The 57671-nt window shown below is 37.2% G+C and carries 47 protein-coding genes and 2 tRNA genes (2 of these 49 running past the window's edge); 32 read left to right on the forward strand and 17 right to left on the reverse strand.

Translation table 11 applies throughout. The features are described from left to right. Positions 1-461: the 5' end (the start) of an SBBP repeat-containing protein gene (locus tag J0M08_00535; protein ID MBN8701528.1), read on the reverse strand. 1234 nt of this gene lie to the left of the window's left edge; the window shows 461 of its 1695 coding nt (coding positions 1-461); its start codon is at positions 459-461; its stop codon lies off the left edge, out of view. A gap of 144 nt (positions 462-605) precedes the next feature. On the opposite strand from J0M08_00535, the gene J0M08_00540 reads away from it, so the two are divergent. From J0M08_00540 to J0M08_00605, 14 genes are all read left to right on the forward strand, one after another. Next, positions 606-932: an iron-sulfur cluster assembly accessory protein gene (locus tag J0M08_00540; protein MBN8701529.1), complete on the forward strand. Its 327-nt coding sequence runs from the start codon at positions 606-608 to the stop codon at positions 930-932. A 42-nt stretch (positions 933-974) separates the two neighbouring features. Then, positions 975-1370, forward strand: coding sequence for a four helix bundle protein (locus J0M08_00545; GenBank protein MBN8701530.1), 396 nt, complete (start codon positions 975-977; stop codon positions 1368-1370). A 61-nt stretch (positions 1371-1431) separates the two neighbouring features. Further along, positions 1432-2883 (forward strand): Fe-S cluster assembly protein SufB, encoded by a 1452-nt coding sequence (gene sufB, locus J0M08_00550; GenBank protein MBN8701531.1) that lies wholly within the window; start codon positions 1432-1434, stop codon positions 2881-2883. Between the two features lie 47 nt (positions 2884-2930). Next, positions 2931-3353 carry a four helix bundle protein gene (locus tag J0M08_00555; protein ID MBN8701532.1) on the forward strand — a complete coding sequence of 141 codons (423 nt, stop codon included), beginning with the start codon at positions 2931-2933 and terminating at the stop codon, positions 3351-3353. 25 nt (positions 3354-3378) lie between these two features. Beyond that, positions 3379-4125, forward strand: coding sequence for a Fe-S cluster assembly ATPase SufC (sufC, locus tag J0M08_00560; GenBank protein MBN8701533.1), 747 nt, complete (start codon positions 3379-3381; stop codon positions 4123-4125). A 183-nt stretch (positions 4126-4308) separates the two neighbouring features. Beyond that, complete coding sequence (gene sufD / locus J0M08_00565) at positions 4309-5628, forward strand: Fe-S cluster assembly protein SufD (GenBank protein ID MBN8701534.1); 1320 nt, start codon at positions 4309-4311, stop codon at positions 5626-5628. Positions 5629-5738: 110 nt separating this feature from the next. Beyond that, on the forward strand, positions 5739-6152 hold the full coding sequence (locus J0M08_00570; GenBank protein ID MBN8701535.1) for a VOC family protein: 414 nt from the start codon (positions 5739-5741) through the stop codon (positions 6150-6152). 5 nt (positions 6153-6157) lie between these two features. Further along, positions 6158-6592: a DUF559 domain-containing protein gene (locus J0M08_00575; GenBank protein ID MBN8701536.1), complete on the forward strand. Its 435-nt coding sequence runs from the start codon at positions 6158-6160 to the stop codon at positions 6590-6592. A gap of 21 nt (positions 6593-6613) precedes the next feature. Beyond that, positions 6614-7831 carry a cysteine desulfurase gene (locus J0M08_00580; protein MBN8701537.1) on the forward strand — a complete coding sequence of 406 codons (1218 nt, stop codon included), beginning with the start codon at positions 6614-6616 and terminating at the stop codon, positions 7829-7831. A gap of 71 nt (positions 7832-7902) precedes the next feature. Beyond that, complete coding sequence (locus tag J0M08_00585) at positions 7903-8271, forward strand: four helix bundle protein (protein ID MBN8701538.1); 369 nt, start codon at positions 7903-7905, stop codon at positions 8269-8271. Between the two features lie 26 nt (positions 8272-8297). Then, positions 8298-8729: a SufE family protein gene (locus J0M08_00590; GenBank protein ID MBN8701539.1), complete on the forward strand. Its 432-nt coding sequence runs from the start codon at positions 8298-8300 to the stop codon at positions 8727-8729. Further along, positions 8719-10386: a WG repeat-containing protein gene (locus tag J0M08_00595; GenBank protein ID MBN8701540.1), complete on the forward strand. Its 1668-nt coding sequence runs from the start codon at positions 8719-8721 to the stop codon at positions 10384-10386. The genes J0M08_00590 and J0M08_00595 overlap by 11 nt, the downstream gene beginning before the upstream one ends. 32 nt (positions 10387-10418) lie before the next feature. Then, entirely contained in the window at positions 10419-10748 is a 330-nt protein-coding gene (locus J0M08_00600) for a DUF59 domain-containing protein (protein MBN8701541.1), read from the forward strand. A 50-nt stretch (positions 10749-10798) separates the two neighbouring features. Next, positions 10799-11305, forward strand: coding sequence for a DUF2480 family protein (locus tag J0M08_00605; GenBank protein ID MBN8701542.1), 507 nt, complete (start codon positions 10799-10801; stop codon positions 11303-11305). Between the two features lie 209 nt (positions 11306-11514). Here the strand turns inward: J0M08_00605 and purD are convergent, their stop codons facing one another. After that, complete coding sequence (purD, locus tag J0M08_00610; GenBank protein ID MBN8701543.1) at positions 11515-12789, reverse strand: phosphoribosylamine--glycine ligase; 1275 nt, start codon at positions 12787-12789, stop codon at positions 11515-11517. Between the two features lie 87 nt (positions 12790-12876). Here purD and J0M08_00615 point away from each other — a divergent pair, with 87 nt between their 5' ends. Further along, positions 12877-13098: a DUF2132 domain-containing protein gene (locus J0M08_00615; protein ID MBN8701544.1), complete on the forward strand. Its 222-nt coding sequence runs from the start codon at positions 12877-12879 to the stop codon at positions 13096-13098. A 15-nt stretch (positions 13099-13113) separates the two neighbouring features. Continuing rightward, positions 13114-13593, forward strand: coding sequence for a hypothetical protein (locus J0M08_00620; protein MBN8701545.1), 480 nt, complete (start codon positions 13114-13116; stop codon positions 13591-13593). A 2-nt stretch (positions 13594-13595) separates the two neighbouring features. Here J0M08_00620 and acs read toward each other — a convergent pair whose 3' ends face one another. Beyond that, positions 13596-15494, reverse strand: a complete 1899-nt coding sequence (acs, locus tag J0M08_00625; protein MBN8701546.1) for an acetate--CoA ligase — start codon at positions 15492-15494, stop codon at positions 13596-13598. A 97-nt stretch (positions 15495-15591) separates the two neighbouring features. Between acs and J0M08_00630 the strand changes: the two genes are divergently transcribed. The 3 genes from J0M08_00630 to J0M08_00640 all read left to right on the forward strand — a co-directional run bounded on the left by J0M08_00630 (position 15592) and on the right by J0M08_00640 (position 18930). Continuing rightward, the gene (locus tag J0M08_00630) at positions 15592-16527 is read left to right on the forward strand and encodes a CPBP family intramembrane metalloprotease (GenBank protein MBN8701547.1); all 936 of its coding nucleotides are present in this window, start codon (positions 15592-15594) and stop codon (positions 16525-16527) included. A gap of 37 nt (positions 16528-16564) precedes the next feature. Continuing rightward, positions 16565-16652 (forward strand) — tRNA-Ser (locus J0M08_00635). A gap of 49 nt (positions 16653-16701) precedes the next feature. Next, positions 16702-18930: a tetratricopeptide repeat protein gene (locus J0M08_00640; protein MBN8701548.1), complete on the forward strand. Its 2229-nt coding sequence runs from the start codon at positions 16702-16704 to the stop codon at positions 18928-18930. 2 nt (positions 18931-18932) lie between these two features. On the opposite strand, the gene J0M08_00645 is transcribed toward J0M08_00640, so the two are convergent. Then, positions 18933-19889 carry a threonylcarbamoyl-AMP synthase gene (locus tag J0M08_00645; GenBank protein MBN8701549.1) on the reverse strand — a complete coding sequence of 319 codons (957 nt, stop codon included), beginning with the start codon at positions 19887-19889 and terminating at the stop codon, positions 18933-18935. A gap of 152 nt (positions 19890-20041) precedes the next feature. Here J0M08_00645 and J0M08_00650 point away from each other — a divergent pair, with 152 nt between their 5' ends. After that, positions 20042-21298 (forward strand): DEAD/DEAH box helicase, encoded by a 1257-nt coding sequence (locus tag J0M08_00650; GenBank protein MBN8701550.1) that lies wholly within the window; start codon positions 20042-20044, stop codon positions 21296-21298. A gap of 13 nt (positions 21299-21311) precedes the next feature. On the opposite strand, the gene metG is transcribed toward J0M08_00650, so the two are convergent. Further along, positions 21312-23384, reverse strand: coding sequence for a methionine--tRNA ligase (metG, locus tag J0M08_00655; protein MBN8701551.1), 2073 nt, complete (start codon positions 23382-23384; stop codon positions 21312-21314). A 70-nt stretch (positions 23385-23454) separates the two neighbouring features. On the opposite strand from metG, the gene J0M08_00660 reads away from it, so the two are divergent. Next, positions 23455-26910, forward strand: coding sequence for a PKD domain-containing protein (locus J0M08_00660; GenBank protein ID MBN8701552.1), 3456 nt, complete (start codon positions 23455-23457; stop codon positions 26908-26910). Here J0M08_00660 and J0M08_00665 read toward each other — a convergent pair. Beyond that, entirely contained in the window at positions 26899-27519 is a 621-nt protein-coding gene (locus J0M08_00665) for a thioredoxin family protein (protein MBN8701553.1), read from the reverse strand. The two genes, J0M08_00660 and J0M08_00665, sit on opposite strands and share 12 nt — an antisense overlap. A gap of 57 nt (positions 27520-27576) precedes the next feature. Here J0M08_00665 and J0M08_00670 point away from each other — a divergent pair, with 57 nt between their 5' ends. Continuing rightward, on the forward strand, positions 27577-28482 hold the full coding sequence (locus tag J0M08_00670) for an LD-carboxypeptidase (protein MBN8701554.1): 906 nt from the start codon (positions 27577-27579) through the stop codon (positions 28480-28482). 14 nt (positions 28483-28496) lie between these two features. Here the strand turns inward: J0M08_00670 and J0M08_00675 are convergent, their stop codons facing one another. The 4 genes from J0M08_00675 to J0M08_00690 all read right to left on the reverse strand — a co-directional run bounded on the left by J0M08_00675 (position 28497) and on the right by J0M08_00690 (position 33309). Next, entirely contained in the window at positions 28497-29129 is a 633-nt protein-coding gene (locus J0M08_00675; GenBank protein MBN8701555.1) for a DUF4412 domain-containing protein, read from the reverse strand. A gap of 220 nt (positions 29130-29349) precedes the next feature. Next, positions 29350-32622: a gliding motility-associated C-terminal domain-containing protein gene (locus J0M08_00680; protein MBN8701556.1), complete on the reverse strand. Its 3273-nt coding sequence runs from the start codon at positions 32620-32622 to the stop codon at positions 29350-29352. 57 nt (positions 32623-32679) lie between these two features. Then, positions 32680-32829 carry a hypothetical protein gene (locus tag J0M08_00685; GenBank protein MBN8701557.1) on the reverse strand — a complete coding sequence of 50 codons (150 nt, stop codon included), beginning with the start codon at positions 32827-32829 and terminating at the stop codon, positions 32680-32682. Between the two features lie 306 nt (positions 32830-33135). Continuing rightward, complete coding sequence (locus tag J0M08_00690; GenBank protein ID MBN8701558.1) at positions 33136-33309, reverse strand: hypothetical protein; 174 nt, start codon at positions 33307-33309, stop codon at positions 33136-33138. Positions 33310-33391: 82 nt separating this feature from the next. Between J0M08_00690 and J0M08_00695 the strand changes: the two genes are divergently transcribed. From J0M08_00695 to J0M08_00720, 6 genes are all read left to right on the forward strand, one after another. Further along, on the forward strand, positions 33392-34000 hold the full coding sequence (locus J0M08_00695; GenBank protein MBN8701559.1) for a superoxide dismutase: 609 nt from the start codon (positions 33392-33394) through the stop codon (positions 33998-34000). Between the two features lie 119 nt (positions 34001-34119). Then, positions 34120-35409 carry a phosphopyruvate hydratase gene (gene eno, locus J0M08_00700; GenBank protein ID MBN8701560.1) on the forward strand — a complete coding sequence of 430 codons (1290 nt, stop codon included), beginning with the start codon at positions 34120-34122 and terminating at the stop codon, positions 35407-35409. A 246-nt stretch (positions 35410-35655) separates the two neighbouring features. Next, positions 35656-36984: a citrate (Si)-synthase, eukaryotic gene (locus J0M08_00705; GenBank protein MBN8701561.1), complete on the forward strand. Its 1329-nt coding sequence runs from the start codon at positions 35656-35658 to the stop codon at positions 36982-36984. Between the two features lie 86 nt (positions 36985-37070). After that, entirely contained in the window at positions 37071-38966 is a 1896-nt protein-coding gene (locus J0M08_00710; protein ID MBN8701562.1) for a menaquinone biosynthesis decarboxylase, read from the forward strand. A gap of 10 nt (positions 38967-38976) precedes the next feature. Beyond that, positions 38977-39198 (forward strand): hypothetical protein, encoded by a 222-nt coding sequence (locus J0M08_00715; protein MBN8701563.1) that lies wholly within the window; start codon positions 38977-38979, stop codon positions 39196-39198. After that, the gene (locus J0M08_00720; protein MBN8701564.1) at positions 39176-39466 is read left to right on the forward strand and encodes a hypothetical protein; all 291 of its coding nucleotides are present in this window, start codon (positions 39176-39178) and stop codon (positions 39464-39466) included. The genes J0M08_00715 and J0M08_00720 overlap by 23 nt, the downstream gene beginning before the upstream one ends. Positions 39467-39477: 11 nt before the next feature. Here the strand turns inward: J0M08_00720 and J0M08_00725 are convergent. The 3 genes from J0M08_00725 to J0M08_00735 form a co-directional block, all read right to left on the reverse strand. Continuing rightward, a tRNA-Ala gene (locus J0M08_00725) sits at positions 39478-39554 on the reverse strand. Positions 39555-39624: 70 nt separating this feature from the next. Next, positions 39625-40080, reverse strand: a complete 456-nt coding sequence (locus J0M08_00730; protein ID MBN8701565.1) for a hypothetical protein — start codon at positions 40078-40080, stop codon at positions 39625-39627. 13 nt (positions 40081-40093) lie between these two features. Further along, positions 40094-41644 (reverse strand): DUF853 family protein, encoded by a 1551-nt coding sequence (locus J0M08_00735; protein ID MBN8701566.1) that lies wholly within the window; start codon positions 41642-41644, stop codon positions 40094-40096. Between the two features lie 150 nt (positions 41645-41794). Here J0M08_00735 and J0M08_00740 point away from each other — a divergent pair, with 150 nt between their 5' ends. The 3 genes from J0M08_00740 (at position 41795) to J0M08_00750 (ending at position 53614) form a co-directional block, all read left to right on the forward strand. Beyond that, positions 41795-42457, forward strand: coding sequence for an START domain-containing protein (locus J0M08_00740; protein ID MBN8701567.1), 663 nt, complete (start codon positions 41795-41797; stop codon positions 42455-42457). A 183-nt stretch (positions 42458-42640) separates the two neighbouring features. After that, positions 42641-52675 carry a gliding motility-associated C-terminal domain-containing protein gene (locus J0M08_00745; GenBank protein MBN8701568.1) on the forward strand — a complete coding sequence of 3345 codons (10035 nt, stop codon included), beginning with the start codon at positions 42641-42643 and terminating at the stop codon, positions 52673-52675. Between the two features lie 45 nt (positions 52676-52720). Next, positions 52721-53614, forward strand: a complete 894-nt coding sequence (locus J0M08_00750) for a type IX secretion system membrane protein PorP/SprF (GenBank protein MBN8701569.1) — start codon at positions 52721-52723, stop codon at positions 53612-53614. 97 nt (positions 53615-53711) lie between these two features. Here the strand turns inward: J0M08_00750 and J0M08_00755 are convergent, their stop codons facing one another. The 4 genes from J0M08_00755 to J0M08_00770 all read right to left on the reverse strand — a co-directional run bounded on the left by J0M08_00755 (position 53712) and on the right by J0M08_00770 (position 57161). Further along, positions 53712-54419: a YebC/PmpR family DNA-binding transcriptional regulator gene (locus J0M08_00755; GenBank protein ID MBN8701570.1), complete on the reverse strand. Its 708-nt coding sequence runs from the start codon at positions 54417-54419 to the stop codon at positions 53712-53714. Between the two features lie 56 nt (positions 54420-54475). Then, positions 54476-56041 (reverse strand): SulP family inorganic anion transporter, encoded by a 1566-nt coding sequence (locus J0M08_00760; GenBank protein ID MBN8701571.1) that lies wholly within the window; start codon positions 56039-56041, stop codon positions 54476-54478. 74 nt (positions 56042-56115) lie between these two features. Then, positions 56116-56763 carry a carbonate dehydratase gene (can, locus tag J0M08_00765; GenBank protein MBN8701572.1) on the reverse strand — a complete coding sequence of 216 codons (648 nt, stop codon included), beginning with the start codon at positions 56761-56763 and terminating at the stop codon, positions 56116-56118. A 92-nt stretch (positions 56764-56855) separates the two neighbouring features. After that, positions 56856-57161, reverse strand: a complete 306-nt coding sequence (locus J0M08_00770; GenBank protein ID MBN8701573.1) for a hypothetical protein — start codon at positions 57159-57161, stop codon at positions 56856-56858. Positions 57162-57237: 76 nt separating this feature from the next. Here J0M08_00770 and J0M08_00775 point away from each other — a divergent pair, with 76 nt between their 5' ends. Further along, positions 57238-57671, forward strand: partial view of a hypothetical protein gene (locus J0M08_00775; protein MBN8701574.1) — the 5' portion only. The gene runs 616 nt beyond the window's last position; 434 of the gene's 1050 nt are visible here — the first part of the coding sequence; it begins with the start codon at positions 57238-57240; its stop codon lies beyond the right edge, outside the window.

Here is a 57671-nt window from a genome sequence, read left to right on the forward strand (position 1 = left end):
CCTGCAGAATCGAGTTTCAACACAAAAATATCATTCGACCCCGAAACGGACGAAAGGCTTGCTGTTCCGGCATTTGGATTAAAATCAACAGTGCCACTAAAGTAACCGGTAACATAGATATTTCCTAAGGTGTCAACCGCTAGTGCGCTCCCCATCTCATAATCAGAACCACCGATGCTTTTTATCCATTTAAAATTTCCTACAGAGTCTAATTTGCTGATAAAAATATCTGTACCGCCCTGCGATGCTTTATTTGCTAAGGAGGAAAGATTTGGGTCAAAATCAACGGTGCCATAGAAAAGCCCTGTGGTGTAAATATTCCCCCACTTATCTGTTGCAATGGCTCTGGGTTCTTCATCCATTGTTCCACTAAAAGCTTTTGCCCAGTTTAATTGTTGTGCAGATATAACAGCGGAAAGACTTATAAGTAGAAAGAATAAGGAACTTCTGGCTTTTATCATATTCTCCTTAAGTTACTCATTTTGCGGATTTTTTGTGCAATACAAAACAATACAATCTGCTAAGTTGTTAATAACCTAGATTTTTTGGTGGAATACCTATTTTTAGGTATTTTTGTATTTAGAATTAATCTAAATAGGGATTTTATGATAACAGTATCAGATAATGCCAAGCAACAGGCACTTCATTTAATGAAGCAAGACAATAAGCCCGAAGGTGCTTTTATTCGTGTTGGTGTAGAGGGTGGAGGCTGCTCCGGATTGAGTTATAAGCTTGAATTTGACACCGAACTAAAAGAGGGGGATCAACAGTTTGAAGATAAGGGAATAAAAATAGTGGTGGACAAAAAAAGCTTTTTATACTTGGTTGGAACAGAGCTTGATTTTTCGGGTGGACTAAACGGAAAAGGATTTGTATTTAATAATCCTAATGCATCGAGAACTTGTGGGTGTGGGGAATCGTTTGCAGTATAAAATAGTTTTTTAGTTCGTTAGTTCACCAGTTTTTAGTAAAAAATGGCAACAATAGATAGGTTTGAAGATTTAATAGCTTGGCAAAAAGCTAAAAAATTGGCACTGGGTGTATATACTCTTACAAATGTTGGGATTTTTTCTAAAGACTTTGGATTGCGAGATCAAGTGAGGCGATCTTCTATTTCTGTTGTATCTAATATTGCAGAGGGTTTTGAACGCAAAGGGAACAGAGAGTTTTTACAATTCTTATATATTTCGTTGGGGTCTTTAGGCGAGTTAAAAACTCAAATTGAAATTGCTTTTGAACTCAACTATTTTTCAGAAAACGAATACAAAAATATTTTACCCCAAATAACAGAAGTGAGAAAAATTATAAATGGTTTAATTTCTAGTTTAAAGGATAGTGATTTTAAGGGAATAAAATTTAAGTATTCATAGTACTCGTAAACTGAAATACTAACAAACTGGCAAACTTGAATACTAGTAAACAAAAAAACTGATGAACACAACTATAGAAGAACACATCTCCTCCGATTATAAATACGGCTGGAGCACAGATATAGAAATGGACAATGCCCCAAAAGGCTTGAGTGAGGATATTGTGCGATTTATTTCCAAGAAAAAAAACGAACCGGAGTGGTTATTGGAATATAGGTTAAAAGCCTACAAACATTGGCTTACATTAGAAGAGCCACGGTATTGGCCACATTTGAATTATCCTAAAATAGATTTTCAAAACATTATATATTACGCGGCACCTAAGCCACAAAAAAAATTAAACAGTCTAGACGAAGTTGATCCGGAACTTTTAAAAACCTTCGAAAAGCTTGGTATATCGCTCGAAGAACAAAAACGTATTTCTGGTGTAGAATCTAAAATTGCTGTAGATGCAGTAATTGATAGTGTTTCGGTAAAAACTACATTTAAAGAAACGTTAGCAGAGAAAGGAATTATTTTCTGCTCCTTCAGTGAGGCTGTGCACGAGCACCCGGAATTGATTAAACAATACATGGGCACTGTAGTGCCTTATACAGATAATTATTATGCAGCATTAAACTCTGCTGTTTTTAGCGATGGCTCGTTTTGTTATATACCAAAAGGAGTTCGTTGCCCAATGGAACTATCAACTTACTTTAGAATTAACTCAGCCGGTACCGGCCAATTTGAAAGGACGTTGTTAGTTGCCGATGAAGGTGCTTACGTTAGCTACTTGGAAGGCTGCACTGCTCCTATGCGCGATGAAAATCAGTTGCACGCTGCGGTGGTAGAAATTGTAGCTCATAAAAATGGAGAAGTAAAATACAGCACCGTTCAAAACTGGTACCCGGGCGACAAAGAGGGCAAGGGTGGTATTTACAATTTTGTAACCAAGCGTGGAATTTGTTTAGGAGATAATTCTAAAATTTCTTGGACACAAGTTGAAACCGGCTCTGCCATTACTTGGAAATACCCAAGTGTAATTTTAAAAGGAAATAATTCGGTTGGTGAGTTTTATTCGGTGGCTGTTACAAACAACTACCAGCAAGCAGATACAGGCACCAAGATGATTCACTTAGGAAAAAACACTCGCAGCACCATTATATCAAAAGGAATTTCCGCAGGCTTTAGTAATAATAGTTATAGAGGATTAGTGCGTGTAGCAAAAGGTGCCACCAATGCACGAAATTTTTCTCAATGTGATTCCTTGCTAATGGGCGACAAATGCGGAGCACACACATTTCCGTACATTGAAATAAAAGATAAATCAGGCATAGTAGAGCACGAAGCTACTACTTCAAAAATTGGAGAAGATCAATTGTTTTATTGCAAACAACGTGGAATTGACACAGAGAAAGCCATAGGACTTATTGTAAACGGCTATTGCAAAGAAGTTTTTAATCAGTTGCCTATGGAATTTGCGGTGGAAGCACAGAAATTATTAGCGGTTTCACTAGAAGGGTCTGTGGGATAAAAAGTTATAAAGTTTAAAGTTGGAAAGTTTGAAATCAAATAATATTAATGGCAACAATAGAACGATTTGAGGATTTAAAAGTTTGGCAAAAAGCACGACAGCTGAACAAAGAAATATATAAAGTATCTAATACGGGTGCTTTTTCAAAAGATTTTGGATTACGCGATCAAATAAGACGTTCAAGTATTTCTATCGTATCTAATATTGCTGAGGGTTATGAAAGAAATGGTACTAAAGAATTCAACCAGTTTTTATCAATAGCAAAGGCTTCTGCGGCAGAATTAAGAGCGCAGCTTTATGTTTCCTTTGATTTAGAATATATTTCTGAACAAGAATTTAATACCCTAATCTCTATTGTTCTTGAGGTTAGCAAAATGCTTTCCGGATTAATGAGTTATTTACAAACAACCGAAATAAAAGGGAATAAATTTAAAGAAAGTGCTGAATTGTATGGTACGAATCAACTTTAAACTTTCCAACTTTAAACTTTAAACTATGTTGACTATAAAAAACCTACACGCAGGAATCGAAGACAAAGAAATTCTAAAAGGATTTTCATTAAATGTTAAACCTGGAGAAGTTCATGCAATCATGGGTCCTAATGGATCGGGAAAAAGTACATTGGCTAGTGTGCTTGCAGGACGCGAAGATTATACCGTTACCGATGGAGAAGTAACTTTTAAAAACAAGAACTTATTGGAGTTATCTCCTGAAGATAGAGCAAGAGAAGGCGTGTTTCTTGCATTTCAATATCCAATAGAGATTCCTGGTGTAAGCAATATCAATTTTTTAAAGACGGCCATTAACGAAATTCGTGCGTACAAAGGCATGGAAGCAATGGAAGCAAAAGACTTTTTAAAATTGGTAAAGGAAAAGCAAGCCATGGTGGAGTTACAAGGCACGCTGGCAAACCGCAGTGTTAACGAAGGTTTTAGCGGGGGAGAGAAAAAACGAAACGAAATTTTTCAAATGGCCATGCTGGAGCCAAGCTTAGCTATACTTGATGAAACTGACTCCGGACTTGACATTGACGCTTTGCGTATTGTAGCCAGCGGTGTAAATAAATTACGCAACAAAGACAGATCGTTTATTGTTATTACGCACTACCAACGTTTACTAGATTATATAGTTCCTGACTTTGTGCATGTAATGTATCAAGGAAAAATTGTAAAATCAGGTGGAAAAGAATTAGCGCTAGAGCTGGAGAAAAACGGATACGATTGGGTGAAGGAGTTAGTTTAAAGTTAGAAAGTCAAATTCTCCCCTTGAGAGCTTGTCCGCCTCTGGCGGAGGAGATATAGAGGGGTGTGTAGGGGAAATTGTGCGGTTTTAAATGTTTAATAGATTAACAACTTAATATCACAAATTGTGACATGAAGTTGAATTACTAACAACAAAGAACTTTGAACAAAGAATTAATTTATAATGAACACAACCATAAAAACAAACATACCAACAGCACTTTTAAGCTATCTTGAAAGTACCGCTGCAACACACGCCAATCAATCATTTCGAACCCAAGCGCTTGATAGCTTGTTAAACCAAGGGTTGCCTAACAAAAAAAGTGAAGAATATAAATATTCTCCGGTAGAAAAATTCTTCAAAGAGTTAAACTTTAGTTCAAAAGGAAATTCGCCTAATGCAGACATATTCAAAACCCTTAATTATCCTAAGCTACGAGGAGTCGAAGTTTTTGCAATTAATGGAATTATTGTGGCGTCTAGTCACACTGAGCCTGTCGAAGTGTCTGGGAGTACTATTAAAATCCAATCCCTAAAACAAGCGATGTTAGAAAACAATAAAATCGCAGATACATATCTCGGTCAACTTTCTTCCAAAAACCAAGACCCTTTCATTGCCTTAAACAATGCAGCTTTTGAAGATGGTATATTTATTCATCTGGAAAAGAACGCAATAGTAGAAGAGCCAATTCACATTATCAATTACGTTACCTCCCAAGAAAACTGTTTAATTCAACCGCATCATTTATTTGTATTTGAAGAAAACTCTCAAACCACAATTATTGAAACTACTATAATTAAAGGTAGTAGCGTTGGCTTTGTTTATAATAGTTTGGTGGAAATGCAAGCAGCAGAAAATTCTAAAATAAATTATTATCGCTTGCAGCTGGGATCTAAGTCGGATGATACTAAAAAAGCTGCAGTATTTAACACACAAATAAATCAAGAGAAAAATTCTACCGTAGATACTAATACAATTACCATCAATACTTCTTGGTTACGCAATAATCATAACATTGTTTTAAATGGTACCAATTGTGAAGCACATTTAAACGGTTTGTTTTTAATAAACAACCATCAGCACGTTGATAATCACACCTTGGTTGACCACCAGCAACCGCATTGCCAAAGCAATCAGTTGTACAAAGGAATTTTAAGTGATAAGTCGACCGGAATATTCAATGGAAAAATATTTGTTCGCAAGGATGCACAAAAAACAAATGCATATCAATCAAGCAAAAATATTTTGTTGAGTGACGATGCTACAATCAATGCAAAACCACAATTAGAAATTTATGCCGATGATGTAAAGTGTTCGCACGGTTCATCAACAGGCAAGATTGACACGGATGCCCTGTTTTACTTACGTGCACGGGGAGTTGGCGAAGAATCCGCCAGAAGGCTCTTATTACATGCTTTTGCAAATGATGTGATTGAAACTATAAAAAACGAAGAGTTGCAAATGACTATTAAAGAAATTATAGAAAAGCAACTTTATGTATAAACACACCCCTAGCCCCTCTCAAGAGGGGAACCTACGCACACTTCCCTACTTGAGGAGGAATTATGGAGGTGTACCACAAGAGTGCAATTATATAAACAACAAATTGGATAATGTTTGACATCTGGCACATAGCTATTCCTGTAACTAATATAGAAGAATCCATTTCTTTCTATTGCGATTTTCTTGGCTTCATTTTTATTGGAACCGATGAGAATCACAACAAAAAGCAAGCTTTTATTAAAACTCCTGGTGGTAATATGTCTATCGAATTATTTATTGAAAGCAACAGCATTAACAAAAAAATGCCCGATCATATTGCTTTTGAGTGCGATGATATTGAAACCTACATTAATAAATTAAAAAGCAAAAACGCAACTATTCCTACGCACCTTAATTCTTATGATAATGGTGTTCGCTTTTTTTCCTTGATAGATCCACAGGGTATTCCTTTGCATTTTTTTAAAGGAAGAAAACTTTATGAAGATTCATTAATTCCCTCCTTGAGGAGGGCCAGGGAGGTGTAAATAATATGAAACATAAATTTATTACATATAACCCAAAACTAAAAGAACTCGCTCGTAGGTTGCGCAACAATAGCACAAAGTCTGAGATTAAGCTATGGAACTATTTAAAAGGCGATAAATTACTAGGGTATGACTTTCACCGACAAAAGCCTATTGGTAATTATATTTGTGATTTCTTTTGTAAAGAATTAATGTTGGCTATTGAGGTGGATGGCTATTCACATACACTAGAAGATGTACAAAAAAAAGATATTGAAAAGCAGAAGTATCTTGAAAGTCTAAACATTACTATTCTTAGATTTACGGATACAGAAATTTTTGAACAGATTGATAACGTTATTAGAAAAATAGAGCATTGGGTGAGAGAACACACCCCTAGCCCCTCTCAAGAGGTGAACCTACGCACTTCCCTCCTTGAGGAGGGACTAAGGGAGGTGTAAAATTAAATTAATACTAAAGAGTTGTACAACATAACTAACATAAGCGACCAATTCCCAATACTTTCAGAGAAGGTAAATGGCAAACCATTGGTTTATTTGGACAATGCCGCCACTGTTCAAAAACCAAAACAAGTTATTGATGCTATTGTAAATTACTATACACACACCAACGCAAATATTCACAGAGGTGTTCATACGTTGAGTCAAAAAGCTACAGATGCTTATGAGCAAGCACGAAAAAAAGTAGCTGACTTTATTGGTGCCTCAACTAACGAAATAGTATTTACGCGTGGTACCACAGAATCAATAAATTTAGTTGCGGAAACCTTCGGAAAAAAATTTATTTCAGCAGGAGATGAAATTGTAATTACAGAAATGGAGCATCACAGTAATATTTTGCCTTGGCAAAAATTATGTGAAGAAAAAGGGGCAAAATTAATTGTTGCACCAATCAACAACTCTGGAGAATTGATGCTCAATGAATTTGAAAAATTACTCTCCCTAAAAGCCAAGTTGATTGCAATTACCCATGTATCAAACACATTGGGGACAATTAATCCAATAAAAAAAATAATAGAATTAGCTCATTCCAAAAATATATTTGTTCTTATAGATGGTGCACAGGCTGTGCCACACCTAAAAGTAAATGTAAAAGAGCTTGATGCCGATTTCTATTGCTTTAGTGGACACAAGATGTACGCACCTACGGGAATTGGTGCATTGTATATAAAAGAAAAGTGGTTGGCTCAATTGCCCACTTATCAGATTGGTGGTGGTGTTATAAAAACGGTTTCGTTTACCAAAACAGAATATATAGATGGACCTTTAAAATACGAAGCTGGTACTCCCAATATTGCCGGTGCCATAGGACTTAGTGCAGCTATAGATTTTATGAATGAAATTGGTATTGAAACCATTCAGCATCATGAAGAAAAGTTGCTGCGTTATGCAACAGAACAAATAACGCAACTGGAAAAAATAAAAATTATTGGGACAGCGACTGAAAAAGCTGGTGTGCTATCCTTCATTGTGGAAGGAGCACATCCATTCGATGTTGGAACACTGTTAGATAAAATGGGTATTGCTGTTCGTACGGGACACCACTGCACACAACCCTTGATGGAAAAATATAAAATTCAAGGTACCGTGCGCGCTTCCTTTGCTTGTTATAATACCATTGAGGAAATAGATGTATTTTTGGAGGGATTAAAAAAGACGATTAGGATGTTAGTTGGGTAATAAAAGGTGGGTGATTGACTAGTCCGATAGTCTGTTAGTCAATTAGTCAGAAAGCTTACAGTAAATGAATTATGGCAACGATACAAAAATTTGAAGATATTGTAGCTTGGCAAAAGGCGAGGGAATTAAATAAGCGGATTTATTTGCTTACAACCAACTCTGCGATTGCAAAGGATTATGGATTACGCGACCAAATGAGAAGATGTTCAATTTCTGTGATGTCGAATATTGCAGAAGGATTTGAAAGAACCGGAGATAAAGAGTTTGCAAGATTTTTGAGCATTGCGATGGGATCGTGTGCCGAATTAAAGTCACAACTTTATGCAGCACTGGATGTTGGATTTATAACTGAAATGGAATTTAATTCAGTTGTTATTCTCGTTGATGAAACTGGAAAGTTAATACAATCATTCAGAAAATATTTACGACTAACAGACTAGCGGACTTTTTAACTAACAGACTATAAATGACAATAAGCGCCATAGAAAAAGAAATTATAGACGAGTTTTCCTTATTTGATAATGACTGGGAAAGTAAGTACGAGCACCTTATCGATTTAGGGAAGTCTCTTCCGTTAATTAACGAAAAGTACAAAACAGAAGATAGGCTTATAAAAGGCTGTCAAAGTCGTGTTTGGCTTCATTCAGAATTGAAAAATGATACTATTGTGTTCACCGCAGACAGTGACGCTATCATAACTAAGGGTATTGTAGCACTTTTGATTCGTGTGTTGTCAAACCAAACTTCTGAAAATATTATAAATGCAAAGTTAGACTTTATAGATAAAATTGGATTGAAAGAGCACCTCTCACCTACACGAGCCAATGGTTTGGTTAGTATGATAAAACAAATGAAACTGGATGCAATAATCCTAAAACAAAATGAAAATGAAGAATAATTATGATTTTGTAAGTGATTTCTATGAAGATATAGCGCTTGTTTTAAAAAACAATAAACTAGGAATTATAGATAAAGAAGGCGAACTAATTTTACCACCTACTAAATATACCTATGTAGGTAGTGTAAGCAAGCTGAATGAAGAGTTTATTAACGGCATGAAGAGAGATGGACTTATTGTTATTTCCATTGATGGTAAATTTGGATTTATTGATAAAACCGGAAAGGAAATAATTCCCATAATATATGATCAGATTAATTATTTCTATGGGGATTTATACATAGTTAAAAAGGATGAAAAGTTTGGATTAATTGACAAAGGAGTGAAGCAAATTGTTCCTATGATTTATGACTCCATTAACTCAATACCCAATAATGGTAAATACGATTACGCAACAAACACTATTTCATACCCTGTTGATGGGTATTACCAGGTTACAAAAGGTGACAAGTTTGGTTTTATCAATTATAAAGGAGTTGAAACGGTGCCTGTTGAATATGATTATGATGATTATACAATTCAAATTGATGAGGATGTGATAAGTGTTAGTAAAAACGGGAAGTGGGGAATAATAAATATGCACAACGAGGTGGTAGTTCCATTTGTTTATGACTCGATAAAGGAATCAAGAGGGCTTGGTGTATTTCCTGCAATGAAAAATGACGCATGGGGTATTATTGATAAAACCGGAAAGGAAATAGCTCCATTAATATATGATGACGCATATAATAATTTTAGTGATTTTTCTGTGGTTCAGAAGGATGAAAAATTTGGTGGTATAGATCCTTCGGGGAAACTTATTATAGAATTAATTTATGATGAATTTCAAGTAGATCCTTATGATGGGGAACCTGTGCTAATCTCAGAAGGAATATTTTCCGTTAAAAAAGATGGCAAATGGGGGCATTTAGCGGTTTCAGGAAAAGAAATAACACCAACTATTTATGATAGTGCTGGTTCCTTCAGAAATGGAACCGCATTAGTTAGGGTCAAAGATAAGATCGGCAGGGTTAATGCGAATGGAGACGAAGTAATTCCATGTAAATATGGGAAACTACAAGCTTTTGAAGATGATAAATTTTTTATTGCCTCTACGAAAAAAGGCTTCGTAAACAACAAGACCAATGGTGTTATAAATAACAAAGGAGAAATCGTTGTTCCATTGGAATACGAATTCATTAGCCCGTTATCTATTACTAATTTGGTGGGAGTAATGAAAGATGATAAAGTAGGATGCATAGATCTCTTTACTAAAAAAGATATTATCCCTATTATTTATGATCGCATAGGCACATTGGATAATGAGCACGAACGAAAAACTTTCGCAACTGAAACGGGTGAAACGCTGGAAGAGAAAACACATCCGTTTTTACTACGGGTTTTAAAAGACGAAAAGGTCGGGGTTTTTGATAAAACCGGAAAAACAATAATTCCGATAGAATACGATGCGGTAAACCCAATAACAGAAGGGGATTTGTGGTTATTTGAACTAGTTAAAGAAGGGAAACTAGGTATTATGAACGAGTCGGGAAAATTAATTTTGCCACTTGAGTTTGATGATAAAGCGGTACTTCTGAAGAGAGGAATCTTAACTCTTGAAAAAAATGGAACAACCTTTTCGTTTAATCAAGAGGGAACGAAAATAGAAAATGTATAGCCATAGGCTCTAAAAATAAATAGATAAGAATTATGCCTGCAATAATAGTAACAAACAATACAGAGCTTACTCAAAAGGTAATTGATGTAATTAAAAGCTGTTATGATCCTGAAATACCAGTAGATATATGGGAATTAGGACTCATCTATGAAATAAATTTGAACGATGATGCAGAACTTAGTGTACAAATGACACTAACATCTCCGTCTTGCCCAGTTGCAGAAACTTTGCCCCCTGAGGTAGAGCAAAAATTAAGAGATATTCCAGGAATAAAATCGGCTAAAATTAATTTGACTTTTGAGCCACCATGGGAAAAAAGTATGATGAGTGATGTAGCTCAGTTGGAGCTGGGGTTTATGTAGTTTGTGGGTACAGTAGCTAGAACAAAGTAATTAGTAGTAAGAAAAACAAGATGGATGAAATAATCAATAAAGTAGCACAAAGCGGATTGGTGGAGTTGAATTTGGAAGAATATTTTCCAAAAGGAGAGCGCATTTTACTCGATATTAAAGACAATTTATTTCAAGGTTTGATTTTGAAGGAAAAAGATTTTCGTGTGTTTATTGAACAAGAAAATTGGAGCAAATACCAAGATAAATATGTTGCTGTGTATTGTTCTGTTGATGCGGTTATCCCAACATGGGCGTATATGCTATTAACAGTAGCGCTTGAGCCGTATGCAAAAAAAATTGTCTTTGGTACAGAAGAAGTGTTAAATTCCATTTTACTAAATGAATCGCTTCAAAAAATCAATGTTGATGACTATGTTGATAAACGCATAATCATAAAAGGTTGCAGCAATTTACCCGTTCCAACAAATGCCTTTGTGGAAATTACGCGCATACTTAAACCTGTTGCCAAAAGTATCATGTATGGCGAAGCATGTTCTACGGTTCCTTTGTATAAAAAGAAAGCTTAGTTTACAAATAAGTATAAGAATCGTGTCTTACGCGTTCTTCTGAAGATCACATATCTCCTTTTAATATTCTCTTTCATGAGTGCTTGTATTAGTTATTATAATGTCTTTTTATACATTATAACGCAAAAAGCATGCCTAAGGTTTACCTAATTTGATAAAAGGTGTAAAATGGCCTATAAATGGCTGTTATATACCAGTGAGTAAAAATCTTACATTAAGTCCTTACCAATATCTTTTCTATAATAGATTCCATCGTAGCAAATAGATGATATGGTTTTATAGCTTCTATCAACAGCTTCTTTTATTGAATCTCCATATGATGTAACCGCTAGCACCCTTCCTCCTGCAGTTTTAGTCTTTCCTTTCTCTTGTTGAGTACCTGCATGAAATAATATACTTTCGGTCGGTTTTTCCAATCCCAATAATTCAATTCCTTTTTTATATTCACCCGGGTAACCTCCGGAAACAAGCATTACCGTGGTTGCAAATCGTGAATCAATATCAATTTTTGTTTTATCAAGAGTTTGATTTGCTACAGCCTCGAACAACTCAACTAAATCGTTTTTAATTCTTGGTAACACAACCTCTGTCTCTGGATCGCCCATGCGGCAATTGTATTCAATTACATAAGGATCTCCTCCGCAGTTCATTAATCCAATAAAAATAAAACCCTTATAATCTATAGTATCATTTCTTAGCCCTGCTATGGTTGGCTTAACAATTCTTTCTTCTACTTTTTTTATAAATGTCTCATCCGCAAAAGGTACGGGCGATACAGCGCCCATTCCACCTGTATTCAGTCCGGTATCTCCATCTCCAATACGTTTGTAATCTTTTGCTGCCGGCAATAGTAAATATGATTTCCCATCTGTAAGCACAAACACAGACAATTCAATGCCGTGTAAAAACTCTTCAATAACAACTGTTTGAGAAGCTGCTCCAAATTTTGAATTAGCTAACATTTCTGTTAACTCCATCTCCGCTTCTCTTAATGTAGTCGGAATAACAACACCTTTTCCTGCTGCCAATCCATCTGCCTTTAATACATACGGAGGTTTTAGTGTTTTCAAAAAATCTATTCCATCAGAAAGTGTATCCTTTGTAAAGCTTTTGTATTGAGCTGTTGGAATATTATTTTTTATTAGAAATTTTTTTGAAAACTCTTTGCTTCCCTCCAGTTGCGCACCCTGCTGGCTAGGACCTATAACAGGAATATTCTTTAATTCTAAATCATCTTTAAAAAAATCATAAATGCCTTTAACCAAAGGGTCTTCAGGACCCACAACAACCATATTTATTTTATTGGCAAGAACGAAAGATTTTACTTGTACGAAGTCTGTTGGGGAAATAGCAACATTCTCTCCACAACTGGAAGTTCCTGCATTTCCGGGTGCGATAAATAATTTAGCCAACTTTTTACTTTGCTTGAGCTTCCATGCGAACGCGTGTTCTCTACCACCCGATCCTAATAATAGAATATTCATTTATAGTGTATTATTTCTCTGAAATTACTACTTTTTATATAAGTTAAACAAATGATTATTGTGTTGTAATCATAAAGTCATAAACTCATGAATCTAAATAATAATAAAGACCCTCTACACGGAATTACTCTTGAAATGATACTAAACTATTTGCTAGAATACTATGGCTGGGTGCAACTTGGAGAATTAATTAAAATAAATTGTTTTATTGAGAATCCGAGTATTAAATCGAGCCTGACATTTTTAAGAAAAACACCCTGGGCTCGTAAGAAAGTGGAGCGGCTTTATATAGATACAATTGTAAAATAAAACCTTCTTAAAAAAGTGAAATCAGCAAGCCTAAACGACTTAAAAAAGGAATTGCAAGTATTGCAGCCTAAAGAATTAATTGATTTGTGTATAAGCCTTGCCAAATACAAACGGGAGAGCAAAGAGTATTTGGACTACTTGCTTTTCGAATCAACCAACAAAGAACTTTTTGTTAGCACTGTTAAAACAGAAATAGACGAGCATTTCGAAAATTTAAAACAACAAGAAAATTTGTATTATGTAAAAAAGGGTTTGCGTAAAGTGTTGCGAATACTTAGCAAATACAGCAAGTTTTTAAATGATAAGTCTCATTCGGCCGACATCCATATTTACTTTTGCAAAAGCTTGAAGGATTCAGGTATTCCATACCACAAAAGCGCTTTGATTGTAAATTTATACGCACAGCAACTAAAAAAAATAAACTCGTTGGTTGATGCACTTCACGAAGACCTACAACAGGATTATATAGCCGATTTAGAAAAATTGAAAGAATAGATTTAGTTTTCCATTCCCTTCACAATATCTTCAACCACTGATGGATCAAGTAGTGTAGAGGTATCTCCCAAACTAGAAATTTCTCCTTCTGCAATTTTTCGTAAAATTCTGCGCATTATTTTTCCGGAGCGGGTTTTCGGCAACCCCTTTACAACTTGTATTTTATCAGGCTTTGCGATTGCTCCCATGTAGTTTGATACGGTTGCAATAATTTCCTTTTTCAACACATCAATATCCTTCCTGCCATTTTCGTCAATTACAAAGGCATAAATTCCCCATCCTTTGATATCGTGTGGAAATCCTACTACTGCGCTTTCTACAATATCAGCATGTTGATTGATTGCATTTTCAACCTCTGCCGTTCCAAGCAAATGTCCTGAAACCTTTATGACATCATCTACACGACCGGTTATTCGGTAGTATCCATCTGCATCACGCTTGCATCCATCGCCTGTAAAATAATAATTTTTGTAGTGTGAAAAATAGGCATCTCTGCAACGCTCGTGGTTTCCGTATGTAGTGCGGATGATAGATGGCCAAGGAAACTTTATACACAATCGTCCTTCTACATTGTTTCCAACTAGTTCTTTCCCATTTTCATCTACCAAAACTTGTTGAATTCCGGGCAAAGGAAGTGTAGCGTATGCCGGTTTTGTTTTCGTAATTCCTGCTAAAGGCGAAATCATAATTCCTCCGGTTTCGGTTTGCCACCACGTATCAACAATAGGACAATTTCCCTTTCCAATATTGTCATGGTACCATTGCCAAGCTTCTTCATTAATGGGTTCTCCAACACTTCCCAAAACACGTAAGCTATCTAGTTTGTATGGTCTAACAAAATCTAATCCCAATGCTTCTAAGGAACGGATGGCTGTTGGAGCCGTGTAAAATATATTCACTTGGTGCTTATCTATAATTTCCCAAAACCTGCCTGCATCCGGAAATGTAGGAATGCCTTCAAACATTAATGTTGTTGCACCCGCTAGCAGTGGCCCATAAATTAAATACGAGTGTCCTGTAATCCAACCCACATCGGCAGTACACCAATACACCTCTCTGGAATTGTATTGAAATACATTCCTAAATGTATAGTCGGTATAAACCATGTATCCGGCTGTTGTGTGAACAACACCTTTTGGTTTGCCAGTAGAACCGGAAGTGTAAAGTATAAAAAGTTTATCTTCCGAATCCATTGTTTCTGCTTCGCAAATACTCGTTACTTTCTTTATTTCATCATGCCACCAAGCATCTCTATCGACATTCATTTCAATAGATTCATTTATTCTTTTGCACACAATTACTTTTTGTACAGAAGGACAATGTTGCAATGCCTCATCAATAATAGGTTTTAGGCTAATCGTTTTATTTCCTCTAAACCCACCATCGGCTGTAATTACTAAAGAACACGAAGCGTCATTTATTCTATCGGCTACGGAGTTATACGAGAACCCTGCGAATACAACTGAATGTATTGCTCCGATTCTAGCGCAAGCCAGCACTGCAATTGCAAGCTCCGGTATCATGGGCATGTAAATACAAATTCTGTCTCCCTTTTTTGCTCCATTGTTTTTTAAAACATTTGCGAATTGAGAAACCTGTTGATGCAGCTCGTTATAGGTTATGTGAAGTGCTTGCTCTTTAGGGTTGTTCGGCTCCCAAATAATAGCTGTTTGGTTGCCTTTTTCTTTTAAGTGCCGGTCTAAACAGTTTTCTGTAATGTTTAATTTACCACCTTCAAACCATTTTACGTTGGGCTCTTCAAAATTCCAATTTAGAATATGATCCCATTTTTTTCTCCATGTAAAATGCGATGCTTTTTCTGCCCAAAATTCTTTAGGATTAGCAATGCTTTTAGCATACTCTGCATGGTATTGCTCTAAACTGGTAATTCGATTCGACATGGTTTCTTGGTTTGATTAACTATATTTAACTAGTGCGTTATACTAAATTTAAGTATGTTTATCACGCTTAAAACATAGACATAAATATAGATAATCAATGGAAACAATTGAAAAGCCTTTTTCTAAAATGCCCGTTTCGACACGATTTTGGTTGTTGTGGTTGTTATTATTTATTGCTACTGCTTTTGCATCCCTCATTTCTTCGCTGGTAATAATGAATATGACTGGCATTAAAAGTTTAGAGGGGCTTTCGATATTATCTGATTTAAGTAATCCCGATGTTGTTTTTGTTTTGAAAATGACTCAATTGATTAGCGCTGTTGGTGCGTTTATTATACCGGCTCATATTTTTGCAACCCTGAGCAGTACTAATTATCGAGGATATTTAAACCTTACTGCTGCTAATAGAAACAATCAGTATGTGCTGGCAATCGTATGTATGATATCAGCATTGCCACTTGTAAACTGGTTGGCAACAATTAATTCATCCCTTCATTTACCCGATGCTTTGCAGTCGGTAGAAGCATGGATGCGAAAAAGTGAAAAGGAAGCTGAGCAAGTTACAGAGGCTTTTTTGAGAATGTCAGGATTTAAGGATTTGGGATTGAATATATTTATAATCGGTTTCATTGCAGCATTTGCCGAAGAGTTATTTTTTAGAGGGGCATTGCAAAAAGTGCTTAAAGAGTGGACTAAGAGCGAGCATGCTGCGGTTTGGATTTCTTCTGCCCTTTTTAGTGCATTGCACATGCAGTTTTTAGGCTTTGTGCCTAGATTATTGCTGGGTGTAATGCTGGGTTACATGAAAGAATGGTCAGGCTCGCTCTGGGTGCCAATTCTAGCACATTTTGTAAATAATGCAGGAGCGGTATTGCTTAGTTTTTTGATACAAAAAGCCATTATCTCTGATACTACAGAAGATTTAGGAGCTTCCGGTAACGATTGGATATTTGTAGTGTTGAGCGGAATACTACTTTCCGCACTTTTATTTTATTTTTTTAAAAACAGATTAAAACCACAAACTACGCTTTAAGAATAGTTTTTTTATCTTACTTTAGCGGAAATATTTAGGAGAGGTGTCCGAGTGGTTGAAGGAGCACGCCTGGAAAGTGTGTATACTCCAAAAGGGTATCGCGGGTTCGAATCCCGCCCTCTCCGCATCTATTATTAAGTCAGTTTTTAAAGGTTCAACTTTCTATTATCGGCAGTGGTATTTAGCGTCAGAAACATTCTTTCCTTTTTTCTTTTTTTCTGTTCATTTGCCCTTACGGCATCAAGCCCTACCGATTCTATTTATTTATCTATAAAAACCTCAAACATAGATAATGATATTGATTCACTTTATAGTATTGGTTCTACTATTTACCGAGGTAACCCTGAATTGGCAAGGGATTTGGCTAACAAGATGATAATTTTAAATAGGAATTCGAAAAATAAAACAACAAATTTTTCTAATGCGAATCATCTACTAGGTATTTCTTATTTAGCACAAAACGATATTACAAATGCCCTAATCTATTGCAGAAAAGCATACTCTCTGCGCAAGAAAGCAAATGATTTGAAGGGTGCCGTAATGAGCCTATCAAATATTGGAATATGCTATGAAATACAAAGCCAGTACGATAGTGCGATGGTGTACTATACCAAATGTTTATCTATAGACCACCAATTAAAAGATAGTGTTGGGTTAGGGTACGATTATATAAATATTGGCAATGTTTACTGGAGCGAGTACAAATTGGATTCTACTATTTACTATTATAAAAAAGCATTTAATCTAAGACTTGAACTAAGAGATACGGTAGGGATTGCTACTTGTTTGTCTAATCTAGCGGGTGTTTGCATTGAATTTAAAAAATATAAGGACGCTATTTCTTATTGTAGGGAAGCGGAGAAAATAGTGCAGAAGATCGATGATAAATACTCATTGGGAGTTATTTACAGTCAAATTGGAGCATCCTACCAAAATCTTCTCCGGGAAGATTCTGCAACCACTTATTTTGAGCGGGCGCTGACAATCTATACGCAAATAAATCATAAAAGAGGAATTGCAAAATCACAATCTCGTTTAGCAAAATTATATTATACTCAGAAAAAGCAGAAAGAAGCTCTTGACCTACTAACTAATAGTATAGCAATATACAGAGCCGGTTCTTTTATTAATGAATTAATTCCGGATTTAAAATTAGCGGCACAAATTAGCTTCGAGAATAACGATTACGACAATGCAATTGTGTTGTGCAAAGAGTCTTATACATTGGCCGGCAATAAAAACCAGTCGGATTATCAAGCAGAATGTGCAGAACTGCTTGGGTTGTGTTACCAGAAAAAAGGAAATTACCAATTAAGATCCCTGTATTTAGATTCGGCTCTTTTGTTTCTAAAGAAAATACGCAATATGGAGAAGTCCTCTGCCATTGACTTTGCGGCCTATAAAACTGATATAGAAACTAAAAGCAAAAAAATAGAAATTGATAAATTAAATCTTGAAAAAGAAAAGCAAAAATTGGCAATTAAAAACAGGAATAATACCATTGCTTTTACTATAGTGGCATTGGTGTTGTTCTTCGTGTTATCTGTAATTGCCTATCGAAAGTTTTATAAAGAAAAAAAGTTGAAGGCAGAGCTAGAGCGTAAGAATGCAGCTATAGAAAGACAGAAAAAAATAATAGAAGATAAGAACAATGATATCTTTAAGAGTATAAGTTATGCTGAAAAAATACAACAAGCCTTTTTGCCTAATCCTATTAACTTGAATATCTACTTTGCAGATAGTTTTATTTTGTATTTGCCAAAAGATGTGGTAAGTGGCGATTTTTACTGGATTGAAAAAAGAGAGGAATCTATTTATTTTGCTGCTGTAGATTGCACTGGACATGGTGTTCCGGGGGCAATCATGTCTTCGTTGGGGTATTCTATTTTGAACCAAGCTCTCTTCGAACGTAAGCTAGATAAGCCTAGCGAAATTTTATTTTTCTTAAGTAAGACATTAAACGCACTACTGAAGCAAGATGATAAATCCGTAAAAGATGGAATGGACATTGTGCTGTGTAAGTTTAATAAGACAACAAAAATACTTACACTTTCCGGAGCAATGAATCCGGCTTATTTTATATCAGACAATATTTTTAAGGAATATAAAACATCAAAAACACAAATAGGATATCACAAACAAAAAGATGCTTCAGAGTACCAAGATGTTGAAATACCTGTAAAAAGAGGAGATTGTTTGTATCTATTATCCGATGGATTCGCTGACCAATTTGGGGGACCCAAAAATAAAAAATACAAATATGCCCCTTTAAAAGAGTTGTTGCTTTCTATTCATTCACAAAAAATGAATGCACAAAAACAGTTGCTCCACAATACTTTTCTTTCTTGGAAGAAAGAAGAAGAGCAGACGGACGATGTGTTATTAATGGGAATTAGATTTTAGATTTATTTTGTAGAAGCCCTAAATAGTCTGTCGTTTATGGCTTTTCCGATTCCATCATTTGGAACTTTTTCGGCATAAACAATATCTACATCAAGTTCATCAATTTTTCGCAAAAAATTGAAAAGGTTTTTTCCCGCTTCTTGTAGGTTGTTACCGGGTGTTAAAATCAATTGATTCTTCTTTTCAATTTTATCGGAATAGCTCTTATAGACAATCGCACCCACTTTTTTTGTAACATCTATTTGCGCATCCTGTAAGGAATCTACTAAAACTAATTTCTTTTTTGGTGCATAGTGAGATGCTATTTGCCCTGGTGCTACAGGGTTTGATGAATTGTTAAGTTGCACCTTGCACGAGCCAATTACGTGTTCAATCTCCTCTATTGTTAATCCTCCTAGACGATAAATTACCGGATGATTATTTTCAAAACCAACAATAGTAGATTCTATACCTACTTTACATTCTCCACCATCTAAAATGTATTTTATTTTTTGGCCTAATTGGGCATTTACATGTTGTGCTTGCGTTGGACTTACATACCCAAAAGGATTTGCACTGGGTGCTGCTAAAGGGAAATCTAGTGAATTTAGAAGTTGTTGGGTAAGCGTGTGATTGGGAATCCGCATTCCTACAGTATCTAGACCGGATGTTACAATGTCCGGAATGATAGATTTTTTGGGTAATACAACAGTTATTGGGCCTGGAGAAAATCTTTCAAAGAGAAGTTTTGCTTGATTGGGAAATACAGAAACATACTTTTCAATTTCAGCTATATCCTTTACATGAACAATAAGTGGGTCAAACGTAGGTCGCTCTTTTATTTCAAAAATTTTTAAGCAAGCATTTGCATCTAAAGCATTAGCAGCAAGCCCGTAAACGGTTTCGGTTGGAATACCAACACAATCGCCATTTTTAAGATGTTGTGCCGCTGCTATTAAATCTATTCCAATACTTGCCATTTACCAAAAGTAGAAAAAATAAATTTGTCATTCGCGCAGTGTGCGCACCTTTACCAAAAATTTAAACCTAGGTAAAGGAAATCGTTCGACTTGCTTTTGCCCTATTCAAGTGAAATATGCGTACCTTGCGCAACTATAAACAAAATATATTTATGCAATTTCAGTCACTGCAAATAATTGAACCAATTTTAAAAGCGTTGCAAGAAGAAGGTTATACCACACCAACACCTATTCAAGCACAATCTATTCCCATTGTTTTGCAAGGCACTGATTTGTTGGGTTGTGCTCAAACAGGAACAGGGAAAACTGCAGCATTTGCAATCCCTATTTTGCAATTATTAAGTGCAAATAAAACCTTCGATAGAAAAAAAAGAGTAAGAAGTTTAATCGTTACGCCTACCAGAGAGCTCGCAATACAAATAGGAGAAAGCTTTAGAGCGTATGGCAGATACACCGGATTAACGTGTACTGTAATTTTGGGCGGTGTAAATCAAAATCCTCAAGCAACTGCTCTACGAAATGGGGTGGATATTGTAATTGCAACTCCAGGAAGGCTTCTGGATTTGATGAATCAAGGGTATTTAAGTTTGCGCGATGTTGAGATATTTGTTTTAGACGAAGCCGATAGGATGCTTGATATGGGATTTATTCATGATGTTAAGAGATTACTTGTTGCACTTCCTAAGCAAAGACAATCGCTTTTTTTCTCGGCAACCATGCCTCCTGAAATCGTAAAGCTTGCAGGTAGCATTTTACAAAATCCCTCTAAAGTAACCGTTACACCTGTCTCATCAACGGTGGATATTATACAACAGTGTATTTATTTTGTAGATAAAGGAAACAAAAACGCCTTGCTGATAGAAATTTTGAAAGACCCAAATATAAAAACGGCTTTGGTCTTTACTCGGACGAAGCATGGCGCTGACAAGGTTGTGAAGGTTTTATTGAAACACAATATAAAAGCCGAAGCCATACATGGCAATAAAGCACAAAATGCAAGACAGCGTGCGTTGACAAATTTTAAAGCACAAACAACACGTGTACTAGTGGCCACAGATATTGCTGCACGTGGAATTGATGTGGATGATTTAGAATATGTAATAAATTACGAAATGTCCAACATTGCTGAAACCTACGTACACCGCATTGGAAGAACCGGAAGGGCAGGGGCAAAGGGAACGGCTATTTCTTTTTGTGATGCGGAAGAAAAGGAATATTTGCGCGATGTAGAAAAACTTATTAATAAAAGAATACCTGTTATAGATAATCATCCATTCCCTTTAATGGATCACAATCCTGTAAAAGCGCCAAAACAGCAGCAAGGACGAAGAAATGGAGGGCACTCAAGACCAAAGGGCGATGGAAATAGACCTCAAAGTAGATTTGCGAAATCAAGATCGAGGTGGTAGCTACTTATTAGCTTTATCTTATTGTTGAACCGTTTTGTATATCGCTTTTCTCGGGCGATACAAAACACAGAGATCCATCACTATTCTCCGCCATTAAAATCATGCCTTGCGATTCTATTCCTTTTATTTTGCGAGGTGCAAGGTTTATTAGGATGCTTACCTTTTTTCCAATAATTTCCTCTGGTTTGTAGTGCTCTGCAATACCCGATACTACTATACGTTGATCGATACCGGTATCAATTTTTAATTTCAACAATTTATCTGCTTTTGGAACTTTTTCTGCCTCTAGAATAGTTCCTACACGAATATCCATTTTGCTAAACTCATCGAAAGTAACTTCCGGCTTTGCAGCCTCAATCAACTTGGTAGTTGCAGCATTCATTTTTTTTGATTCTTCTAATTTATTTATTTGTGCCTCTACTAATGGGTCTTCTACCTTTTCAAATAGTAATGCTGCGGGTTGAATAACATGCCCTTCTTTTAGCAAGTCAATAGCTCCAGTGCCACTCCATAAAACACCAGACATATTAAGCATTTTCGATAATTTACTCGCTGTAAAAGGCAAGAATGGCTCCATTAACACAGAGAGATTAGCACATGTTTGCAGTGAAATGTGCAATATTGCTTTTACTTTTTCCGGCTCTGTTGCTTGCAGTTTCCAGGGTTCGGTATCTGCCAAAAATTTATTTCCAATACGCGCCAAATTCATAAGTTCTGTAAGTGCTTCCCGAAATTTAAAGTTCTCTATTGCAGTAGCAATTTTTACGGGAACATCTTTTATCTGATCGATAATAGATTTATATTCACTTTCATAACCAGCCATCGAAGGTACTTTCCCGTCATAGTATTTATGGGTAAGGACAATAGTTCTGTTTACGAAATTTCCAAGTATAGCAACTAATTCACTGTTGTTTTTTAATTGAAAATCTTTCCATGTAAAATCATTATCCTTTGTTTCCGGCATGTTGGAGCATAGGGTGTAACGCAGTACATCTTGCTTGTCTTTAAAATCAAGCAAATATTCATGTAACCAAACAGCCCAATTGCGAGAGGTGGAGATTTTATCGCCTTCTAAATTCAAAAATTCATTAGCCGGCACATTATCTGCTAACACATACTCTCCATGCGCCATGAGCATAGCAGGAAAAATAATACAGTGAAAAACAATATTGTCTTTCCCAATAAAATGAACCAATTTAGTTTCCTTATCCTTCCAGTACAGCTCCCAATTGGAAAGTTTATTAGAACTTTGAACTTTAAACTTTGAACTTTCAAAGTACTCCTTAGTAGCGGAAATATATCCAATAGGTGCGTCAAACCAAACATACAGCACTTTTCCTTCTGCATCTTTTACAGGCACTTTTACACCCCAATCCAAATCACGCGTCATAGCGCGAGGCTGTAACCCTTGATTTAACCACGATTTACACTGCCCATACACATTGGTTTTCCAGTCTTTGTGAGAATCAATATAGCTTTCAATGTCTGGTTGCATTTTATCTAATGGCAAAAACCAATTTTTTGTTTTTTTCAAAACCGGCTTTTCTCCACTTAATGTAGAACGCGGGTTTATTAAATCAGTTGGGTTTAAAGAACTGCCGCACTTTTCACACTGATCGCCATAGGCGTTCTCATTACTACATTTGGGGCAAGTGCCAACAATGTATCTATCTGCCAAAAACTGATTGGCTTTTTCATCAAAGTATTGTTCTGTTACTTCTTCTGTAAATATTTTTTTATCATACAAATTTTTAAAAAACTCGGAAGCGGTCTCGTGATGAATCTTTGCAGATGTACGCGAATAGGTGTCGAAAGAAATTCCAAACTCAGCAAAAGCATCCCCCATTATCTTGTGGTACTTGTCCACCACTTGCTGCGGAGTTATATCCTCTTTCTTTGCCTTAATGGTAATAGGTACACCATGTTCGTCTGAACCGCAAATAAAAAGCACGTCTTTACCAATAGCTCGTAAATAACGCACATAAATATCGGCCGGTAAATAGCATCCCGCCAAATGACCAATATGAACCGGTCCATTTGCATAAGGCAACGCTGCTGTAATTAAATATCGTTTAGGGTTTTGCATAATAGCCACAAATTACGAAATATGTTACAGGCACTGAAGAACTTTGTTCGAAAAAATTTAACTTGCGTATATGTATAAGCACATATTATTTATTTTGTTTTTTGTCGTTGGCAGTTTAGCTAATGGGCAGAATGTGGTGGCTTCATTCCAAGTTCCCACTAACGATTCTATTTGTGTAAATAATCAAATCACCCTTTTGTTAACGGGGAGTACAGGTGATTCTATTCAAATTAAGTGGGGAGAGGGGTTGTCGGAAACTGTTACCGCTCCCTACAATAAGGTGGCTCATGTTTATTCTACAACAGGCGTTTTTACCCTAACTATCACTGCATACGACCAACCAAACCCTGTTGCAGTTGGTACATTAACTATCACTGTGCTTGCAGCTCCGATGGTTGATTTTTCATATTCTTTTTCTGATCCATGCGCCAAGCCGAATATAAATGTGCAATTTACAAATCAGTCTGTGGCGGGCCTATTTAATTTTTCTTGGAATTTTGGTGATGGTACTATTGCCGGCACATCTACCCTAGAGAACCCGACATATTCGTATGCTCAACCAGGTGGCTATGTTGTGTCCTTAACAGCTCAAAATACGGTTTGTTCGAATACCAAATCAAAACCTATCTTATTTCCTAATGATAGCACTCTAGTATCTGCCATTAACTATACTGTAGGCTGCCCTTGCAACAGCATCAACTTTTCTGCTCCCGGCACTGCTACTAATTGGACATGGTATTTTGGAGATGGTGCTACTGCTTCAGGACAGAATGTAGCGCATGCATTTCCGGAACCGGGCGAGTATTTAGTGAGTGTTGTAGGCTCAAACACCGGTACCGGTTGTGAATACAAGAAAGCAACACTACTTACCGTTTGTTCTGGAGATATAAATATTGGTAGTTCTAAATCGAACAACAATTGGTTTTTCTTTAACAACAACGGACTTGATTTCTCGGGAGCTAATCCTGTATTTGTTGGTGGAGGACAAATGAATCCTAGTACCGGAGAGGGTGGTGCAACTATAAGCGATCCTAAAACAGGCGCATTGTTATTTTACACCAATGGACAAACCATATACAATGCTAATCATGCTGTGATGACCAATGGTAATGGTATTTTGAGCGGGGTGTCAGCCACTGAAAGTGCATTGATTATACCCAACCCTGGTAATATAAAACAATACTATGTGTTTACAAGTAGTGGCGCATCTAGCGGAAGTCAAGGGTATCGCTATTCTATTGTGGACATGTCTTTGAGTGGAGGATTAGGAAGCGTAACAACCAAGAATGCGGCCCTGTTTTTAAAATCAGGTTTTCAGTCAGAAGTATTAAAAGGGGCTGTTAAAAAGGTAGCAGAAAATTGTAATCTAGCAGAATACTGGGTAATTGTGCCTACCAGCCAAGATACATTTAGAACGTATTTGGTTTCTTCGTCCGGAATTGCCGCACCCGTTATAAGTAGTTTGGCAAATCCTGCTGTTGCTAAAAAAATGAATAGAGCGGTTATGGGAAGCGCTATATCTCCCAACAGAAGAATGTACGCTGTTATAGAAGGTACTGTTTCCTCTACTCAGTACAACAGAATCAGATTAGTCGATTTTGATCTAAATACCGGCATTTTATCTAATCAACAAATTATTGAGCCTGGAATTGAACAGCTATATGGTATTGCATTTTCCCCCGATAATACTAAGTTGTATGCTGGTGGAAAAAACTATATTATTCAAATCGATTTAACAAATAATAATTTTCCTACATACATACCGGTGTCGGGTTTAGTTGCTAGTATGCAATTAGCACCAAATAATAAAGTATATTTTGTAAGACCTGATAGCACTTGGCTTAGTGAAATACAAAATCCCAACAATCCCGGTCTTTCATGTAACCTCATTGTAAATAGCATTTACATGAATGGAAATAAACTACGGTATGGATTGCAAAATGCCGCCCCCATTCACTTTTCTATACCAGATACAGCTCAATCCAACCTTAGTGTAAATTTAACACCAAGCCAGTGCTCGTTAACTTTACCAATTGTGAATCTTTCTGATACACTTTCAAAACCTCCATGTACATTCTATACCAACGATACGCTTCGTTACCAGTGGAGTTTTGGAGATGGCGGCACCTCTAACGTGTATAATCCTGGAATACATACATACAGTGTTGCAGGTACTTATTCGGTGCAATTGGTAGTAAGCAGACCAAGAACTTGCACTGCAGATACATTTATAACTACAGCAAATGCTGTTGTTCCTCCTGCGGTTGCTTCCGTTACTCTTTCTTCTTTTTGCGACAGTACTTTTTTTAAAAATAATTGGTATTTAAATTCATCCACAGTTCTAGATACGCTTATTGCAGCGTCCTATAGCGGTTGTGATAGTGTTGTACAATATAATTTGGTAATACATAAAAGCAACAATATAGCCTCTATTAGTACTATTGTTTGCGGTGGTTATACAAGTCCCGCTGGTAAAATCTATACCCAATCCGGCATATACAAAGATACCATTGCAACCTACTTGGGTTGTGATAGTATAATTACAATTAATTTGTCTGTTACTGCAAACGCTATTTTAAATAACAGTCTTACGGCATCTTGTGATAGTGTTTTATTTAAAAGTAAATGGTACTATACTAATCAAGTAGTTTCTGATACTGCTATTGGTGTGGCTCCGGGTGGGTGTGATAGTATTGTAAATACAACTATTCAAATAAATAATTCGATCGCAACAAATGGCAATGTCAATATATGTAATGGGCAATCTGTTTTTATACACGGGATTTCACGCTCTACTAGTGGTGTTTATTCTGGTAATTTTTTAAGAAGCAATGGCTGTGACAGTATTTCAAATATAAACTTGTCCGTTTTGGCTCCTATACAATCTACTGTTTCTGTATCTGCTTGCGATAGCGCGTTTGTAAAGGGAGCATGGCAATACACCTCTCAGCTAGTAAAAGACACGCTGTTTGGAGCTAGCGCCACAGGCTGCGATAGTATTGTTGTTACAGATATTACAATTCTTACAGCTCCCATTGCACTTGTATCTCCTGTTACAGCTTCTGTTTATCCGGGAAATAGTTTAGTGTTGCAATCTTCTCTTGCAGCAGCTTATTTGTGGGATGGTGGTGAAACAACAGCTTCAATTACGATAACTCCAACGCAAAACGATGACTACTGCGTTAAAGCATTTAATGGATCGTGTTTTGATACCGCCTGTGCTTTTGTGTATGTTTTAGATTGTGATGCCGGGAAACTGTTTATTCCCAACGCTTTCTCGCCTAACGGTGATAAAGAAAACGATGTTTTATGCATTTATGGTACGGAGTGTTTCGGTTCTTTCGAGTTTTCTGTTTATGACAGATGGGGGGCATTGGTGTTTAAAACAACAGATTTAATGCAGTGTTGGGATGGAACTGATGGCGGTAAAAAATTGAACACAGCCGCATTTAGTTTTTCATTTATTGGGATAACAAAGAAACAGGAAAATGTGCAGATAAACGGAACTATAAATTTAGTTCGATAACCCTTTTGTAGCTGTTTCAAGTGCTGCTAAAAACTCCTGTTGAATACGTACACCCTTATCTTTTGCGTACCAGGCGTGCACTGCTGCATACATTTGTTCTTTAGGGGTAGTAGGATTTTTCTTATACTCCAATACTATATTCTGTGCGTCTTTCGGTCGAGGCCCCCAATGACCTAGAACACTAAGAGTTTCCGAGTCTAATACTACGATTATTGGAATTGCTTTAGCACCGTTGGTTAGAAACAAATCTATTATTTTGGGGTTCTTGTCGCGCAGAATATACTTTGCGGTTATATTACTATTTAACAAGCATAGTTTGTTAATGACAGGAAGTATTTGTGAAGCATCTCCACACCAACCTTCGGTAATTATCAAAAGTGTAATCTTTTTATTGATAGCAGCTATTTTGTTTTTTACATCATCGGCTACAACAGCTATTTTATCCCACTTATTCATCCGTTGCACATTCATCTTTGTGTAATCAACCATTGATTCTGAATGGTCCGTACCTGTTGTTTGATGTTGTTCTAATAAATTATCAATTAATGAGCGGTATTGAGAGTAGCTTATAGCGTTATTGAGTAATTCCTGTGTAATTAGAGTGTTCATATGCATAAAGGTATTTAAAACTTTTCGTAAACTTGTTTACTGTCAATAACAATATAAATGAGTTTTATCATTCCTCCATTCCTAAAAAAAAACGACACTATAGTCATTGTTGCTCCTGCGCGCAAAGTAACTAAAGCAGAATTGTCTCCTGCCATAAAAACCATACAGAGCTGGGGATTAAAGGTGGTGTTGAGTAAAAATTTGTTTGAAGAAAAGAATCAATTCTCTGGAACGGATGAACAGCGCACAAAAGACTTGCAAGATGCCTTAGACAATAAAAACATAAAAGCCATCTTTTGTGCACGAGGTGGATACGGCACGTTAAGACTTATTGATAAATTGAATTTTACAAAATTTAAAAAGAATCCTAAGTGGATTATTGGCTTTAGCGATATTACAGTATTGCATGCACACATCAACCAAAATTTGAATATCGCAACCATGCATGCTCCAATGCCATTGACCTTCAACAAAAACAAGGAGGCTGTTGAAACGCTTAGTAAATCATTGTTTGGAGAAGTTAACAAGTACACATTTTCATCAGAAATAATAAATGCGCCAAAAGCCAATAAGATAGAAGGCGCTGTGGTAGGTGGAAATTTATCCTTGCTGTATGCTATGCAAGGAAGCTCATCACAAGTAAACACAAAAAACAGAATAGTATTTATAGAAGATCTGGATGAATACCTTTACCACATAGACCGCATGGTGCTTAGCTTAAAACGGTCCGGTTTTTTTAAAGGCTGTAAGGCCTTGCTAGTAGGCGGAATGAGCGACATGAAAGACAACACCATTCCGTTTGGGAAAAATGCAAAGGAAATAATTGTGGATAATTTAAAAGAGTTGAAACTCCCTATTCTATTTAACTTTCCGGCTGGTCATATTGATGAAAACAACACCATTGTTTTCGGTAAAAAGGCTCTGATTACATTAACTACTAAGAAAGCTGAATTTTCAAATTAACTATTCTATTAAAATTAGTCAATACTTTTTTTATACCCAGTTGGGATTTGAAATTTACCGTCATCTAGTACTTTCTTTTGAATTTTAGTAACCTCCAAACGACCTATTTCTGTACCCGACAAGCTACTTTCAATAGCTAAAAAAGGAAACATTCCATCTGTGCCTGTTAGTCGCAAATAATACTGAGAAATCTTTTCTTTTCTATTCAACACTTTCATAAAACTAGAAAAGAACCCAAACCCTCCGGGTGCCATCCAGTAAGCAACTTGTGTGTTTTCTGCTTTGTTTTTAACAATGTACTCTGTGCATTTATAATTGTGAAGCACTTTTGTGTTTTTAGTTTTTATTATTTCAAAATTAGTTGCGGTGCCTGCATACTTTTTTACCGGCTGATCAAAATACGATTTGCGCTGATGACTAACCGCAGTAATTTTTTCTGCCTTCGTATCAATTAAAAAAGAGCCTTCGGTATTTTCATATTTAGCACCAACCTCATCCACACGAATCATGCTACCTTTTACATAATACATGTAATTACTTGTATCCACCTCTGTTTGCTTTTTGAATTCTATGGTGCCCTCAAACCCTTGAGCAGAGATAGATGTGGAAATAAGCAAGCAAAACAGAAAGTTATAAATTGATTTCATAGTTCTAAATTTTTTAATTGCATTTTTTATATTCATCCGTGTTTGACTGATTTAGTTATATGGATGTTTGGTTATATAATTTAACTGTAATTAGTTCTTATACTAAAGTAACTGAAGTTTTGGCAAATAAACAATTGAAGTTTATAAAGAAGTATTCGTGCACGATTCAGCCAGTAGTATAAAAAAACGTCTTCTTATAGGACTAACATATAAACTACGACTAGCGAATTAAACTTACATGACCCGAATACGAATGCTGTTTACCAAACACATCTTTTAGGCTTACCTTCCAAACATATACACCTTCTTGCGCTAAATCTGTTCCTCCTGCAACTTTTCCATCCCATGGTGTGGCAGTATCTGGCGAAGTTGTTTTTCCGGTAGTGTAAATAATGTTTCCCCAACGATCAAATATCCAAAGCTGATAACTCGTTATCCCTATTCCTTTTCCATTAAAATAATCATTTAGCCCATCGCTATTAGGTGTAATTGAATTGGGTGCATAAAACGAAAAACTTGGTTTTATACGTATGCATTTCTTTGTAGAGTCTATACACCCCATATTTGTTGTCGCAATTAGGTTGATACAATAATTGCCCGTGTCAGAATAGGCGTGTGAGGCATTAAAACTAGTAGCACTATTTGTTGTCGAATTTTTTTCTCCAAAGTCCCATTGGTACCATGTTGCCCCATTGGTTTGGTTAGTAAAATAAATTATCGGGTCTATCAGTTCTGTTTGAGTAGTACTTGGCATAAAATCTACACTAGGTAGTGGGCTTACAGCTATTGCGTTATTCTTTTTTACTGTAGCTGTGCAACCCTTTGAATCTGTTGCTGTCAGCGCCAAATCATAAATTCCTGTTGTATTATAACAATGCAAAACAGAATCTAATAATGAATTGACACCATCTCCAAATGCCCAATTTAATTGATAATTTATATTTGATATTGGCTTAAATAAAATACAATTTCCCAAACAAACAGAAGAATCAGTGTACATAAAATCGATTACAGGTTTAGGAAAAATTGCTAACGTGTCATAATAATTAACGCTGCACCCCTTACTATCAGTTATATTCAGTGTGTAATTCACCGGAGTACTAATGCTTGTTTGAAGTGTGCCTGAGTTTATTGCAAAGGGTAACCATGTGTAGGTGTAGCCGCCATTCCCGCCCATCGCATTTGCAACAAGGTACGTACTATCGTTACCACAAGCAAAACTATTTCCAATTGTAGATGCTAGTAGTGGTGCAGGCTCGGTAAGAGATAATGTATCTGTCAATATACAGTTATTGCTATCGGTTATTTGAACATAATACAGTCCGGCTATTAAATTTTTTACTGTGTCATTGTTTGAAATTGTTACACCTACGGTATTAGTCCATTGTATAGTGAAAGGAGAGACTCCCGAAATAATAGATACATATCCCGTGCCATTGGAATCGGCATTGCAGCTTGGTGAGGTAAACGCTAAAGAAGTTGAAATAGCCGGTGCCACTCCTATAGCAACATACGCTGTATCAACTTTTACAATACAAGAATTGTCCTTTACCTGAACAAAATGATTACCTACAGATAAAGCTCCTGAGTTTGCATTGGTTGATCCGTTACTCCATTGAAAACTATAGGCTGGAAGTCCGCCTGCAACAGATAGCACTTGAGCAGACCCATTCGAGTTGCCACATGCTGCAAATGCTTTGGTGGTAATAAGGAGTGTGTCTTCGGAGCAAGAAACGCCAGATGATATTTTATATACCGAAGAAGGATTTGAACTGTAGTCGCCATAGCCGCATGCATATAAGTTTCCATTCACGGCCCTTATACAAGAAGCTCCAAGTGGAGCTGCCAGTTGATTTACAAGATTTAGTGCGGTATCAAAAACTAAAATTTTTGGAGCAAATATAGCGGTATCACCGTAAGCAAAAATATTTCCACATTTATCTATAGTAATAGCAACTTGATTGCCAATGCCCATTGATAATGGAACAGAGGCATTGATTGCTCCGTTAGACTTATTACACCTATACAAATAATAGTTTTTGTAAAATGGTTCGGGTACAATGAAAAAAACATATTTATCAAAATTGCTAATGTTGTTGCCCCCATTAGAAATAGTTGGGATTTGTATATTCCAGAGAATATTCAAATTTTTATCCACACGCATAAATCGTTGACTTGCAGCATCAACTCCCAATCCAAAAATATCTCCATTTGTTTCATCAATAGTAATTGATCCCATGTCATACCCACCAATACCGGACCCCGATACTTTGTTAGAAATAGTTTTAGTTGTACTGTCAAATACCGCAAAACAGGCGTTTCCGGATTGAGTAGATCCAACACCTGCTGCAATCCCATTTGTTTTGCAATTGAAATCAATATCCCATACCTCAAATAGATCCAGTGTATTTACAGTTGCAATCCAGTTTACTTGCCCATGGGTAGAAACACTGGCAATAGCACTAGATGGACCACCCGAATTAGACATTGCAGCAACATAACTCGTTCCCCCATGCGTAGTTTTAACATCAGCAACCGTTGCCCCGGTAATATACAATCTCCATTGTAATGCACCATTCATGTCTAATTTATTTAACCAAACCGTTGTCGTTTGATTAATTGCTTCTAATACGTAGGTGTTTTCTAACGAGTCCACATCTAATGTAAAATAAGAATCGAAGGTTCCGGTGTTGCTATAAATCCATGGGTCTATCACAAGTGTGTCGCTGTTGTTGTATTCTTGAACTTGAAAACGTACAATGTTTTTATTAAGCATAAAATTAGATGGGTGAAAAACCTGTTGTTGTTTTTGTGTTAAAAATGACTTTGGGGCACTCTCTGTTATTTTTCCGTTTTTAGTGCGAATTTGCAAGTTGCCTGTGTTTGTTATTTGTACATTAGTTGTACCGTTGTATTCAAGTGCAATTTGCTCACTTTTCGCACCGGGTAAAAGAATGATATTGTATTTAATTTTCCCGCTACTATCCACTAAATACTCTACGTTAATATTCGGATAAATATTTTCTAGAACAATTTTTCTAACACCCCTACAAGTTATTTGAGGTCTGCCATTGGCTCCATTATCCAACACATACATGTAGTTTAAGGGCAGTGTGTCAATACCTTTAATAGAAAAGTTTTTATTTGCTCCTATCCACCTTATTTTAACATACTCCGTAATTAGCTCTTGCTTTTCTTTTTCCTCTTTTTTAAACTTCATAAAATAATTTCGGAGGCGATTTTCTTTTTTTATAGTTGTTAGTTTGTAAATTATTTCTGCAGAGTCGGTTATAAAAACCGACAAATTTGAATGGTCGGTTCCGGCAACAATCTTTCCTGAGGCGAAAGGATTGTAATTAAACTGCCCGTTGTTTTGAATAAATGAAAAACTGCCGGCTCCGTTATATGCCCAGTATTGAGGGTTTCCTGAGTAGGCTTTTGTGGCAAAAATCAAAAGCGCAATAGTAACCAGCAATTTGGATAAAAAATTCATTTTTATGTGTTTTACATCGAAATTAAAATCAAGAAAAATTAAAGTAGAAATTCTCAATTATTTGTTTATCCAATCAATAAATAAGCAAAACGAAAACACTAACAATGTGGCAAGCATCATCTCTTTTAGAAGAGGAATGGTGTTGTACCTTCTAGCATCTAATTGATATAATCGTTTCTCATTAATGAAGTTAAGATTTGTTTTCATTTGCATGTGTCTTTAAGTTGTTGATTATCAATAGTATTGGCGTGTTGTCATTATCGTTTATAGTAAGCTAGTGACAGATAGCAATTTCATAGCATTTTACTTGTTACTTCTTTTTCTACCAATATATATTCTAACTGATTAATCGACCACACTATTTTGTAAGAATCTAATACTCCTAAAATAAATAAAATGATGAAAATGCACATGGGTAGGTGATTGAAAAATGCTCCCCCTTCAATTTAGCTATAGTTAGGCTTGCGTTTTCAATAGTAAAAAATTGTATAAATCTTTACACAATTAGGATACTTATTCTGTTGCTGATTTAGAAATATTAGCAGAATCTATAGGAGCAAATAGCGAATCCATTTTTTGTTTAGCAGCATCTTTCTTTTGACGCTCTGTTTGCTCGTTTGGAAGACAGCCACAAAACAATACCAACAAAAAAGCAGCACAACTTATTCTATAATTCTTGTTTAACATATTTTAATATACAAATATTCCTGTTTTGTTATAATTTAGCCCTACAATTTAATTCTTAATTACTAATTTTTAATTTATACAAATCATGGCCTTTGAATTACCTAAACTACCTTATGCATATAATGCATTAGAAACACATATTGATGCAAAAACAATGGAAATACACCATAGCAAGCACCATCAAGCATATGTAACTAATTTAAACAATGCAATTAAGGACACAGATGCTGACAAACTAAGTATCGAAGAAATTTGCAAAAACATCTCCAAATATCCAATGCCGGTAAGAAACAACGGGGGCGGACATTTCAACCACTCGTTATTTTGGACTATTCTAAAACCTCAAGGTGGAGGAGAACCAACAGGTGCTCTTGCTGAAGCTATTAATAAAGCATTTGGAACATTTGCTGATTTTAAAACACAATTTGCAGCTGCTGCAACAACCCGATTTGGTTCTGGTTGGGCATGGTTGTCAGTTAGTGGAGGCAAACTTGTAGTTAGCTCTACACCTAATCAAGATAACCCTTTAATGGATGTTGCTGAAGTAAAAGGCACTCCAATTTTAGGACTAGATGTTTGGGAGCATGCGTATTATTTGCATTACCAAAACCGCAGACCAGACTACATTGCAGCCTTTTGGAATGTAGTAAATTGGGATGAAGTGGCACGCAGATTTGCTGAAGCGAAATAACATTACTTAATTCTTCGAAGAAATGCCGAATTCATTCTTATAAAGAGCGTTTCGGCATTTCTTATTTTATTACAGTCGTTTTCTTACTTTAGTACTTACTAATTTAACACCTAAAAAACATGACATTTATAGCAAACATCATTGCCCGTCAAATACTTGATTCTAGAGGAAATCCAACTATTGAAGTAGATGTAATTACCGACAATGGAAGCATCGGACGTGCAGCTGTTCCATCGGGAGCTTCTACCGGATCGCACGAAGCTGTTGAGTTGCGCGATGGCGACAAGGATGTGTATATGGGAAAAGGCGTAACAGCAGCTGTAAATAACGTAAATACCGTAATTAGAGAGGAATTAAACAATCACTATATTTTTGATCAAGTTGGAATCGATAAAAAAATGATTGCCCTTGATGGTAGCGATAATAAAAGCAAATTGGGTGCAAATGCTATTTTGGGTGTTTCTTTGGCAGTTGCAAAAGCTGGTGCGGAAGAGTCTAGACAAACAGTATACAGATATGTAGGAGGTGTAAATGCTAATTTATTACCAATTCCAATGATGAACATCTTGAATGGCGGATCCCATGCAGATAACAGCATCGACTTTCAAGAATTTATGATTATGCCCGTTGGCGCAGAATCCTTTAGTGATGGGCTTAGGATGGGAACTGAAATTTTCCATCACCTTAAGAAAGTATTAAAAGATAAAAAATATTCCACCAATGTGGGAGATGAGGGCGGCTTCGCGCCTAATATCAAGTCAAACCAAGAAGCGATAGAGATGGTTCTTAAAGCCATTGAAGCCGCTAAGTACAAGCCGGGCGTGGATGTTTATATTGCGATGGATGCTGCTGCATCTGAGTTTTATGATGCTAAGAACAAAGTGTATCATTTCAAAAAATCTACGGGAGATAAACTCACTTCAAGCCAAATGGTTGATTTTTGGGCTGATTGGGCAAAAAAATACCCAATTGTGTCTATTGAAGATGGATTGGCAGAAGACGATTGGGATGGCTGGAAACTATTGACGGAAAGACTAGGCAAAAAAATTCAATTAGTAGGCGATGATTTATTTGTTACCAATGTAAATCGTTTGCAGCAAGGAATTGACAAGTCAATTGCGAATTCTATTCTTGTAAAAGTGAATCAAATAGGCACTCTGTCCGAAACTATAAATGCAGTTCAATTGGCACATTCAAACTCCTATACAAGCGTAATGAGTCACCGCTCCGGAGAAACAGAAGATGCTACCATTGCAGATTTAGCGGTTGCCTTGTGCACCGGGCAGATTAAAACGGGTTCTGCATCTCGTTCCGACAGGATTGCAAAATACAATCAATTATTGCGTATAGAAGAACAATTGGGTGAGAACGCTCGCTATTTGGGCAAAGACTGGAAGTTTGTAAAATAAATTCAAAGTTTTCTACCCATTCATGATTTTTCTTTAGTTCCATTTCAGCGAGGGAACAACTCAACACAACACAATTTAATAATTAAGACTTACCTCTTCAACTCTATATTTAAAGGGTTGAAGGGGTAAATGTGTGCCGTAAAAATTTATTTACGCCCACCCGACAGAGCAATCTCTAAATTTATTATATTTAGTAACGAACAAGCATCTTGTACACTTGTTGTAATTAATTAATTATTCACGTATATGGATACCCTTAAAGAAAAATTTGTAGCAAAAGCTACACCAATGGCAGCTGAGGTTAAAGCCTTAATTAAAGAACATGGTGATGTTAAACTTGGAGAATATACTGTAGCTCAAGTTTATCAAGGGATGAAGGGGATGATAGGACTAGTAACCGAAACGTCTAAGTTAGATGCAGAAGAAGGTATTCGCTTTAGAGGATACACCATTCCTGAGTTGCGCGAGAAGCTGCCAAAAGCTCCCGGAGGTACAGAACCATTGCCGGAAGGGATTTTTCATTTAATGTTATTGGGTGAACTACCAACAGAAGAAGATGTTCACAATGTGAGTAATAACTGGGCTCGCAGAGCGATTGTTCCAAAACACGTGTTTGACGTATTAGATAAATTACCCGCAAACATGCATCCTATGACTATGTTTAGCATTGCAGTAACTGCCATGCAAACAGAATCATTATTTGCAGCAGCATACAGAAAAGGCGTAAATAAAAAAGAATATTGGGACCACACCTACGAAGATTCTATGAATTTAATTGCACGCCTACCAAGGGTTGCGGCTTATATTTATAGAAAAAAATACAAAGATGATGTGCATATTGAACCAGATCCTAAATTAGATTGGGCTGCAAACCTTGCTCACATGATGGGTTACGAAGAGTTTAATGTAAAACGTTTGATGCGCATGTACATGACTATCCATGCGGATCACGAGGGTGGAAACGTTTCTGCGCACACTACACACTTAGTTGGCTCTGCATTGAGCGACCCATATTTATCTTTTGCATCCGGAATGAATGGATTGGCGGGACCTTTGCATGGTTTGGCAAATCAAGAGGTAATAAAATGGATTTTGGATATGCGCAAAGAGCTAGGTGTTGATCTACCAACCGAAAAGCAAATTGCAGATTATATACACAAAACATTAGTCGAAGGAAAAGTTGTACCAGGCTACGGACATGCGGTATTGCGAAAAACAGATCCTCGTTTTTCTGCACAACAAGATTTTTATAATAGATACATTAAAGAAGGTGGAAAAGGAGATGATTTGTGTGAAATAGTACAAATGATTTACAAAGTTGCTCCTCCTATTTTAGAATCTACCGGAAAAATTAAAAACCCATGGCCTAATGTAGATGCGCATTCCGGAGCATTATTAATGCACTACGGAATTGTAGAATTTGATTTCTACACCGTATTGTTTGGTGTTTCAAGAGCATTAGGAGTATTAGCGTCTTTAATTTGGGACAGAGCATTGGGTCATCCAATTGAACGTCCAGGATCGGTTACTACCGAAGGAATTAAGAAGAAGATTGCAGCTGCTGTAAAACAATAACAATAGTTTGAAGGTTATAAAGTTGAAAAGTTTGAAAGTTGTTCTTTACTTTAAACTTTCTAAACTTTCCGATTTTAAACTAACGTATGTATAAATCCTTACAACACTTTGTAGATGCGCTTGAAAAAGCAGGCGAATTAATTCGCATCAAAGAATATGTAAATCCGCATTTAGAAATTACAGAGATTGTAGATCGTATTTCCAAATCGGAAAACAATAAAGCGCTGCTATTCGAAAACACAGGCACCTCATTTCCGTTGCTTATCAATTCCATGGGTTCATACAAGCGCATGTGTATTGCACTTGGGGTAAACGAACTAGATGACATAGCAAAAGAAATCGAGGGATTATTCAAATCGTTGGCATCACCGAAAGAAGGAATTCTAGATAAACTGAAGATGCTTCCAATGCTTGGTGAAATATCGTCTTGGATGCCCAAAACTATTTCAGGAAAAGGAGCATGTCAAGAAGTGGTGATGGAAAAACCTGATTTGACAAAACTACCCGTAATGAAATGCTGGCCGGAAGATGGCGGTCCATTTATTACATTACCCGTTATCAATACCATTGAGCCCAATACCGGAATACGAAATGTAGGAATGTATCGTATGCAAATTTTTGGTCCTGCATTAACCGGAATGCATTGGCATAAACACAAAGTATCCGCAGGACATTTCAATGAATATAAAAAACTGGGCAAGAAAATGCCTGTAGCTGTTGCTCTTGGGGGCGACCCTGTTTATACGTATGCCGCTACAGCTCCACTTCCTCCTAATGTGGACGAATACATGCTTGCGGGCTTCTTACGAAAAAGGAAAGTAGAATTGGTAAAGTGTTTAACACAAGATATACATGTTCCGGCTGATGCCGATTTTATTATTGAAGGCTATGTAGATCCTGCAGATGAATTAATTTGGGAGGGGCCATTCGGAGACCACACCGGCTATTATTCCCTGGCGGATTACTATCCAAAATTTCATGTTACATGTATTACACATAAAAAGAATGCTATTTATCCATCTACCATTGTTGGTATTCCTCCGCAAGAAGATGCTTGGATAGGTAAAGCAACAGAACGTATTTTTTTGGCTCCTATAAAAATGACATTGGTGCCTGAAATACTAGATATGGAGCTGCCTATAGAAGGAGTGTTTCACAACCTCACGATTGTTAAAATAAAAAAAGAATTTCCAGGTCACGCACAAAAAGTGATGAATGCCATGTGGGGTGCAGGACAGATGATGTTCAATAAAATTTTGGTAATTGTAGATGAGCATGTAACGATTCAAAATTATTTGGATGTAGCGCAAGCAATAAGTAAAAATGTAAATCCATCTTCTGATATCTATTTGGGCCAAGGACCAATGGATGTGCTTGATCACTCTTGTTCTAAATTTGCATTTGGCGGGAAAATGGGAATAGATGCTACAACGAAATTTCCAGAAGAAATTTCTAAGTCCGAAATCCTAATTTCTAAATCCGAAATAAATACTAAAGAAATTAAAAATAAATATTCAGAAATAATAGATATTAATGTAACGCTTGCCAATATTGGAGTTTTAGCTGTTTTAATTTCTGTAAAAAAGAATAAGAAAAAGCATATTAAATGGCTGAATGAAGAATTGTTTAAGTTGGAAGAGTTTAAGCAATTTAAGTTTGCGATTTATGTAGAGGAAACTGTAGATGCTTTTGATATAAAAGATGTTATTTGGCGCTGGGCAAATAATATAGACGCGCGTAGAGACACCTACATTATTGAAACAGAAACAACATCACATGTAGGTTTTGATGGAACTCGTAAAACAAAAGAGCTAGATAATTTTGATCGTGATTGGCCTAATATTATATGTTCTGACGAAGCTACTATAAAAGCAATTGACGAAAAATGGAATACATTGGGACTAGGAACCTTTGTTTTCTCTCCCTCCATAAAATACCAAAAGCAGATGTACAAAGGTGGAGCGGTGGTAACAGAAAACTAAAATTATTCATTTGAACACACAAGTACTTGAAATAAAAAAACAGGCAGATGCAATAATTGATGAAAATGAGCGAATAAGATATTTATGTTTTCAGGCATACTCTTTTTTAGGTGGAGCCGAGAATATTGGAATATCTATTTTGGATTATGCTAAGCAAGTAGCAAAAAAAATGGTCTTGAAGAATTACCCATTATTGTTAATAATGCCAAATGCAGGCTTTATTAAGAAATGAGCAACTACAAGGTCGCCTCTATTTTATCAACTATTCTTTACAGAAGATAGAGGCTTACCCTACTATAGAAGATTCCTTAAAAATTGGAACCAATACTTCAGCAGCAAATTATTTCTCTAAGATTTACAATTATTCTAAAGGATTTGTGTTAGAAAGCGATCAGTTGATAACGCAAATACAAACAACACCTTCCCTTGCTCCCGGCTTATATACCATTTCCGCGTCTAGCAACAATAACTTTTACAATAGAAAAATTGTTGTGAGGTAACACCATTTTTTTGGTGGAGAATATCGGATTCGAACCGATCACCTCTTCACTGCCAGCGAAGCGCTCTAGCCAAATGAGCTAATTCCCCAATTAGTGCAAATATAAAAAACTTCTTGCCACAAATAGCTTTTATAAATGGCAAAACGAAAATTGGGCAATTATTTCTTAAACGATTTTTTGCTTGCCTTATCCATTCTTCTAGTTTCTTTTCCGCCAATGCCAAGTAGTTTAAATCCTTTTCTCTTTTTCTTTTTGTAGAAAGATTCTCCTCGTTTGCCGGTAGGTTTAAATTTCTTTTTTCGTTTGTAAGAAAAAGCATCGGCTGTCATATTGTATCCGCCACGCACACCCCTCGACCGCATACGTGCACTGTAGTCACTTTGGTGCGAATTTTGCCTTGAGCCTAAAGAAAATTTTTTTCGCTTCGATTTAGACATTTTTCTTCTTTGCTTAGAAGAAATTCCTCTTGAGTGCTTTACGCTGTGCGAGCGCTTTCTGGAACTAAACGGGTCAGAGTCAGGACCACCTGCATACGCAGAAACAGAATATCCATCGAATGTACTCGATAAAAAAAATAAGATTAAAATAAATACTCCAATGAGTTGTTTGGACATAAAATTAATTCAACTAAAAGATACTATTTTTTCTTCTTCTTGTCGTGCTTCTTGGCGTTTTCCCAAATAACATGCCAAACAAGCCTCTTACCAAGGATTTGCCAATTTCTTTAGTTACCGGGCTCCCCAATACTTGTTCCATGGTCGATTTTTCGGGCTTTGTTTTTTCTTTTTTCTGCTCGGTAGTTTTTTCGGATGTAGCATTATTTTGTGCAGCAATCCGCTCTGTTAAAATATCGTGTGCGCTTCTGCTATCTAGCTGTTCCTGATATTTTTTGTACAAGTCAGAATTCGCAATATGTGTAGTAAACTCATCTTCTGTAAGCATTCCCATCATAGATCTTGGCGGAAATAAATGAGTTACGGCCGGAGTGGTTGGTATTCCTTTTTCATTCAACACCGTTACCAATGCCTGGCCAATTCCCATAGATGTCAATACTTTTTCAATAGCATAGAACTCGGTGGTGGGGTATGTTTTAGCGGTCTTTTTTAAATTGTCGGCATCGTTTGGTGTAAAAGCTCTTAACGCGTGTTGTATTCTGTTCCCGAGTTGCCCCAATACACTATCCGGTATGTCTAAAGGCGATTGCGTGCAGAAAAATATTCCTACACCTTTCGAACGAATCAAACGAATAATTTGTTCAATTTGATTTAGAAAAGCAGGAGACGAATTGTTAAATAATAAATGTGCTTCATCAAAGAAGAAAACCAATTTAGGTTTTTCTAAATCGCCCACCTCTGGTAGTGTTTGGTATATTTCTACCAATAAGCTTAGCAGAAAAGTAGAGTAGAGTACAGGCTTGTCTTGAGCGTCAGAAATATTCAATAGGCTTACAACGCCCATTCCGTCTACCTTTTCAAAAAAATCGGAAATATCAAATGAGGGTTCGCCAAAAATGGTCGAAACTCCTTGCTGTTCGAGCGATACAATTTTTCGTAAGATAGTGCTTGCCGTAGAAGTAGATATTTTACCATACTCTTCTTTTATTTCTTTAGCGCCATCGCCTTCTGCTAAATAGTTAAGTGTTTTTTTTATGTCTGCTAAATCCAACAGCGGAAGATTTTTGTCGTCTGCATATTTATACAATACCGTCAAGGCGCCTGTTTGTGTGTCATTCAGCTCCAATATTTTTGATAGCAACAATGGGCCAATTTCTATACTTGTGGCTCTTACTTGTGCTCCTCGTTTTCCGGTTAAAGATAGCAGCTCAACAGGAAATGCTTTGTTGGTGTAGGGTACAGACAATGCGTGTATTCGTTCCTTTATTTTTTCCGTAAGTATGCCTTCTTTCGCCATGCCCGATAAATCGCCTTTTACATCCAATAAAAAAACAGGAACACCCGCATCAGATAGTTGTTCTGCCAATAATTGTAATGTGCGTGTTTTTCCCGTTCCTGTTGCCCCCGCCACCAAACCATGTCTGGTAAACATTTTTAGCGGTATCGAAACTTTGGCATCTCCAATAATTTCATCGTTAAAAACGCCCGCTCCTAAATAGATAGAAGTTGAACTAAAAGAATAATTAGATTGTATATTTTTTATGTACGTGTTTTTGTCTGACATTTTTTGTGGTTTTAGTTCCCCTCACTTTTAAGATAATTATAAATACAATATAACACGTGGTTGTGTGTGTTTTTATTTTCAATTAGAGACTAGATACTTACCAAATTTTGCTCGTATAACCCCGTTTTTACGTAACTTACAGTCAATACAATGATCACATTTTTTAAAACATACTTTTTATTTTTTTTACTTGTTGCATCTGTTTCAATGAGTGTTGCCCAAACTAGCGCACCGTGGAAACATATGTATGAAAAGGATAATATAACAGTGTATTACCGAAAATCCCCCGAATCATCCATACATGAACTTAAACTAACAACTACCGTAAACGCATCTCTTTCATCGGTTGTACATTTGTTGCAAGATGTAAAAGCCTATCCGGAATGGGTATATAGAACAGTTAGTGCACACGAAATAAAAGAAATAAGCCCTAGAGAGACATATTACTATGTGGTTTCCGATTTTCCTTGGCCTTTAACTAATAGGGATTATGTGGCTCACAATAAGCTTTCTCAGGATAAAAAAACAAAAATTGTTACTTCTAATTCTGTAGCCAGTCCTACTGTTCTGACGGAGAAAAAAGAGTTTGTACGGATAAAAGAGATGAAAACAGAATGGAAATTTACGCCACTTTCTAATGGGTTTGTTAATGTTACTTATACTCTACAAAGCAATCCTGGCGGCAATTTGCCAGATTGGTTAATAAACCTAGCCGTGGATAAAGGACCGTACGAAACCTTACTGAAATTTAAAGCGTTGTTGCAAGAAGAAAAATACAGGAAAGTGAAGGTTGCTTACATTCAAGATATATAGTCGCAGAGCCTTAAAAAGTAATACCTTAAAATCGTAACCTGCCAATAGTAATTAACGTTCAAGTCTTAATAAAACCCTCCTTTAAAACTTTGTAATACGATTTTTTTCGCTTACTTTGAGAGATTGTTAATATCATTTAAAAGATAATTTCTGTAAATAATTTATAAAATTAATATGTACTTGATGAGAAGAGTTTTACTAACCATTTTTGTTTTGGTAAGTATAGTAAACAAAGGTATTTCCGAGAATTTGTTTTGGATTGGCGGTTCAGGCAATTGGAATGATACCAAACATTGGTCGTTGTCAAGCGGAGGTGTTTCTGCAGCAATGTTTCCGACAAATTCGGATAACGTTATTTTTGATAAAAAATCAACCACAACACAAGGCGATTTTGTAGTAACGATCAATACAGATGCGGTTTGTAATGACATTACAATAAAGGAAGAAGCTTCCGGACTTACATTAAAAGGAGGCTCTTCTGTTAAGTTAAGTGTTTTGGGCGCATTTCAGAGCTACGCATCTACCGTTACGAATGATTTTTCAGGAACAATTAGTTTAAACAAAGCAAAACTAAAGTCCTTTACATCTAAAGGGTTTGTTTTTGGAGCAAAAACTATTTTTGAAGGAGGAGGCTTGAACCCTCTTGCTCCTGTGGTTACAGTTACTGTAACAAATGCTACGTGTAAAAGTTCTTGTAACGGAACAGCAACTGCGATTGTTTCTGGAGGTTCTGGAAGTTATGCATACACTTGGCAAGGAACAGGTCAAGTAGCCGCAACCGCTACGGGCTTGTGTGCGGGTACTTATATTGTTACTGTCACAGATTTAGTAAGCAGCGAAACAGGAATTGGAGTTGGTTCTATTTCCGAGCCATCTGCTATTGTTGTGCCATTCTTTAGTAATACCCATGTAACATGTAATGGTCTGTGTAATGGGTCTTCTACTCCTGTTTTAGGTGGTGGTACTCCTGGATATACCTTTGTTTGGTCGCCTGGAGGGCAAACCGGATCTACCGCTACAGGTTTGTGTGCCGCAACGTACACCCTATTAGTTACAGATGCCAATACATGTACCTCAACATTTACAACCACCATAACTCAGCCCAACACATTAGTTGCTAATGGAAATACAAAAAACATATCGTGTAATGGTGTTTGTACGGGTAGTGTTGGTGTAGCACCAACAGGCGGAACAACTCCTTATACCTATTCTTGGTCAACGGGCTTAACCAGCACTACTGTTAATGGGCTTACCGCCTTATGTGCAAATACATACAGTGTTGTTGTGCGCGACAGTAAAGGTTGTACAGCTTCTTACTCTGGAACTGTTTCCGAGCCTTCTGTATTATCTGTAGGAACTAGTTCTACCAACGTATCGTGTGGAGGTTTGTGTGATGGTGTTGCAAATGCAAACGGGGTGGGTGGTACATTGCCATACACGTATGCGTGGTCTAATAGCGGGGCTGTAGCTTCTGTTTCCGGTCTTTGTGCTGCGGCATATACCGTTACTGTTACCGATGGTGGTAGTTGTACGAAAACAGCTACCGTAACAATTACTCAACCCCTTACTCTTACTGTTTCTCCTACTCAAACTCCTGTTACATGTTTTAATCTTTGTAATGGCGCAGCTGCTGCCGGAGCCTCGGGAGGAACATCTCCTTATTCCTATGTTTGGTCTAATACACAAACAGATGCGTCTGCTACAGCACTTTGTGCAAATACCTATACGGTAGTAGTTACCGATTTTAATCTTTGTACAACCACCGGAACTATTACAGTAACACAGCCTAATGTGCTTGGTGTTACTACAACATCGGCTAATGTGGCTTGTAATGCGGTTTGTACCGGTTCGGCTTCTGCAACAGGTAGCGGGGGGACATTGCCATATACCTACGCTTGGTCTAATGCTGCAACTTCAGCAGCAATTGGTAGTTTGTGTGCGTCAAACTATACAATTACTGTAACAGATGGAAACAGCTGCTCTGTAACATCTACGCTTTCTATTTCTGAACCTACTGCATTATCAGGTAATCCAAGCTCTGTGAGTACCAGTTGTAGTGGGGCTTGCGATGGTTCCGCTTCTATTGCGCCTTCAGGAGGAACAACCCCTTATACGTATGCTTGGTCTAACAGTGCTGTTACTTCAGGTATTAATAATGTTTGTGCGGCAAACTATACCGTTGTTGTAACAGATGCTAGTAGCTGTTCAATCACAAGAACTGTTAATGTAATTGAACCCAACACGTTAAATTTAAGTATTGCGACAAATACCGCATCTTGTAATGCAGGATGTAACGGTACTGCTGCTGTTACCGTTTTGGGTGGAACAGCCCCTTATACCTATGCTTGGAGCAATGCTGCAACTGGAAATAGTGTTACCGGTTTGTGTGCAGGTACGTATACTGTTGTTGTTACTGACGCAGGTCTTTGCTCAAAAACAGAAACCGTAAGTATTGCGCAGCCTGTTGCAATTAGCTCTACACTTACATCTACCGATGTGCTTTGTTTTAGCCAAGCCAATGGAGAGATTGATGCCGAAATAAGTGGAGGTACAACACCTTACAATTATTCTTGGTCGCCCGGGGGACAAACAACGCAGGATTTAACGGGATTGACTGCGGGAACCTATACACTTTCTATTACAGATGGTAATTTGTGTCCTTATACAGAAACGGTTACTGTTTCACAACCCAATGTGTTAAGCATAAATCCATCAATTACAAATGTTACTTGCTCTGGAGATTGTGATGGAACAGCTACTGCGAATGCTTTAGGTGGAACTACCCCTTATTCCTATGCTTGGTCCACAGGAGATGTAACTGCCTCCGTAAGTGATCTTTGTGCCGGCAGTTATACTTTATCTGTTTTAGATGATAATAATTGTCCAGCAGTTCAAACTTTTTCAGTTTCACAGCCTACGGTATTGTCGGCTCAAATAACAGGAAGTACACCAACTTGTGCGTTGTGTAACGGTACCGCAACCGGTTTTGCTAGTGGCGGCACAGCTCCATATAATTATTTGTGGTCAGATGGACAAACTACTCTTGTCGCGACAGGCTTGTGTATTGGCAGCTACACATTTACGGCAACAGATTTTAATTTGTGTGTTGCTACAGCTACCGTAGACATTGTTCAAACAGTTAATATTGCAATAAATGTTTCTGCTCCTAATATTTCGTGTTTCGGAGCTTGTGATGGAATTGCTACAGCCACTCCTTCGGGCGGGAATGCACCATACACCTACTCTTGGAGTACCAACGAAACCGCTGCAACAATTTCTAATTTATGTGCTGGCACATATACAATAGAAGTTAATGACTCTCAACTTTGTTTTAATACCGCAACTGTAACCCTTACAGAGCCTGCTATTCTTGCATTCTCATCTGCAACCAGTTCTGATATTTCTTGTTTTGGTGCAGATGATGGAGATGCGGCTGTAGCTGTAACTGGCGGAACAACCCCTTATACCTATGCGTGGTTGCCCGGTGGAGAAACTACATCAAGTTTAACTGGCCTTTCCGCTGGAACTTATACTATTGATGTACGTGATGTTAACGGATGTACTATTCAACAAACTTTCATTATAACCGAACCTACCCAAATTGTCTCTAATTATACTGTTACAACGCCTCCAAATTGTTCATTAAGTGATGGTAATGTAGCTACCACTCCTTCGGGTGGAACATTGCCTTATACATATGTATGGAGCAATGCTGCTACTACACAGAATTTGAGTAATGTTGCGGCAGGAACATACTCTCTTACAATTACGGATGGTTCAGGTTGTTCTACGTCCGAATTGGTAAATGTTGCAAACATAACCGGTCCAACTATAACTACATTTTCTAGCAATATAAGCTGTAATGGGTTGTCGGATGGTGTTGTTGGGGTTACTCCGGCCGGAGGGGCTTTCCCATATACTTATTCCTGGTTAGTTATTGGGAATACCACAGATTTTGTAAGCAATCTTCCTCAGGGCACCTATACCTCAAGAGTAGATGATAATATTGGTTGTATCGTGTTTACAAATATTACGATTACAGAGCCCGCACAACTTGTTTCTGATGCAGTATATTCGGATGTTACCTGTAATGCTCTTTGCAACGGTACTGCAAACGTAACTGCTACTGGCGGAACAGCTCCTTACACATATGTTTGGTCTTCGGGTGGATATACAACAGGAAACATTACAACTTTATGTGCAAACTCTTACACGGTTGTAGTTACAGATGCCAACAATTGCAGTGACACGGAGGTGTTTACAATTACAGAGCCTACCGTACTTACATCAACTCTTACCTATAATGACATTGTTTGTTTTGGTCAGTGTAATGGTGGTGCTACAGCTAATCCAGCTGGAGGGATTACACCTTATACATATGCGTGGAGTACAGGTGCTGTAATAAGTTCGATTACTAACTTGTGTGCAAATACCTATTCCTTGGTTATAACAGATGATAATAATTGTAGTATTACAAATACTGTTGTTATTGTTGAGCCACCATTATTAACAACCACACTTACATCAACCAATATAACTTGTAATGCTTATTGCGATGGAACTGCAAGTGTTGCTGTTAATGGTGGTACTGGAGCCTATACATATGCTTGGTCTCCGGGTGGAGAAACAATTGACGCACTTTCTGCATTATGCCCAGGAACATATATAATAAATGTAACCGATGCCAATAGTTGCGCATCTACAAAAACAGTTTCTATTACCGAGCCAAATGCACTTGCAATAGGATTAACGACTACCAGTGTGAGTTGCAATAGTATTTGCAGTGGGGTAGCTAATTCGTTAGCCACAGGAGGAACAGCACCGTATACCTATGCTTGGTCAACAGGTGCTTCAATATCAAGTATTACAGGATTGTGTGCCGGATCTTATACGATATCACTTACAGATACGAATATGTGTTCTGTTGCCCAAATATTTACAATTGATCAGCCTACACCATTATTAGCTAATGCACTCAATGTAGCGCCTGCATGTTTTGGCAGTTGTGATGCTGTTGTTTTTGCTAGTCCTGTTGGTGGAACAACTCCTTATACCTACAATTGGCAACCGGGAGGACAACTTACTCCTGCAGTATTAAATCAATGTTCAGGAACTTATACTGTAACAGTAACTGATAGAAATGGCTGTTCTGATGTGAAAACGACTACAGTAACCGACCCACAACAAATAACGATTTTAACAGCCCAATCTCCACCTAATTGTGGTTCGTCAAATGGGTCAATAACAGTAACTCCAGTAACAGGGGTAGGTCCTTATATATACCAATGGTCGCCAAGTGGGCAAACTTCAGCCGCAGCAACAGGTTTGGCAGCAGGTATTTATACATTAACGGTAACAGATATAATTTCTTGTCAAGAAACATTTACTATCACACTCAACAACAATGGCGGTCCTACTGGCGAAACAGTTACAGTGGTTGATGCGCTTTGCTTTGGAAATTGCGATGGGTCAATTAGTGTAAGCCCTGTTGGAGGAACTACGCCTTATACCTATAGTTGGACAGATGGTCAGACAAACGCTTTGGCTACCGGATTGTGCATGGGAACTTACATTTTAGAAGTAAAAGATGCAAGCAATTGTATTCGTTTTGTAACTGATGAGGTAGATGAACCGGATCAAATTGATTTTGGGGCAACAATTACTAATGCAACTTGTGGTGGAATATGCGATGGAGACATTTCTCTTGCTCCTTCAGGTGGAACCGGTGCTTATACCTATTTATGGAGCAATGCTGAGACAACAGCTCAGATTACCGCTCTATGCGGAGGTTCTTATACCATAACGCTTACAGACGACAATGCGTGTGAATATTCAAATACACTTACCGTAAATCAAAATATTACAATTGCGATTAGTCATACCGTTACCAATTCATCATGCAATGGCAGTTGTACAGGTACCGCTAATTTTTCTGCGAGTGGAGGAAGTGGTGCATATAGCTATTTGTGGCAGCCGGGTGGATTTACAAGTACCAGTCTTACCGGATTATGTTCCGGTACTTATACCATAACAGCAACAGACACTTTGGGTTGTTTTGGAACAACTACTGTTCAAATAGCAGAACCAACTTCACTTTCTGCAGCTACCAATTCTGTGGCCCCAACTTGTAATCAATGTGATGGGCAAGCTTCTTTAGTTCCAAGCGGAGGAACAGCACCATATACATATGTGTGGGGAGTTGGCGGAACAGATTCATTAGTTACTGGACTATGTGCAGGAATGATTACCTATACCGTTTACGATTCTTTTAGTTGCAACACTTCTGGATCTTTTGTATTAAACAATAATGGTGGTCCAACAGGAGAAACTTTTGTTACCACAAGTGTAACTTGTTTTGGAGCTTGTGATGGAACAGCTTCCATAACACCTATAGGTGGAATTTCACCATATACTTATAGTTGGTCAACCGGAGAAACAAGCAGTGTTGCAAATGGCTTGTGTGGCGGAGTGCATTCAGTTCAAGTAACGGATTCGTTAGGTTGTGTTAGAACCACAACGGTTTCTATTGATGAGCCGACTCAATTAGCAGCTACACCTGTTGTAACCGATGCTACTTGCGGCTTGTGCGATGGTGTAATTGCTGTTAGTCCTACTGGTGGAACTACACCTTATACATTTGCATGGAATACCGCTTCTACCGCCAGCTCTGTATCTGCGCTTTGTGTAGGTATTTATACTGTTGTTGTTACAGATGCAAACAATTGTTCTCAAACACTTAATGTTCCTGTTTCTAATCCTAATGGTCCGGCTATTGGTTTAACCACTACCTCTGTAACCTGTTTTGGATTTTGTGATGGAACGGCTATTTCGGCAGCATCCGGAGCTACACCTCCTTATACCTACTTGTGGAGTAATGCTTCTACAGATACATCAATTACAGGTCTTTGTGCAGGTAATTACAATATACAATTATCAGATAATGCGGGCTGTGTATCCATACAGTTGTTCACGGTTTCTGCTCCGGCTGTTGTTTCGGGTAATGCCTCAAATACAACCCCTACTTGTTTTGGAAATTGTGATGGAGCTATTGTTATGTCAGGAACCGGTGGTATTTCTCCTTATTCTTATTTGTGGAATACAACAGAAACCACTTCTTCTATTTCTGCGCTATGTGCCGGAAACTATACTGTAACAATAACCGATTTTAATGGATGTTCAACAGATGTTGTTACTACACTAACTCCACCGGCTGTATTAACTGTCACCAATACGGTAACAAATCCGGGTTGTGGTTTGTGTGATGGAGTTGTTACTTTAAGTCCATTGGGCGGATCTTCTCCGTATACATTTAATTGGAGTAATGGTCAAACAGGTCAATCAATAACTGGAGTTTGTGCAGGGTCTATAAGTTATACAGTTCAAGACGCAAATAGTTGTACACAGAGTGGTGTAATTGTAATTAATAGTAGCAATGGTCCTACAGGAGAAACCATTACAACAACATCTGTAACTTGCTTTGGATTGTGTAATGGAGTTGCAAGTATAACACCTATAGGTGGAACAGCACCATACACCTACGATTGGGGCGGAGGGCAAACAGGACAAACAATAAGTGGATTGTGCGTTGGAGATTATTCTGTACAAATTACAGATGGACAGAGTTGCGTAAGAACAGCCACTCTACAAATACTAGAACCTAGTGTGCTTGCTACAACGTCTGTTGTAACAGATGCAACGTGTGGATTGTGTGATGGAGGAATATCGGTTACACCAAATGGTGGTACTTCTCCATACACGTATTTATGGGATGATGGGTCAACCAACAATAATGTTTCTCTTTTGTGTATTGGTGTCTATACCGTTACGGTTAGAGATGCCAACAATTGTTCTCAAACCTCTAGCATACCTGTATCTAACCCTAATGGACCTTCGTTAACATTAACAACTACCAGTGTAAATTGTTATGGTGCTTGTACTGGGTCTGCTACAGCAATAGTTAGCGGAGTAATGGGGCCTTATACATATTCTTGGAGCAATTCCAACACAACAGATACGCTTATTACAAATGTATGTGGAGGAAATTACAGTATTAAAGTTTCGGATAACTTGGGATGTGCGACCATAAATGTATTTACAATAGATGAGCCTGCTCAGTTTATAGAAAACGCAACTATTACAAGCCCAACTTGTGGTCAGTGCAACGGTTTAATAACGTTAGCTCCAACCGGAGGTACTCTTCCAATTTCATATCAGTGGAATACAGGAGATACCATTACTACCGTAAGTAATGTATGTGCAGGTGCTTATAATTTGCTAGTTACCGATGGAAACAACTGTACTAAATCTATAACATATCCCGTTAGCAATACCGGAGGACCAACCGGAGAAACTATTACAACAACTAGCGTAAGTTGCTTTGGACAATGTACCGGTACTGCTACCGTAACACCGGTTGGTGGTACAGCTCCTTACACATACTTATGGTTAGTGCTAGGTAATACAACAAACAGTGTAACTGGTTTATGTGCTGATGACTATTACATACAAGTATCAGATGCAAATAGTTGTATCAGAACAACCTCGTTATCAATTGCGGAACCACCTACATTTACAATAAATCCTACCGTGGTGGCTCCAACTTGCGGTGTGTGTGACGGTGTTATTACACTAAACCCAACCGGAGGTACAAGCCCATACACATTTAGTTGGAATACGGGCGATGTTACAGCCGCTGTTTCTAATCTATGTGCCGGAAATTATAGTGTTACTGTTTCGGATGTTACAGGGTGTCCAACCGCCTACCAAGTAGCATTAAACAACCCGGGTATTTCGGTTGCTGTTATTACAACAAGCGTTAGCTGTTTTGGTGTGTGCGATGGAACTGCAACCTCCATAGTTACAGGAACAAATACACCATTTACCTACAGTTGGAATAATGGTGATACCAATGCTAATACAACCGGATTGTGCGATGGAAATTATTCTATGCAGGTAACCGATAATATTGGTTGTATTGCGGTAACGTCTTTCTCTATTGATTTTCCATTACCTGTGGCAGCAAACCTGCCTATAACAACCAATCCAACTTGTTTTGGAGATTGCGATGGAAATGTGAATATAATTGCTATTGGCGGAGTTTCTCCATACAATTATAGTTGGAGTAATGGCAATACAACATCAGCATCTACGGGGTTGTGCGCTGCAACATATACGTTAGTTATTTCAGATAAAAATGGCTGCTCCAATACTCTCCAAAATCAATTAACTGAACCATCTGCCCTTGTGCTTACAAAAACGGTTACTCCGGCAGTTTGCTCTAATGTAACTGATGGAACAATTGATATAACAGTTTCTGGAGGAACAACGACTTATACGTATCAATGGTCTGGATCGGTTTCTGCTACAACAGAAGATATAACCAATCTTGCGGCTGGAACTTATACTGTACTTGTAACAGATGCCAAAGGATGTACCCAAAGTGATACTGCCTCATTCTCTTACCAACTAATATTAAATGCAATTGCAGGGAACGATACTAGTTTCTGTGAGGGGGCATTGTTAGCACTTAATGGAACTGCAAGTACAAATGCTATTACATATCAATGGACAGATCTTGCAACATCCACTACAGTTGGGGTTGCTGCTTCGGTTACAGTTACACCTACTGTAGGCACTACTAATTATATCCTTACTATTGTAAATGGTGTTTGTACAGACAAGGACACCGTGATGGTATCTTCTGTGGCGTTGCCGGTGGTAGATGCTGGTCAAGATGTTTCGGTGTACTTAAATGGAACTACTACAGTGGGCGGAAACCCTACCGGTCCTGTTGGTTCAACATACAATTGGATTCCTGTTGTTGGACTATCAAACCCTACGGATGCCAATCCTGTTGCAACACCTAGCGTAACAACTTCTTATACCGTAATAGTTACTACCTCATTAGGTTGTAGTAATTCTGACAATGTTGTTGTTACAGTGCTTCCGGAAATATCATTCTACAACGGATTGTCTCCTAATGGCGATGGCGTAAACGATTACTGGATGATAGATAATATTCAAAAATTCCCGAATTGTTTGGTTGAGGTTTATAATCGTTGGGGAGAATTACTATTCAGTTCAGTTGGTTATAGCAATCCGTGGGATGGAACGTACAAGGGCGAACAGTTGCCAGTGGGTACGTATTATTATGTAATTAATTTAAATGATTCTGAATTCCCAGATCCATATTCGGGACCAATTGTAATCATGAGATAAAAAAAGTGAGTAATTAAAATGTTTAAAAATCCAACTTATAAGAATATGATACGAGTTAAACTGATAGTACTTTTTGTTGCTTTTGCCTTTGTTGTGCAAGCACAGCAGCTACCACACTTTAGTCAGTTTGTGATTAATGATTTTGTGTTAAACCCCGGAGTTACCGGAAAGAATAATTTTTTCGAAGCAAAATCTGTAGTTAGAAACCAATGGGTGGGAATTACCGATGCACCTAGAACTTATGTGTTAAGTTTACACGGACCAATTAAATCCAAAAATTTTGGGGTGGGAGGTTCTGTGTTTACTGATATTACAGGTCCTACACGCAGAACAGGGTTTAACGCATCGTATGCGTACCATCTAAAAATAAAAGAAGGCTTGAAGTTAGGGCTTGGTGTAACAGCCGGGTTGCTGCAATTTGCTATTGATGGCTCAAAATTAAATTTACAAAACGCTAATGATGTGGCTTTGGCGAATGGGTATGTAAATGATTTGATTCCTGATTTTGGTTTTGGGGCGTATTTACATAGCGAAAAATTTTATGTTGGAGTAGCAGCACCACAAATTTATCCGGCTCGACTTAAGTTTTTTGACTATACAACAGCAGGCAGAATAGTTACACATTTCTATGCTATTGCAGGTTATAAGTGGAATGCAAGCGATGATTTTTTAGTAGAACCTATGTTGGCTGTAAAACAAGTAGCCCCAGTGCCTGTGCAAGCAGATATTGGAGCACGTGTTTCGTACAAAAAAACAGTTTGGCTAGGAACTACCTATAGAACCAAAGATGCGGTAAATGTAATGGTTGGTTATAATTTTAAAGAAAACCTTACAATTGGATATTCATACGATATTACTACATCTAATTTAAAACGCTACAATACCGGAACGCACGAAGTATTATTAGCTATTCGGTTTTATAAAGCAGAGACCAATTAAGAAAAAACATACTCATAAAAAATAAGTCGTATAAAAAAAGCGTGGGCGAAAGTGAATCTTTTGCCCACGCTTTTTTTTCTAAGTTACGTTGCGGTGCTTACTTCATATTGCTGTAAACTGCCTGTACATCATCATCGTCTTCTATCTTATCAATAAGCTCTTGCACCTCTTGTTCTTGTTCGGGTGTAAGCTCTGTTTGTGTATTTGGAATTCGTGTTAATTCGGCACTAATAACTGTCAGTCCTAATTGCTCCAGGCCTTTTTGCATTGCGCCAAAATCAGAAAACGAAGTTTGAATAATTATGTTTGCTTCGTCTTCATATACTTCTTCTGCGCCAAAATCAATTAATTCAAGCTCTAAATCATCACTATTTTTTCCGGCAGGATCTATTTTAAAAATACCTTTGCGTTCAAACATAAAATCTAAAGAGCCCGTTTTCCCCAACGCACCACCACCTCTATTAAAGCACAGTCGAATATTTGCCACTGTACGCGTTGGATTATCTGTTGCACACTCAATAACAATGCCTATTCCATGAGGACCATATCCTTCATAGGTAATTTCTTCATAATCTTTTTCGTCTTTTGATACGGCTCTTTTTATAGCAGAATCTACTCGCTCTTTAGGCATGTTTACACTTTTAGCATTTTGAATGCACATGCGCAAACGTGGATTGTGATCCGGGTTTGGGCCACTTTGCTTAACGGCAATAGCAATTTCCTTGCCTATACGTGTAAATGCTTTAGCCATCTTGGCATAGCGAGCAAACATTTTGTGTTTACGTTTTTCGAATATACGTCCCATGTAAAATGTAAATTAAGTTACAAAACTACAAAAAAATGGGAAATAGTATAGAATGGTTAGTGTGCCTCTATCTTTTCGGTTTCGGGGATTGCAATTAATTCAACCTGTATATTTCTAAGAGGGGCGGTATGTTTTTTGTAATCATAAATAATTTCTATTACATCATAATCAATGTTATTCGATTTCGAGCCATCAATAATTACTTTGCTTTTCGGTGGAATATGATCTAATGTTTGTAAAATGCTTCCTTTGTTTAGAAACGAAACCTCTTCGGAAAGTACCAATCTGATTACCTCATCTTTATTGTGCGTTTCTTTTTTATAAGAGTAAGAATATTTATAGTTTTTGCGCAAAATGAAGTAAATGGCCACGCACATTCCTATCGCAATTCCTTTTAATAAATCAGTAGATAAGATGGCTATAACCGTTACCACAAAAGGGATAAACTGATCTGCACCCAATTTGTACATCCCCTTAAAAAGAGACACTTTTGCTAACTTGTAACCTACTAACAATAATATTGCTGCTAGGGATGCAATTGGAATATAATTCAAATACCGTGGAATTAAAATAGCGGAGACCAGCAGAATAGCCCCGTGTATAATAGTTGCTAATTTTGTTCTTCCGCCAGAGCTAATATTAGCAGAGCTTCTAACAATTACTTGTGTTATTGGTAAACCACCTATCAATCCCGAAACAATATTTCCAATCCCTTGCGCTTTTAGTTCTTTATTGGTAGGTGTGTTTCTTTTATATGGATCTAACTTATCGGTAGCTTCTACAGATAAAAGAGTTTCCAAGCTTGCTACAATGGCTAATGTGAATGCGACTTTGTACACATTTATGTTAGAAAACTGTGAAAAGTCGGGAGTTGTGAAAAAACTTATAAATTGCTGAAAAGTAGAAGCAACGGGTAATTGCACTAAATGCTCCCCATTCAAAAATAATTCAGGGGAAATAATTGCATACGCTTGATTAATTAAAATACCTACTAATACTACAAATAAGGAGCCGGGCAAAAATTTAAACAGTTGCACTTTTTTCATAAAGGGCCTATCAAACAAAAGGATCAATCCAATAGATACTATGGAAATAATTATTGCGCCAAAGCTATTATATACAACTGCATAATAAATATCAGAAAAAGTGTTATGTCCATCAATTTGGTCAAAAGATTCGTCCCCCATAAAATCTTTGTCGAAACCTAATGCGTGCGGAATTTCTTTTAAGATTAATGTAATACCGATTGCCGCCAACATACCCTTAATTACTGACGAAGGGAAATAGTGCCCTATAATTCCGGCACGAAGGAATCCTGCAATTAATTGAATAATTCCTGCAATTACAACCGCTAATAAAAATGCTTCGTAGCTGCCTAGTGTGGTAAGTGCATTCAATACAATAACAACTAAGCCCGCAGCAGGCCCCGACACACCTAATGCAGAGCCGCTTAAAATACCCACGACTATACCCCCTACCATTCCGGCAATTATTCCGGAGAAAAGTAAATCGGGGCGACCAGTTGATGCAGAAGCTACGCCTAAACACAAGGGCAGTGCAACAAGATAAACAACAAGCCCCGCAGGGAAATCGTACTTAATATTTTCGAAATATTTTTTCATTAGCAGTTAAGATAAATTTGAATTGTATAACAATAGTTGGTTTTGCCAGTTTGGTAAACCAATTTGTTAGGAGATTAAATTATTTGTTCAAAATCAAATTTATAAACCCCATCTATTTCTTTGTTGTCTCCAACGGTAACATTTAAGTCTTTCAATAAACCATTAGCTACATCATATACTAAACCATGTACCTGAAGAAACCTTCCGGTAGCCCATGTGTTTTGAATTATAGATGTTTTTATCAAATCAAGCACTTGCTCTTGCACATTCAGTTCTACCAACCTTCTTCTTTTTTGTTCTAAATCGGCAATACTGTCAATTTCTTTTTTATGCAAACGATACACATCTTTTATGTGTCGAAGCCAGTTGTCAATTATACCTACTTGTTTATTATCAAGCGCTGCATTAATACCGCCACAACCATAATGTCCGCATACAATTACGTGGCTTACCTCTAAAACATTTACTGCGTAATCAAGTACACTAAGCATGTTCATGTCCGTGTGTACTACCATGTTGGCAATATTTCTGTGTACAAATATTTCTCCTGGCTGAGTTCCAGTAATTTCGTTCGCAGGCACTCTGCTGTCGGAACATCCAATCCACAAAATGGGAGGTTTTTGTCCTTTAGCTAGTTTGTTAAAATAATCAGGGTCTGATGTCGTTTTCTCTTCTACCCACTTTTTGTTATTTACGAATATATCTTGATAAATTTTTGGCATAACATGTACTTAGTTTAATGAAGCAATTACTTGAAAGATGAATTAAAGAGGTGTCGAAGAATAACGACACCATAAACACGCAGAAAAACTAATTAAATGTTATTTGGAGGGGGAGTTTCCGGTATGGGTAAGTGAAAGTTTGGAATTTGATATTTATTGAAATCGATGTCTGCTTCTAGTAATGGACTATAAACAATAAATTGATTGGAAAAATAAAAATCGTCTTGCTCGCCTTGTTTACTTTCTTCCTTTTTTTCGCTTTCCGACTCCTCGGCCTCTTCTGTTTCTATTATTGACGAAAAACAATACTGCTCCGTATCAAGCAATATAGAAAGCAAACTTGTCATTTGCGACAATGTAAATGCTACTATTATGGCGATTAATACGTTTTTTTTCACAGTATTTTAATACGATTATCAATTAAAAATATTCCAAAATAATTATATCTTGGTGGTATAACCAAAAAATAATTAAATGCGAAAAATACTACTTTTTTTACTTGTGGGTGCACTCCCAATTGTTAATTCTTGTGAAAAAAAGAAAGATGTACAAGGATGTACAGATGCCGATGCGACTAACTACAATGCAGACGCTACTGTTGATGACGAATCTTGCACATACAACTACGATGCCTCAACAGATAAAAATGAGGCGAAACAAGCTGCAGGGAATACCACTACAGGTATATACGAAGATTTAATGGTGTTTACCATGGTACAATACGAATCTGATAACAATGCCGGACTAGGAAAAACAAATGGCACAACGCCTACACCTGCCTGTGCAAATGTGTCCATCACCCCTAGTTTGCCTACTGTTTGGCCCAAGAAACTTACAATTGATTTTGGTACTACTAATTGTTTGTGTGATGACGGAAAATACCGAACAGGCAAAATCGAAGCTCGATT

The organism is Bacteroidota bacterium (assembly GCA_017303975.1).
GTDB lineage: Bacteria > Bacteroidota > Bacteroidia > JAFLBG01 > JAFLBG01 > JAFLBG01.

Bases quoted from the DNA above. Each gene is read 5' to 3' on its own strand.
- sufD (MBN8701534.1), top strand. From the start codon at position 4,309: ATGAACACAACCATAAAAACAAACATACCAACAGCACTTTTAAGCTAT.
- J0M08_00605 (MBN8701542.1), top strand. From the start codon at position 10,799: ATGGATGAAATAATCAATAAAGTAGCACAAAGCGGATTGGTGGAGTTG.
- J0M08_00650 (MBN8701550.1), top strand. From the start codon at position 20,042: ATGCAATTTCAGTCACTGCAAATAATTGAACCAATTTTAAAAGCGTTG.
- J0M08_00760 (MBN8701571.1), bottom strand. From the start codon at position 56,041: ATGAAAAAATATTTCGAAAATATTAAGTACGATTTCCCTGCGGGGCTT.
- J0M08_00735 (MBN8701566.1), bottom strand. From the start codon at position 41,644: ATGTCAGACAAAAACACGTACATAAAAAATATACAATCTAATTATTCT.
- J0M08_00730 (MBN8701565.1), bottom strand. From the start codon at position 40,080: ATGTCCAAACAACTCATTGGAGTATTTATTTTAATCTTATTTTTTTTA.
- J0M08_00600 (MBN8701541.1), top strand. From the start codon at position 10,419: ATGCCTGCAATAATAGTAACAAACAATACAGAGCTTACTCAAAAGGTA.
- J0M08_00590 (MBN8701539.1), top strand. From the start codon at position 8,298: ATGACAATAAGCGCCATAGAAAAAGAAATTATAGACGAGTTTTCCTTA.
- J0M08_00755 (MBN8701570.1), bottom strand. From the start codon at position 54,419: ATGGGACGTATATTCGAAAAACGTAAACACAAAATGTTTGCTCGCTAT.
- J0M08_00675 (MBN8701555.1), bottom strand. From the start codon at position 29,129: ATGAAATCAATTTATAACTTTCTGTTTTGCTTGCTTATTTCCACATCT.
- J0M08_00665 (MBN8701553.1), bottom strand. From the start codon at position 27,519: ATGAACACTCTAATTACACAGGAATTACTCAATAACGCTATAAGCTAC.
- J0M08_00720 (MBN8701564.1), top strand. From the start codon at position 39,176: ATGCAGGCTTTATTAAGAAATGAGCAACTACAAGGTCGCCTCTATTTT.
- J0M08_00660 (MBN8701552.1), top strand. From the start codon at position 23,455: ATGTATAAGCACATATTATTTATTTTGTTTTTTGTCGTTGGCAGTTTA.
- J0M08_00540 (MBN8701529.1), top strand. From the start codon at position 606: ATGATAACAGTATCAGATAATGCCAAGCAACAGGCACTTCATTTAATG.
- sufB (MBN8701531.1), top strand. From the start codon at position 1,432: ATGAACACAACTATAGAAGAACACATCTCCTCCGATTATAAATACGGC.
- can (MBN8701572.1), bottom strand. From the start codon at position 56,763: ATGCCAAAAATTTATCAAGATATATTCGTAAATAACAAAAAGTGGGTA.
- J0M08_00645 (MBN8701549.1), bottom strand. From the start codon at position 19,889: ATGGCAAGTATTGGAATAGATTTAATAGCAGCGGCACAACATCTTAAA.
- J0M08_00595 (MBN8701540.1), top strand. From the start codon at position 8,719: ATGAAGAATAATTATGATTTTGTAAGTGATTTCTATGAAGATATAGCG.
- J0M08_00705 (MBN8701561.1), top strand. From the start codon at position 35,656: ATGGATACCCTTAAAGAAAAATTTGTAGCAAAAGCTACACCAATGGCA.
- acs (MBN8701546.1), bottom strand. From the start codon at position 15,494: ATGTCGAATCGAATTACCAGTTTAGAGCAATACCATGCAGAGTATGCT.
- J0M08_00585 (MBN8701538.1), top strand. From the start codon at position 7,903: ATGGCAACGATACAAAAATTTGAAGATATTGTAGCTTGGCAAAAGGCG.
- J0M08_00710 (MBN8701562.1), top strand. From the start codon at position 37,071: ATGTATAAATCCTTACAACACTTTGTAGATGCGCTTGAAAAAGCAGGC.
- J0M08_00555 (MBN8701532.1), top strand. From the start codon at position 2,931: ATGGCAACAATAGAACGATTTGAGGATTTAAAAGTTTGGCAAAAAGCA.
- J0M08_00740 (MBN8701567.1), top strand. From the start codon at position 41,795: ATGATCACATTTTTTAAAACATACTTTTTATTTTTTTTACTTGTTGCA.
- J0M08_00690 (MBN8701558.1), bottom strand. From the start codon at position 33,309: ATGTTAAACAAGAATTATAGAATAAGTTGTGCTGCTTTTTTGTTGGTA.
- metG (MBN8701551.1), bottom strand. From the start codon at position 23,384: ATGCAAAACCCTAAACGATATTTAATTACAGCAGCGTTGCCTTATGCA.
- J0M08_00570 (MBN8701535.1), top strand. From the start codon at position 5,739: ATGTTTGACATCTGGCACATAGCTATTCCTGTAACTAATATAGAAGAA.
- J0M08_00630 (MBN8701547.1), top strand. From the start codon at position 15,592: ATGGAAACAATTGAAAAGCCTTTTTCTAAAATGCCCGTTTCGACACGA.
- J0M08_00685 (MBN8701557.1), bottom strand. From the start codon at position 32,829: ATGAAAACAAATCTTAACTTCATTAATGAGAAACGATTATATCAATTA.
- J0M08_00575 (MBN8701536.1), top strand. From the start codon at position 6,158: ATGAAACATAAATTTATTACATATAACCCAAAACTAAAAGAACTCGCT.
- J0M08_00615 (MBN8701544.1), top strand. From the start codon at position 12,877: ATGAATCTAAATAATAATAAAGACCCTCTACACGGAATTACTCTTGAA.
- J0M08_00545 (MBN8701530.1), top strand. From the start codon at position 975: ATGGCAACAATAGATAGGTTTGAAGATTTAATAGCTTGGCAAAAAGCT.
- J0M08_00750 (MBN8701569.1), top strand. From the start codon at position 52,721: ATGATACGAGTTAAACTGATAGTACTTTTTGTTGCTTTTGCCTTTGTT.
- eno (MBN8701560.1), top strand. From the start codon at position 34,120: ATGACATTTATAGCAAACATCATTGCCCGTCAAATACTTGATTCTAGA.
- sufC (MBN8701533.1), top strand. From the start codon at position 3,379: ATGTTGACTATAAAAAACCTACACGCAGGAATCGAAGACAAAGAAATT.
- purD (MBN8701543.1), bottom strand. From the start codon at position 12,789: ATGAATATTCTATTATTAGGATCGGGTGGTAGAGAACACGCGTTCGCA.
- J0M08_00680 (MBN8701556.1), bottom strand. From the start codon at position 32,622: ATGAATTTTTTATCCAAATTGCTGGTTACTATTGCGCTTTTGATTTTT.
- J0M08_00745 (MBN8701568.1), top strand. From the start codon at position 42,641: ATGAGAAGAGTTTTACTAACCATTTTTGTTTTGGTAAGTATAGTAAAC.
- J0M08_00670 (MBN8701554.1), top strand. From the start codon at position 27,577: ATGAGTTTTATCATTCCTCCATTCCTAAAAAAAAACGACACTATAGTC.